Here is a 56,438-nt window from a genome sequence, read left to right on the forward strand (position 1 = left end):
CGGCGACCAGTGGGTAGGCGCCATTGCTGTCGTGAACTTCCTGCCCGGTGACGGGAGGGTTGAAGACGCACATCATCCGCATCTCGGTGCTCGCGTGCAGGCGGTGGCGCTCGTGCTCGTCGAGCAGGTACATCGAGCCGGGCCGCAGTTCGTAGGTGACGTCGTTGTCCAGATCGGTCAGCGTCCCCTCCCCCTCGACGAGCCACACCGCTTCGACGTGATACCGGTAGTGGAATTCGTGCTCGGTCCCCGCGTCGATGGTGGTTTCGTGGAAGGAGAAGCCCACGCCGTCACCACCGAGGATGATGCGCTTGCTGCGCCATCCCGTGCCAGCGACGTCGCGTTCGGTACCGGTGATGGCCGTAGTGGTTCGTACGATCATGTTCAGTGACCTCCGACGGTATCGATGGCAGTGCTCAGCAGGTCAAGGCCGAGGTCGAGTTCCTCGTCGCTGACGGTCAGAGGCGGCAACAACTTCACCACCTCGTCCATGGAGCCGGAGGTTTCCACCAGCAATCCACGTTCGAAGGCCACCTGGCAGACCTTGCTGGCCTGGGACGGATCGTCGAACACGACGCCCTGTACCAGCCCCCGCCCGCGCAACGAGACACCCGGGACTTCCGCGGCCAGCCTACCGAGCACCTGCTCGATCCGCTCGCCTTTCGCCAAGGTCGAAGTCTGCAAGGCGTCATCGGACCAGAAGTGTTCCAGCGCAACCTGTGCCGTGACGAAGGCCGGGTTGTTGCCGCGGAAGGTGCCGTTGTGCTCACCGGGCGCCCACTGGTCGAGTTCCGGCTTGAACAGCACGAGCGCCATCGGCAACCCGTAGCCGCCGATCGACTTCGACAGGGTCACGATGTCCGGAGTAATGCCCGCGACCTCGAAGGAGAAGAACGGCCCTGTCCTGCCGCAGCCCATCTGCACATCGTCGACAATCAGCAGGATCTCCCGCGCCGCGCACAAACCGGCCAGGTGGCGTAGCCATTCCGCGCGTGCCACGTTCACGCCGCCCTCGCCCTGCACCGTCTCGACGATTACCGCGGCGGGGCGATCGAAACCGGACGACGAGTCGTCGAGCACCCGCTCCATCCACTGGAAATCGGCGGTGGTGCCGTCGAAGTAGCCGTCGTAGGGCATCGGCGTCGCGTGCACCAACGGCACACCGGCGCCGGCCCGTTTGGCGGCATTGCCGGTGACCGACAACGCGCCGAGCGTCATGCCGTGGAAGGCATTGGTGAAGCTGAGGATCGTCTTGCGACCGGTGATCTTGCGCGCCAGCTTCAGCGCCGCCTCCACCGCGTTTGCTCCGGTCGGGCCGGGGAACTGGACCTTATAATCGAGGCCGCGCGGCGCGAAGATGGTGTCGCGCAACGTCTCCAGCAACTTCCGCTTGGCCACGGTCGACATGTCCAGGCCGTGCGTGATGCCGTCACTCGCGATGTAATCCAGCAGCGGCTGCTTGAGAACCGGATGGTTGTGGCCGTAGTTCAGCGCGCCTGCGCCTGCGAAGAAATCGAGGTAGTCCTTGCCGTCCTCGTCGCGCAGCCAGGTTCCCTTCGCGGTGGTGAATACCGTCGGCCATGCTCGGCAGTATCCACGAACATTCGATTCGAGTTCTTCGAAAATGGTCTTTTCAGCGGTAATCATCGGCGATCCTCCTGTGTGGTACGGACGGTCGGTGCGATTCGATAGAGATCTTCAGCGGCGTGGCTGTCCGGGAAGACCCCCGGCTCGAAAAGGGCGCGCTTGGTGATTCGCGCGTCGCGGCGTCGCGCGATCGCGGTGAACATGGCGATGGATCCGGCGTTGTCCGGTGCGATGGTCGTTTCCAGGACCGACGCTCCGTCTTCGGCAACGGTGTCGAGCAATTTTTCGAGCAGCGCGGCACCGATGCCGCGGCCCTGCTGGGCCTGATCGACCGCGACTTGCCAGACGAACACCGTGTGCGGCGCCTGTGGCCGGAGGTATCCGATTACGAATCCCACTACCTGGCCGCCCACTTCGGCGACCACCGAGGTACCGGCGAAATCTCGACACCAGAGCACGTAGGCGTAGCTGGAATTGACGTCCAACACGTGCGAATCCTTGGCGATCCGCCAGATATGGGCCCCGTCGCCGACGCGTGGCGCACGAAGCACCACCCGCGCTCCTGACGCGGATCTCGTGGTGGCCGAACGGGCTTCGACATCTCGCCGATCGATCGTTGCGGTTGACAAGGTTGGCAGTGACATACATCTCCCAGGTTGGGTCTGCAGTACTTATCAAGGTTTGCGAATCAACGTTGAGGTGGTCCGGTCGAGTTGTTTACGGTTGCGTTACGAAAAGATCACGGAGGCTAACAATCGAGGCCCGGCAAGCGAATGGAGAAGCGCGCGCCGCCGCCTGGACGGTCGGCACACTCGACCCGGCCGCGATGCGCGGCCACCGTCTCCGCGACCAACGCCAGACCGATGCCCGTTCCAGTAGCCGTGCTCCGGCGCGAGCGCACGGTCACGAAGCGTTCGAAGATGCGAACCCGATCAGCCGCTGGGACGCCAGGGCCCGCGTCGTCGATGGTGATCACCGCGTCGCCACTGTCCCTGCACACGGTCACCGCGACGACACCGCCACCGTGCCGGTCGGCGTTCGCGAGCAGGTTCACCACGGCCCGCTCCAGCTCGAGTTTCCTGCCCGCCACCGTCACGTCCTCGGCCACTGTCAGCAACTCCGGTGCGTGCATGCTGTCGGCCAGCGTGTGGGTCAACAGTTCGCCTACCGACATCGGATCGACGTCGCCGCGATGCATGCCCGCTTCGGCGCGGGCCAGGGCCAGCAGGTCGTCGAGGAGCCTGCGCAGGTGATCGACCTCGTCGGTGACCAGTTCCAACGCCCTGCGCGGGCGCTCGGGGAATTCGCCGCTGTGCCGATTGAGCACGCCGACCCCCGCCATCAGGGTGGTCAGCGGTGTGCGCAGTTCGTGGCTGACATCGCCGACGAGGCGGTGTTCACGTTCGATCCGGCGCTGCAGCGAGTCGACCATCGTGTTGAACGACTCGACGGTGGTGGTCAGGTCCTGGTCGCGGGTTTCGGGTAGCCGGGTGGTGAGATCACCCGCAGCGATCCGCGCCGCGGTCCTGGAGACCTGCTGTAGCGGCGTGAGCACCCGCTTGCTTGCCCACCAGCCGACCGCCGCACCGATCAGGGTGGCGACAAACGCACAGCCGATCAGGACATTGCGCAGCAACTCCAGATCCGACTGCAGGTCACCGGCCGCATAGCCCTGCCGCTGCGCCTCCAGATAGCTGCGGCTGATGGCGAAGACCGACACGACCAGTACCAGCGACATGAGCGCGGTGATGGCGGCAAAGGCTGCCATCACCCGGCTGCGCAGGCTCCAACGCTCGGGATCGAACCCGAAAGCGCGCCGGGGCTGCGGGGGCATCGCCACATCTTGCCGATGCTCGGCCGCGGGCTGATCGCGATCAGCGTTGGACATCGAGCCTATACCCGAGCCCGCGCACCGTCACGACGATGCGAGGGTCGGAAGGGTCCAATTCGATCTTGGTACGCAGCCTGCGCATATGCACATCGACGATCCGCTCGTCGCCGAAAAAGCCTCGATCCCAAACCCTTTCGAGGAGCAGGGTGCGGCTGAGCACCCGGCCCGGGGTTTCGGCGAGCTCGCACAGTAGCCGGAACTCGGTCAGCGTCAGGCCGATCTGCTCCTCGCCACGACGAACCGCGCCCCCCTCGGGGGCGAGCACCAACGGCGCCTCCGGATGTGCGTCGAGCACGACTTCCTGCGGGGTTTCGCGCTCCGCGGACAACCGCGCACGACGCCGTAGCGCCCGCATCCTGGCGCTGATCTCCTTGATCTCGAACGGCTTGGCGACAAAATCGTCCGCACCCGCCTCCAGTGCCGCGACGACATCGTGAGTATCGTCACGCGCGCTGACCACGATGATCGGCACGTCGTGCTCGCGCCGAATCTCCCGGATGCAGTCGAATCCATCCATCTCGCCGAGCATCAGGTCGACGATCATCACATCGGGGACGCCATTGCTGCGCAGATGGGTGAGCGCGTCCTCGGCTTCGGCCGCCTCCGCGACGTCGTAGCCCTCGTCTTCCATGGCCAGCCGCAGCGCACCTCGCACACGGTTGTCATCTTCCACGATCATCAGGTTCGCGCTCAAGACCTATCCTTTGCAGACACGCACGGAGCGTGCCGCACCGCGGAGAATCGCATCCCCATACCGACGCGACATTTCCCGCACTTCGAGCAACTTGCCGAACAGTCAAATACCCGGAACCGCCGTTCGCTAAACGTTGCGGTTCTCGATCAACTGTCTGTACGGCAGCACCCAAGCCTGCTCATGAACACGGCAGCAATGCAAACAAGAGGTGACGTCCGACACGTTCGCGCGTGCTGCTCGACAGGTCACGCTTGTATGCGATACGCGCCCTCGAGCCGGTGGAAGTTACTCGGAGATCCGTCGGCCCATTGCTCGACGTAGAGGAAGCTGAGCCCTTGCGAGTTGAAGTGGTCGAACCATTCGTCCCAGGTCACCGGCTGCAGGACGACACCACCGAAACCGGGCAGTTCCAAACGCAAGACACCGAGTTCCCCGTGGTAGGAACTGCCCGGCGTTATCGCGGGGCGAGCGCCACGCTGCTCGGCCCACCGATGGATAACCTCGTGATCGGTGGTGATGAGCGGGCGCCCCGGCCGTGCGGGCCGGTCGTCGAGAGAGAAGACTTCTTGTATTTGTTTCAGCGACCGCGGACTACCTGGAATCGTTTGCAATTCCCGGGTGCGTGGTCGTCGCTGATAATTCATGACGACCTCCTTTGCCGTTGGCATCTAAATACGGCTGTCCTTTGCGTACCCGCTGGGCGTGTCCGGCAAACCAGACCGCATCGAACATCAAACCCGTTCGCAAGCAAGGTAATTCGGACGCCTCGCACGCCACACTCAGTCGCGCAGCGCTTGCTCGCGCAGTGTTCGCAGGGTGCGTGACAGAATCCGCGAGACGTGCATCTGGGAAACCCCGAGATACGCGGCGATCTGAGCCTGAGTTCTCGACTCGAAGAACCGCATCATCAGCACTTGGCGTTCTCGCTCCGGCAGCTCCCCGATCAGCGGCTTCACCGCCATGAAGTCCACGACCAGATGGAAGGCAGGTTCCTCGGCACCGAGGCTTTCCAATAGCGGAAGCGGCGTGTTCTGATTGTCCTCGCCCGCAAGCGCGTCGATCGATGACGACTGGTATGCATTGCCCGCGATCAGCGCATGGGTGACCTCCACCACGTCCACCTCGAGCTCCGCGGCGATCTCTTTTGCTCTCGGCAGCCTGCCGAGTCGCTGCGCGAGCACCTCGACCGTAGGACCGATCGTGAGCTGAATCTCCTTGACCCGCCGCGGAACTCGCACTGACCAGGTGTTGTCGCGGAAGTGCCTGCGCACCTCGCCCATGATCGTCGGCACCGCGAACGACAGGAACGACGAACCACGGGTCACGTCGAAGCGATCGGTCGCCTGCACCAGCCCGAGGCGCGCCACTTGCAGCAGGTCATCGAAAATCTCGCCGCGGCCCGCGAACCTGCGCGCGATGTGCTCGGCCAATGGCAGACAACGCTCGATCAGCTCGCCGCGCAGGGTTTCCCGGCGGGAGTCCGATGCGTCCAGTGCCTCGATCTTCTCGAACAGCGGCTCGATATTGTCGTAGCTGTCACCGCGGGATCTCAACTCACGGGACATCCGAGACCCCTCGCACCCAGCTGAAATCGACCGCGGTCGGATATCCCGACACCACATGGTCGAACGGGGATTGCATCGCGGCGATGGAATCGGTCAGGGTGCGCACGATATGCCACCCGAAGCCGGCGTGCGCCACCACCGTTTCCGCGACGGCGACCGAAGCGACATGCACGAACATCTGACTCTCGTCGTAGCTGAATTCACAGTCGATGGTCGAGCCGGGCACCGCGTCGAAGATCAGCGAGGTAGCCACCTCGTCGAGCGCGAGCCGGATGTCGATTACTTCGTCGAGCCCGAAATCCGCGATCATCGCCACGGTTTCGGTGAGCGCGCGCAGCATCGTCAGCTGTTCGAGTCGGGCGGGCACCTGGATCCCGATTGTTGTTGTATGCACCGAATCAAGCTCCTTCCGGGATGGTTCGAACAGGTACCCAAGAGGTTCAGTGGCAAAACCCGTACGCGCTTTGCGCTTTGGGGCCACGAACGGTGTCCTTCCCTCTCTGTTCGCATACCCGAGATCACGGCGCATACACCCATGGTTCGGGGGTATTCGGACCAACGCCCCTGTTCGACGGTTCGACGAAAGGACACTCTCATGCACCCCGAACCGAACGATTCGAGCGGAAACAGCCGCACCGAACGGCCGGGATACGAATTCCCGGACACCTCGCGGACCACACGATCCCATGCCGGTGAATCCATCGAAGACACCCGCAACTGGCCGGGACTCATCCTGATGGGCGTCGGTATCGCGCTGCTCGGGCTCACATTGACCGCAGCCGGATACGGCTTTGCCGGCTGGGCGGTAATCGGCGGTATCGCGTGTGTGCTGTGCCTGGCAATAGGGGCTCTGCTTGTGGTCGCCGAGCACCGAAGGATCAAACGCAAGGAAGGCCTCGATCTCAGCGAACCGCGTGGCCATTGATGCTGGACAACGAAAGGGTTGCCAGGCGCAATGCCCGGCAACCCTTTCTGTGCTCAGTTATGAACCGACTCGGCTACTTGCCTTGCTGGTGAGCGCGCTGGCGCTGTTCATCCAAATTCGCTTCGGCACGTTCCTTTTCGGCGGCGGCCTCCTTTTGCGCGGCTGCGCGCTGGGATTCCGCCTTATCCTGCTGAGCTTTTCCTTCGCCCCGAAGGTCGTCGTTTCCGAAGATTGCTCCGGCGGCCTCCTTGACCTTTCCCTTGACGCCTTCGACAACGCCTTCGACACCTTCACGGGGACCGCTATTGTGTTCCGACACGATATCTACCTCCGAAGTATCGGTTATCAGTTGACACTCACCGCATACCCGCCTCCGATGGCTTCAATCGCAACTCTCGATTCTCGCAAGTGTTCACCGTCACAATGATTTTCGATTGTTTGCCGCCGATTACATGGGGTAACGCGTCCGCAGGACGGTAATGACATAAACCAAGGAGGACAAGATGGAATCCACTTCGATACCTCCCATTCCGGATCCCGATCCGATACCGGACCCGGGATCGCCCACGCCGATACCTCAACCTGGACAGCCGGATCCGCCCGCCGTTCCCGAGCCCCCACTGCCGGATCCGCTGCCGCCGGTACCAGGGCCGCGACCGACCGAACCGCCGCCGACTGTTCAGTAACAAGCATTTCCAGCGTCACCCATTGTCCGGGGCCCGCACCCAGGTGAAGTCCACCACGGTCGGGTACCCGGACAACAATCCGTCGTAGGGTTCCCGCGTCACGGTGACCGAGTCTGTCAACGTGCGCACGATATGCCAGCTGAAGCTGTCCTCGCCAATGGCTGAGAGCATCGCCGTGACCGACCCGACACGGACGAACATTCTGTCTTCGGCATAGCGGAATTCACAGTCGAGCGTGCTGCCTGGAACGGCGTCCAGAATCAGCGAGGTGGCCACCTCGTCGAGCGCGAGGCGGATGTCGGTGACCTCATCGATCCCGAAATCCGCTATCAACGCGACGGTTTCGGCCAACGCGCGCAACATGATCAGATGCCCGGTCTCGGCAGGCACTCGAACGCCGATAGTTGTCGTTCCCACTACTGTTTCGGAGATTCGATTCCCCATGCCAAATCACCACCTCTTCTAGCCGCTGACCAAGCGGGCTGCGCCGCCCGTTATCCGGGGCGCCGACCCGACCCCGCGTGGAGCTGATGCCTTCATCGGGCGATCGAGGGTGCGACGAAGGTCGGCGTTGTGCGCATGGACCGGCTACCCGGCCCAGCGCGCTCGAAACCCCAGGTCTTACCGGAAACCCGATTCCTCGGCTCACTGCTACGTGGCGGGCCCATCCGACGGGATGCGGGTGTGCACGGTCAACAGCAAGTGGTCGAATTCCGTGCGCATCCCGGTGGTGGAGTGCACCATCGACCGCAAATCGGTAACCAGCTGGGTGGCAAGAGCGCGCAGCTTGGTGTTGGTCTCCTGTGAGCGCCAGCTCAGCACCCGGAACGCCTGCTCGGCATTGAGGCCGTAGACCAGCATCAACGCCCCCTTCGCCTGTTCGATCACCGCGCGCGCCGCATACAGCTCGGGCAGTGTGTCGTCGAGGGTTTCCCTGCGATGTTCCGCGATGGTTGTCGTGACGTCGATGTAGTAACCCGAGGTACCGATCACCTCGTTCTTGCCGTCGACCATGCGGTCGGCGACGACGATCACGTGGTGCACGCCGCCCTCGGTGTCGATGATGCGGTGGCTACTGCAGAACGGCTCGCCGGTCTCGATGGACTTGGCGAGCGCACTTGCTACCTGAGCCCGGTCGTCGGGATGCTTGTGGGCAAGCAATAGCTCGGTGGTCGGTTCCATGCCCGATACATATCCATGCATTCGTGCGACCTCATCGGACCACTCCCATTTCTGGCCGGAGAACCAGAAATGGAAATAGCCGACGTTCTGCGGCGTGCCCGCACCGAGCACACGATCGAACGCGCGCGCGTCTTCGGGGGTCAACCCGCTCTCCATCACCTCACAATTATGTGCCGCGTGCCTGCCGGCGACACCTGAATGAGGACTACCCGAGCATCGCCCGGCGCGTCATGTGCCCAACGCCGCGCGCATCGTCGGATAGCGGCGGAATAGGGGCCGTACCCCGGCGATCTCCAATGCGCGTTCGACTTCTTCGGTGCCGGTGACCAAGCGCAGATCGAGCCCCTTGTGCCAGGCCCTCATCTTCGCGGCAGCCAGCGACGCGGCCGTGCGGATACCGAGGAACCGCGCCGCCCGGAGATCGACGACCACTGCGGCGCAGCGCATGCCGATCGCGGTGTCGAGCATGCGGTGGAACTGCTCATGCACGGCGGCATCCAGCTCACCCTCTACCCGCACGACCACACAATGCCTCCTGCGGTCGCTCTGCTGCCGCCACAGTCGCCGCTGCCGAGGGCCGGAGCCCCCGGTACTGATGCCGTCGGCGTGGTGCTGGAGAACGGCGATGGAAGACATTAAAACCTCCCGTACAAAAAGAGGCCAGTCCCACGCGGCAGATCGCTCGGGCTGTGGGGAGGACGGCGGCCACTACGTCCCGTCGACCGGCGCTTGCAATCACGCGTGCTGAACCGGGTTTGGCTGTAGTTTTCAACCTGCGACCATTGTGACATGTGCACCGCTCCGCTGTATACCAATCGCGGCGTTGAATACCGGCGCTGCGCGATTGAGCGGTTGTTCTCCGGGTAAGCCGATCGCGACGCCATCGTGGCGGCGTTATCCGATATCGAGGAGGAATAGTGAATCGGCTCAGTATTGCGGCGCGCATCGTACTCTCCGCCGGTGTACTCACCGCCGGCGCTCTGCTCTCGGCGTGCACGAGTAACGACGAACCCGATATAGCGCCCGCGACACCGACGACCAATAGCATCTCGATCTCCATTCCGGCGCCGTCGAGTTCTGGGGGCGCGCCGAATACCGACCAAATCACCTCGGCCGCGGCCACCCAACTGTGCGACATGATGCGGCCCGAGGTCGGCAAGTGGCGCGACGAAGGCACTGTGCTCGCCAAGATCTCGTTCAATGGCACCGTGCACAACTGGGCGGCCCGAAACGGCGGCCTCAACGACGTCGTCATCACCGACCGCAAGATCATCGACACGATCACCCTCGAACATTGCCCCGATGTCCGTCAGCAGGTGCTCGACGCGCTGAATATCCCTGACCTCGCTTCCGGTCTTGCGGGCTTCAACTGAATTGTCGTGCTCGTCGCAATGTCGTGAATCTCCTACTCGCACAGCGCAAGCGAATGAAATAGTACGAGGCCACCGAGGATGAATTGGTCAGCGTCACCGCATGCTGAATACCCGAAAAAGTTGCCCGGAAAATGTTCCGGCGCGGGCATCATATAGCTTCCCACGTTTCACGGCGGCCGGAACGGTTATGTCGGGGACATGACGCCACTCTGGTTGAACGACGCCGAAGTTCCGGCGCGACTGCGCCTCACACCGGGACTCCACTTCGATACTGTCGTGATCGGCGGCGGCTTGACCGGTCTTGTGACCGCACTGCTGTTGGCCGAGAGCGGCGTCGAAGTGGCGGTGGTCGAGGGCAGGCGGCTCGGGGCGGGTACTACCGGCGCTACCACCGGAAAGGTCAGTCTGCTCCAGGGAACTCGTGCGCAGCGTATCGCCGAGCATCACTCCGATCGAACAGTCGCCGAGTACGTCGAGGCCAATCGCGCGGGCCAGCAATGGCTGTTGCGCTACTGCGCGGAACATGGGCTGCCTGTGCAGCGGATACCCGCGCTCACCTACGCACAGACCGAGGCCGAAATGTCCGCGGTGCGTGCCGAACTCCGGGTGACGCGCGCCGCGGGACTCGATACGTATCTGGTCGAGGACCTCGATGTGCCCTTTCCTTTCCATGGTGCGGTCGGGCTCGCTGATCAGGCGCAGCTCGACCCGATGGCGCTGCTTGCGACATTGGCCGCCGATGTCGAAGCGCATGCCGCACCGATCTTCGAGTCGACCATCGTCCAGGGCGTCCATCACGGCGACAACGATGACCTGATCATCGAAACCGAACACTGTGAACTCACTGCGCGCACCATTATTTTGGCCACGGGTACACCGATGCTCGATCGCGGTGGCTTCTTCGCGCGGCTCACAGCCCAGCGGTCCTATCTGGCGGCGTTCCGCGTTGCCGAACCGCCCAGGCGCGAAACCTTCATCAGCGCAGGCGAACCCACTCGTTCGCTGCGCTATGTACCGGGCACCGATGGTGATCTACTGCTCGTCGGCGGCAACGGTCACGTGGTCGGCCGGACCGGCTCCGCGAGCCGACTCGTGGACGATCTGACCGACTGGACCAAGACCTGGTTCCCCAGTGCCGAGCTCATACAGTCATGGTCCGCGCAGGATTACCACCCGATCGACGAACTCCCGTACGTCGGACCGCTACTGCCCGGCCGAGAACACATCCTGGTGGCGACGGGCTACGCGAAATGGGGCCTCACCAACGGCGTCGCCGCCGCGCTCGCCCTCGCGGGCAGAATCAACGGCAAACCACCCACATGGTCCGGCGCTCTCGCCAGCTGGCGCCCTGCCGAGCTCAAAGCACTACCGTCCGCCGCCAAGACCAATAGCGCTGTCGCACTGCGCCTTTCCATCGGCTGGCTACGCATGGCCCGTTCCGGCTACGGCGCCCTACCCGCCGAAGGTTGCGGCCACGTCGAACGCCACGGCTTGCAACCGACCGCCGTCAGCACCGTCGACGGACAAACCACCGAAGTCTCGGCCATCTGCCCCCATCTCCACGGCATAGTCCGCTGGAACGACGCCGAAAAGTCATGGGACTGCCCGCTACACGGCTCCCGATTCGCCGCCGACGGCACCCTCCTCGACGGCCCCGCCACCACATCGCTCTCCCCCATATCGGGCCCCGCCGCGATCCCGGTCACCAACGCGCCCTGACAGTCCGGGCGGTCAGCCGAGGTCGGCGAGCTTGCGTGTCAAGACTGCCCGCTCGCGCCCGTTGCCGCACAGTCCGACGGCGAGTTCCAGTTCGGCGCGTGCCTCGTCGGTGCGGCCGAGTCGGGTCAGCAGCTCCCCGCGAACACTCGGCAGCAGATGCGAATTCGTCAGTGCCTGTGCGTCCACCAGCGCGTCCACGATCGCTAGCGCCGCGGTCGGGCCATGGGCCATGGACACCGCCACCGCGCGGTTGAGCTCGACCACCGGTGACGGCGCGACCCGGCCGAGCGCCTCGTAGATGAGCACGATGCGCTCCCAGTTCGTCGCGTCGACCGACGCGGCGACGGCATGGCATTCGGCGATCGCCGCCTGTAAACCGTAAGCCCCGAGGCCGCGGCCGACCTGCTCCGCGCGGGCAAGGGCGGCGCGTCCCCTGCGGATCGCGGCACGATCCCAGCGGCGGCGATCCTGCTGCTCCAACAGCACCGGCTCGCCGTCTGGGCCGGTTCGGGCGGGGAAGCGTGCCGCGGTCAGTTCCAGCAGTGCGAGCAGGCCGTGAACCTCGGGCTCGGTCGGCACCAGCCTGGCAAGCACCCGTGCGAGACGCTGAGCCTCGCTGGCGACGTCGAATCGGATCAGATCGTCGCCGGAGCTGGCCGAGGACCCTTCGGTGAAGATGACGTAGACGACGTTGAGCACCGAACCGAGCCGCTCGGTCCGTTGCTGGGCCGTCGGCACCTCGAACGGCACCCTTGCCGCACCGAGGGTTTTCTTCGCCCGAGTGATCCTCGCCTGCACGGTCGCGGTCGGCACGAGAAACGCCTTCGCGATCTCGTCGCTGGTCAGGCCACCGACGACCCGCAGGGTGAGCGCCATCCTCGCTTCCCGCGAGAGCACGGGGTGGCAGGAGATGAACATCAAGGCGAGCACGTCGTCGTCGATCTGGTCCGGATCCCACAGCACGTTCTCGGCGTCCCCGACCGGATCGGCGGGTGGGGTTCCCGAGACGGCACCGCCCTCGCTCAGGTTGTGAGCGAAGGCGGCGTACCGCTCGTCGAGGGCGGAATGCCTGCGGAACGCGTCGATCGCGCGGCGCCTGCCGACGGTGAGCAACCACCCCGCGGGGTTGCGCGGCACGCCGTCACGTGGCCAGGTCACCAGGGCCTCGGCCAGCGCCTCCTGGGCGAGGTCCTCGGCGAGCGCGAAGTCGCCGGTGTATCGCGCGAGCGCACCGACGATCCGCGCGGACTCGATCCGCCAGACCGCGCCGACGGCCTCACGGCCGGTGGGATCGGCCATCGCCTCCTCGATCCGCTAGAGCTGGCCGGTGGCTTCGCGCCACGCACGTTCCTTCTTGATCCACTCGTTGTCCTGTGGGAACTCATCGATCGAGGAGACCCTGCGGATCTCGACCTTGAAGCCGGGGTCGGACAGCGGGGCCCGCTTGGCCCACTCGACGGCCTCCTCCTTCGAGGCCACATTGAGGATGTAGAACCCGCCGAACAGCTCCTTGGTCTCGCCGTACGGGCCGTCGGTGACCACGGGCTTCTCGGCGGAGAAGTCGACGACCACGCCCTCGGCGGCGTCGGTGAGTCCCTCCGCGGCGACCAGCACCCCGGCCCGGATCATCTCGTCGTTGAACTTGCCGACGATCGAGAGCATCTCGTTGAAGTCGTTGTTCTCAAGTCCCGCGTAGGCCTCGTCGGTGGCACGCCATATCAGCATGTACTTCATGGTTCTGTCTCCCTGGGTTATCCGGGTCCCGTTCGGACCCACTCACCACTGGGTCGAATGGGGATGGTCGCAGATCGACACGCTCGTCGATCTACCTCTGAAGATTCCCGCAGCGTACGACGCCTCGTCCACAAATGTTCGGTAGGTGAGGGTCACCGGCCCCCCGCAAAGCTGCTCGCCGCCACCGCCGTCCCAGTCACCACCGGCACCGCCTACTTCTCGATCTACGACATCGCCGACTGTGCGCACCCGCCCTGATCAACATCCTCGATATCAGCGCGATTCAGCGGCGCGATCCCTATGGCTCACGGCCTAATCGCCTGTTGCTCAGCCAGGTTCGGCGGTAACCGTGATCGTTGTCCAGCCGCCGAGGTGAATGCGGTCGCCGCTGCGCAGTGCGACCGCCACCTTGGCGGCGATGAGCTCGTCGCTGCCATTGAGGCTGGTGCCGTTGGTGGAGCCGAGATCGGTGATGCTGAGGCCGTCGGTGGCGACATGGATCATCGCGTGCGCCCGCGAGACCCCGATGTCGGCGGGGGCGATACCCAGATCGATGTCGGGCTGTAGGCCCTGAGAGACGCTGCGCTTGCCGATCAGAATATCGCCGTCGCGCAGGGCTATTCGGCGTTCGGGGTAGAACGCGGGGAAACCGACCTGATCGGCGTCGGGCCCCTTGCGGGCGCGCATCCGGTCGTAGAAGTCACGGTCGGCGGCGATTGTCGCAACCCATGCCACCGGGCCGGAAATCGGTGCGGCCAGGGCAGTGGGTACGAGTTCGGCTGCTGCGGGTTCGACGGATAAGGGCTGCGGACGCGGCGGTGCTGCCGTTGCGGGGGCGGGCAATGCCGAATCATGTCCGCACACCTCACAGAATCGGCCACTGCCCGGCGCGCCGCACTGCGGGCATTCCACAGCCGACACGGGCATCACCTGTGGCACCGCGACCAGTGGCGAGCCACAGATATCGCAATAGTCGGTGGCGGCGGACTGGTGGCCTTCGAGACAGCGCATCACGCCTCTTTCCGCACCCTGGCTGTTTTGGTCGAGCGCGCATCGAGAGCCATTTCATCGGCGGCCGCCACCTTGGTGCGCAACCGCACCGTCCCGTTGTGCTCGTCCACCTCGACCACACCGCGCAGCAGCTTCGCGGTGCCTTCGTTGCCGGACTCTGCGGCCAACTGCACCGCCCTGCGCAGTTTCGCCGTCGCGGTGTCCACATCGCCGTTCTTGCGCGCGGTCAGGCCCTCCTGCACGACCTGTGCGAGCTCGGCCTGACCGGTGTAATGCGCTACGCGCCTGCTGATTCGGGCCGACAGGTCGGCCTCGGTGGTCCACACCGCGCGCACAAGTCCCTGTCCGACCACTTCCTGGCCCATCACAACGCTGACCCTGGCCGCCAGCTTCTCCCGCCCCGCTGCGGCGGGCTCCACGCGCACCTGCACGTGATAGTCGCGGTCTTCCGCGCCCCATGCGCCGAGCGGGTACTCCCCCAGCTGCGCACCGGATTCGGTACGGCGCGCGGTCAGGTCCTCGATGGTCGGCGCGACCTGTTTGACGAATTGCACCACCGCGCCCGCGGGTGTCCAGACCCGCAGCGTCAGCTCCGGGATCGCCTTGGTCATCGCGGTCTGTGTCATGGCGGCGAAGTCGGCGGCCAGGTGGACGGGGTCGGCGACGATGTCGACGGTCCCGTGCAAAGCCGAGGCGATGGTACGCAGTTCGTCTACCCGCCAATCGGTGCCGACGCCACGGCAGTCGCAGGTGAACACGCCTTCGGACTGCCGGATCTCGGCGGCGAGTGCCTCGGGTTCCTCGTGTTCGTTCTTACCGTCGGTCAGCAGGATGGCGTGCACGAGTGCGCCGGGATGCATCGTGGCCAGCTGTCTGGCGAGTCCGAGCCAGGTGCCCATCGCGGTGCCGCCGGTGGGCCGCAACTTATCGAGGTGGCGGCGCGCGGCGGCCCTGCTCTCCCGACTCGCGGGCACCGACGGCGTGTCGATGGGAAACACCAGGCGCGCCATCGAGGTGCCCTGCACGATCGCGAACTTGGTGCCGTCGGGCAGCACATCCAACGCCGCGAGCGTCGCTTTGCGCGCTTCGTCGAACTTCCGTTGCGTGCCCATCGACCCCGAACTGTCGATGATGAGGATCTCCACCCGATCCGGCGGTGGACCCGAGGCCACGAAATCCGCCCCGGTCTCGACGGTGACAACGGCATCGACGGTGCCCGCGCCCTCGGCCAGGTACTCGTTCTGGTCGATCGCTACCGAAATACCGTTGCCGTCAACAGAACTCACTGCGCTTCTCCTGGCTTACCCGGCTGTCCGACGGGAACGAGCGCGACGGTGATGTTGTCGCCGCCGCCGCTGCGCAACGCGAAGTCGACGAGCTCGCGCGCGGCGAGCATCGCGGGGGCGGCGGTGGCCATGCCCGCCAACACCTCCGGGTCGGACTGGTAGTTCCACAGTCCGTCGCTGCACAGCAACAGCACGCCGGGGCCGGTGGTGCGCAGGGTCCGCACACAGGAATCCGACCACGGTTTCAAATCGCTGTCCGCACCGAGCCAGCGCAACAGGGTATGCGCGCGAGGGTCTTTCATGGCGGCCGCCTCGTCCATCGCACCGGCGTCGACGAGCGCCTGCGCCCAGGAATCATCGGACGACAGCCGTTGGGACGGCGCGGCGTCGCGGGCCTGTGAAGTGTCGGTGCGCAACCAATATGCCCGGCTGTCACCGACATTCGCGACGGTGATCTCCGCGGTACCGTCGCTCAGTCGGCGCACGATCGCCGAGACGTAGGTGCACGACGGTGCGTGGTCATCGGACTCGCCGATATCACGCACCGCCGCAGCGGCCGCCGCGAGTCCCACCATCACCGCGTCCTGGTCGGAACGTGACTCGCCGAGCGCGGTGACGGCGGCATCGACTCCCGCGCGTGCCGCGGCACCGGAGGCCGCCTGCGGATTCTGCGACGTCGATACTCCGTCGCTGACGACGACCACCGTCGAGGCGGGCTGCCACGGCGTTCGGCCCGGCACAACCGCCGCGGCGACCGCGTCCTCGTTGCGCGCGTGTGCGATGCCGCGGTCGGTGACCACACTCACCGCGCCGAGATCCGCCTCGCATCGGTCGGGTTCCGGACGCAACTGCCCGCAGTCACGGCAGTAACCGTCGGGGTCGTAGCGCAGCCCACCGCAGCCCTCGCACGTCATTGTCGCCTGCGGGTCGGGCTGCGGCAATGCGATCCGGCGCGGCTTTTCCCTTTCCGTCGATCCCAGCTCGCTACCGCAGGCTTCGCAATAGCGGTCGGTCGCAATGACACTCACCGCGCAGCCAGGACACCTGGCCGCGGTGTTCTTGCCTGCGTTCGTGACTTCACCCGCGGGCGCTTTATCGATGGTTCGCTCCTTACGCTCGCTCATAACGTTGTCCTCGGCCGGATCGCGTTGGCCCGATCCACCAGCTCGAAACGCGTCCACATGTCGTCGCTTTCGCGGGCAAGGTCGCGGTAGCACCGTTCCAATCCGGTGCGTACCCCATCCTGGTCCAGACTCACACCGAGCAACGGATCATGCACCGAGGGCGCCTTGCCCGCGCTGAGCCAGGTCAGGGCGGCGTCGAGCACCCGCATCCGTACCTGCGCCACTCGATGTTTGGAGTCCAGCCGCAACCGCTCGACTCGGCCACCCGCATCGCGCAGCAGCGGTTCGGACAGCTCGGTCGAGGGGCGGCCGGCCAGCATGGTTTCCACCGCCGCGATCCGCGCCTCGGTGTACAACGCCGAGGCCACGTCGACCTGATCGAGGACCGCCACCGCGCCCTGACGGTCGCCGCGCGCCTGGCGCAGGCGGGCCAGACCGAATGCGGCACTGGCGAAGGCATGATCGGTGCGCCACACCGTGTCGTAGTACCGCGACGCCTCCCGGGTGGCCGACTCGGCCCCTGCCAGTTCGGCGACGGCCGCCAGCGCCAGTTTCGGTGCGGGCTCGCCGGGCAACGCGGCGTAGACGGCGTCGAATTCCGTATGTGCCGCACCGAAATCGCCTGCGAGCAGCCGCGCCTGTCCGCGGTACCAGGCCAATCGCCAATCGCCGGGCAGGGTTTCGGCGAGACCGTCGAGTCGACGCTCGGCCTCGGCCGGATCTGCCACCTCGAGCGCGGCGCGCACCAGTCGCAGCGGGATCTCCATCGACTCACCACGTTTGGTGAGCACCGAGCGCAGTCCCGCCTCAAGAGCGCTCTCCAATTCCGTCGGCGTGCTACCGACGGTGGTGGCCAGTAGCGCGGCCCCGCTATCGCCGGGGTCGACCAGCGGAACCGGCAGCGCCGCGACGACGGCGCCCGGTGTCACCAGGGCGTGTGTGCCGGCGCCGAACACCGCCCGCGGCGGCCCGAAGTACGCCGACATCCCCGGTCGCGGCACAGCGTCATCGGCGCTGAGCACTTCGCGCAGCACGCCGGTCAGCTGATCGGCCATCTCCTCCATCGAGGAGAACCGCACCTCCGGGTCGGCGTCGGTGGCCCGCAGCAGGAACCGGTGCAGCGAATCGTATTTCGCCAGTAGCGTTTCGGTGGCGGGCGCCGGCAGGTCGCCGAAGTGCCCGTCTCGCTGCGGCACCTGCATCACCAGCACGGCGAGGGTGCGCCCGACCGTATAGATCTCGGTGGCGACTGTCGGCCCCGATTCGGCGATCTCGGGAGCCTGATATCCGATGGTGCCGTAGATATTGCTGTCCTGATCGTCCATGGCGATCACGGCGCCGAGGTCGATGAGCTTGAGCTGCTCATCGGTCTGCATCACGTTGTCGGGCTTGAAATCGCAGTAGGCAAGCCCGAGGGAGTGCAGATAGCCCAGTGCGGGCAGCATTTCCAGAATGTAGGCGATCGCCTGGGCGGGCGGCAGATAGCCGCCATCGGTGTCCCGACGGGCGCGCAAGATCTGCTTGAGCGAGGTGCCGCCGACGTACTCCATGACGATGTAGCCGACCGCGATGCCATCGGGTCCGGTGTGTTCGACGAAGTTGTGAATCTTCACGATGCTCGGATGCTCGACTTCGGCGAGGAAACGCTTCTCGGCCATCGCGGCCGCCATCGCGTCGATGTCGCCGGAATTCAACAAGCCTTTCAGGACCACCCAGCGATCGCTGACATTGCGGTCGGTCGCCAGATAAATCCAGCCGAGCCCACCATGCGCCAGGCAACCCGCCACCTCATATTGGCCGCCGATCAGATCACCCCTGGACAGTTTGGGGGTGAAGGAGAATCGCGTGCCGCAGTTCGGGCAGAAGCCCTCGGTCCTGCCGGGCTCACCGTCGCGGCCACGGCCGACCGACTGTTCGCACTTGCCGCAGAACCGCTTCGACTCGGCGACCTCGGGGTCGGCCATGATCGCGGTGGTCGGGTCGATGCGTGGCAGTCGTGGCACCTCGACCATGCCCGCACCGAGTCGGCCGCGGACGCTGGCCTTCGAGGAGCTGGAGCGGCCGGTGCGCACCGAGCGGCCGGACGCCCGGGCGGTGCCGGTGGATCTCGACGATGCCGCCGAGGTCGCGGTGCGGGCGGCGGGCGCGGTGCCGCATTCGTCGCAGTAGCCCTCGACTATGGTGCCGGCGCAGCCGGGCTCGGCACACGCACTGTCCTCGGTCGGCACCGAATCGGGCACGGACGCAGTGTGTTCCGACACCATGGTCGCCTCGGCGGGCGCGGTACCGCACACCACGCAGTACCCGTCTTCGATGGCTCCGCCGCACCCCGGCTCATGACAGATCATGGTCGTCTCCCCGATTTCTCGCCGATGAGCTGCTGATAGTCGGCGACGGCCCGGGTGACGGCGGCCAGGTCGCACGGCTTGCGCGAGAGCAGGCCCGCAGCGATCTGCGCGGCGGACAACAGGTCTCGATCCTCGCCGACTCCGAGGCGGGCCGCCTTGGCCTGATAGGCGGACAACCGGCCGCGCAGTTCGGCACGTCGATCGAGTAGTCCCTGCGCCAACTGCTGGGCGGTACTCGCGTCCGCGATGGCCTCGGCAATCCGGCGGCGCAGCGCCAGGAGTGCCGCGGTCGCACCGGGATTGGCCGACAGTGCCTCCAGTTGGGTGCCGAGCGCCGCGGTGTTGTCGACGGGCACCGGCAGCGGGCCCGCCGAAATCGTGCGCTCGACCTCCGCCCGGGCCTGCGCGGCGTGCTCGCGGGTGTCGTGCAACACCTCCCACTTGGCACGCGTTTGAGCGATCGCGGCCGGCCAATCGGCTTTCATCGCAGCGAGTTCGGCGAGGACGGCGGACTGGTGGCGCAGCTTGCCGGTCAATTCGGCTATGCGCGCGTCGATCTCGGGCGCGGTCAGCGCGAGCGGGTCGGTGGCCGAGCGCCTCAACAGTTCGGCGATGCCGCGCTCGATCGCTTTCAACTCGCCGACCGCAGCCACGCCCGTCTTGTCCAGCGCTTCCTGTAATGGCGTGAGGCCCGACATGATCCGGGAGTTGACCGCGTCGACCGCGTCGAGGAATTCGGCGATCTCCGGGAAAGTGGCCCGCATACGGTCCACGGTATCGGCGAGCCCGACGAACAGGACCTGTTCGCTCGGGCCGGTGAGCGAACGTTGCGCCATCGGTATCGGCGTGCGCGAAACCTCGTAGGGACGCCCACGCAACAATCTGGTCACCTCGGCCAGTTCACCATCGTCGAGCCTGGCGCGATCGCCGCGCACCGTCCGCGCCGAATCCAATATTGAGCGGAGCGTGCCGAAGTCCTCCCACATCAACGCCAGCGCCTCGCGCACAGGCTGCCAACGCTGCCCGGTCAGTCCGCTCGGCGGAAAGCGGCGCAGCAGCGTATGTCCGGGATGTTTGTCCAACTCCAGCAGCGTGGCGGCGATGGCGTCGAGTTCCGCTGTGCGGGCTGCTAATTCGCGGTCTATCTGGACGACAGTGAGCGGCTGCATAGTCGCCGCACTCACTCCGCGTACCGGGGTACGGGCGGGCCCGGCGAGGTGCCGAGCGGGCTGAGTCTGGCGTTGTAGACGCGCTGCCAGGTGCCGTCGGTCCGTATGCGCTCGAGCACGCCGTTGACGAAACGAACCAGCTCAGGGTTGCCCTGTGCGATACCGACCGCGTAGGCGCCGGTGCCGATTTCCTCCCCCACGACCTCCAGATTGCGATCCTGTGCGACGAGTCCGAACAGGATCGGATCATCGCCGCTGATGGCGTCGACGTTGCCCTGCTGTAGCGCGGCAAGACAGTCGGTCCAGTTGCCAGCGCCCACGATGGTCGGTCTCTTGGGCAGTCCGAACAATGGCCCGGGCGCGGTGGTGCCCCTGGTGACGCATACGACCTTGTCCGCGAGGTCGGCGGAGGTCTTGATACCCGAGTTCGCCGGCGCGAGAATGCGTTGCCCCGCACGGTAATACACTGCGGAGAAGTCGACGTCCCTGCGGCGCTCACAGGTGGCCGAGAAGGTGCGCACGATGACATCCACCTGTTTGTCGCGCAAAGCCGTGATGCGATCCGCGGCAGCGACCGAACGCAACTCGATCTTGTCCGGGTCACCGAACAGAGCACGGGCGATCTCCCGTGCGATATCGATGTCGAATCCCTCGAGCTGGCCGGTAGTCGGATTGCGGAAGCCGAAGAGGTAGGTGTTCTGATCCACACCGACCCGCACGCGACCGTTCGCGACGATCGCGGCCATCGGCGATCCCGGCGGCATGGCACCCGGCCTCGGCAGCGGCCCAGGCCGCAGACTGACCTCGGGATTGCAGCTGTCGTCGGACTCGGAACCCGGCGCGGTGGTGATCTCTACCAGATCCGGCTGTGGGATCACCGCCGCAACCCTGGTCGGATCCGGAACCCTTGTGCCCGAACCGCAGGCGGTCACCAGTGCGCTCACGCCGACCAACGTCGCGGCCAGCAGCAGCCTCGTGTTCACAGGAACTCCTTCAGCCGCGACCACGATCCGACAGTCACCGCAGACGCCGCGACAACCATCAGGAGCAGGGTGCCCGACGGGCTGAACGCCAATGAGCCACCCGCGGAATCGACTCCGTCGCGTAGCTCCTTGCGGACCTGGGCGAGTTCGTCGCGCAATGCGCCATCGAGGTCGGCGAATCGGGTGGCCGAGTTATCGGGTGCGGAACCGATGGCCTGTGCCACGGCCGCGGGATAGTTGGCCGCCTCGTAGGCGTCCTTCTGGCGCCCGTGCCCGGTCCGCCACTTCGAGAGCGCCTGTGCCGCAGCCGAATCCGGCCCGATCGTGCTCGCCAGCCGGTCGCCGAGCGCGGCGGTGTGCTCGGCGAAATCCGCCTCACCTGCGGTGATGTCGCCGCGGGTGATCAGCTGAAGGGTTTCGTCGCTTCGGGCTTGCTGGGCGAGGATCCTGGCCTGCGCCAGCGTCTCGAACCGAGTGCTCGCCCCGGATTTTCCAGTGTCCACATCGGTCGCGGCGACCAAGGTCGCGATCACCGACCACAGCAATACGACCGCGGTTGCCCCCGCGCAGGCGGCCACACCGAGATTCATCCGCCGATTGGTCCGCCGCAGCAGCACCGCAGAGCCGACGCCGCAGGCGATCAACGTCGAGAGCAGCAAGGCGATGCTCTTCATCGGCAGTGCACCGATATCGTCCTGATCCTGTCGTACCGCGGCGAAACGGTTCTCGCTGAGCTGTTCGGCATTGGGCAGCAAGGAGTTCTGCATCAAGGTCGATGCCTCGCGCAAGTAGGCGGAGCCGACCGGGAACCCTTGCCGGTTGTTGGCTCGCGCGGCCTCCACCAACCCGGTGTAAGCGGGCAGGTCGGCGGAGACGCGCGCGACGATCGATCGGGTCTGCGCGTCGGAGGCGCCGGTGGTGGCCTCGGCGAGTGCGCCCGCCGCGTCGGCAAGGGACTGTTGATACCGCCCGCGCACCTCCGGCGATTCGATCCCGCCCGAGAGAAAGGCTGCCGCAGCGGACGCGTCGGCGGCCGACAGCGCGACGTACAGACTCTGCGCCGCGTAGGCCAGCGGCTCGGTCCGCTCCAGCACGATATAGCGCCGAGTGATCTTGTCGCTCAACTGATCAGCGCACATGAACCCCGAAAACACGCACAGCACAACGGTGATGACCAGCACCGCACCGATCGCACCGGGAGTTGTCGCGGCGAATCGCCGCAACCACAGTGCCCCCTTGCCCACGGTCGCCGGTAGACGAACTCCCACACCGCCCCCCTTCATCCACCCGGCGGGTGCCTTCGATCGCGATATTACGGGAGCCTGTTCCACTTTGCTGCCCGTCGCATCAGGGGCTGGAATTCTCGAACCCGCTCCAGTGTTGGCGCAAGAAAGCAACCGAACAGACGGGACAACATGAACGACTTCAATGCGCAGATCGTCGACGAATTCCGAGCGAACGATGGCAAGGTCGGTGGCATGTTCGAGCAGGCGCACATGGTGCTCATCACCACCACCGGCGCAAAATCGGGACGACAGATCCTCAACCCGCTCGTCTATTTGCCCGACGGCGAACGGATCGTGATCATCGCCTCCAACGGCGGCTCGGACAAGAACCCCGCCTGGTACCACAACTTGCGCGCGAACCCGGCGCTCACCGTGGAGATCGGCACCGAGAAGTACCAGGCCAAGGCAGAGTTCGTCACCGGAGCCGAACGCGACGCGCTCTACGCGCGGATGGTCGAGATCCTGCCCGGTTTCGCCGAGTACCAAGCCAACACCGACCGCGTCATCCCGGTCGCCGTGGTCTATCGCCAAACCGCCTGACGCCTGATGGGCGCAACCGTACGCCGTACGCGCTCTAGATGATTGATTCCGACCACCGCCGAATTTGGTGACCCTGGACGACTTCCCGCAAACGGGGAGGGTGGTTTGTTCTGGTAAGGGCAGGATGAGCCGACGAAGATCAGGATCTTGCCTCGGTATCGGCGCGTTGACTTACCGCAAGCCACGACAGCGACAAGGTCGTTATTTAGGCGACAGGAATACCACCGTGGCACAAGCGGTTTACGAACATTCTGCACTGAAGCCAGACGGTGAGTTCTCGGCCTGGGTACTCGACGTGCTTCCCACTCTCGGCTCTCGTGTCATCGCGGGCTCATTGGACGCGTTCGCCTTCACCGGCCTTGCTAACCAGGCACTTGCCCACTTGCCGTCGGCGGCCGACATCGACGTCGGCGCCGCCCGACGACTGATCGTCGAGTTGGGCATTATCGGATCCTCGGTCGCCTGCTACTGCCAGCAGCAGGATTTGGACCTGGCACGGCACGATCCGGGCCACAGCCTACGAGGACTCCGAGTCGGCGCAAACGGGACACCGTTCCGGGCCTACTTCAATGCCCTCGTCACCGGTTCGGGTACCGGCCACCCGAATCGGGATGCCTATGCGTCCCTGATCCGTTGGAACGCGCCGGAGATGAGCGCATATTCGGGCGGCAGCCGCATCTGCACAGAACCCAGCGTGTTCGATGACGGCCATATTCGCACCTACACCGCAGAGATCGGCGAAACGCTGATCATCGAGCTGTTCAAGCGCTGTGAGACACTCGAACTGGCCGCCAATGTGGCCCTGCAACCGATATGGACCGGTGGGACATCCACCATGGGCCACGGTGAGCTCGCCGAGCGATTCGCCACGGCACGGCTGATGCTGGCAGGTGTTCGGCGGCTATTACTGGACTTCCATCGAGGCGACGACCGCGGATCTCTGTCAGTGGCTCACTTCGTGGATGTCTTTCGCCAGTATGCGGTGCACTGGGACCAGGGTGATGTCCCGCCGAGCGGCCCACAGGACGTTCAGTTCATCCTGCGCGACCTGATGACCGGCATCCAGATGCCCGGCTACACGCGCCACGTCGAGCGGATACACGCCGGGTTGCTGGCGAGCGAGCGGCAGGTAGTCACCGAGGCCGCGGCACGACGTTCGCTGCCCAGGGTCTTGCTGGACGAGGCCGGACTCTGCACGGCAGACCTGAACGCCCTGCCCGACCCCGAGGTGGCGGCGACGCTAGGTCGGCATCCATCACTCGGCGAGTGCTACCTGCTGCTAGAGCTGAACGCGCGATTGTCGGCGGCCCACTTGATGGTTGCGAAGAAGTATCTCTACAAGCCCAGCCGACAGCGCGACGAGGCCGGAGCGGCCGTCCCGGCCCCCGTCCCGAACGACAAGGGCATCACCGAGCTGACCGAGTCCGCTCTCGACATGCTCAACCGGGCCCGCCGCCAACATGTCATGGCCGGGATCGGCCGGTGGCGCGCAGGCGAAGTCGCTGCGTTGTGCGGGGCCGCCGTCCAGCCCGATATCTCGATGCCCGATGCCCTCGAGTTGTTCGTGCCCGGCGCGAGATCACGCGCAGTCGCGCCGGATGCGGAACACCTCCAGCGACGATAAATACCGCCAGAAAAAGCGAGAATGCGAAGCGCAGTAACCGTATTCGGCCCAGCCCGTCAGCTCCGAGCGACGCACCGTTTCCTTCGACCGGCCGGAGCGAAGGCGCTGGTACGCACTAACGCAAGGCCGGAGCGAAGGCCGAGGTACGCACTCGCGCACGGCCGGAGCGAAAGCCGAGGTACGCACTCGCGCACGGCCGCAGCGAAAGCCGAGGTACGCACTCGCGCACGGCCGCAGCGAAAGCCGAGGTACGCACTCGCGCACGGCCGCAGCGAAAGCCGAGGTACGCACTCGCGCACGGCCGGAGCGAAGGCGGAGGTACGCCTAACCCCGCTGTTGGACGGCCGTGACCGCCTTGCGCGCGGCCACCAGCACGGGGTCCCATACCGGCGAGAAGGGCGGCGCGTAGCCGAGATCCAGTGCCGTCATCTGCTCGACCGTCATGCGCGCGGTGAGCGCGACCGCCGCGATATCCACCCGTTTGCCCGCCCCTTCCCCGCCGACGATCTGCACCCCGAGCAGGCGTCCGGTGCGACGCTCGGCCAACATCTTCACCGTCATCTTCGCGGCGCCGGGGTAGTAGCCCGAACGGCTGGTCGACTCGATAATCACCGTCACGTACTGCAAGCCTGCCGCGCGAGCTTCCTTCTCGCGCAACCCGGTTCGGGCGACCTCCAGATCACACACCTTGCTCACCGCGGTGCCGACGACGCCCGGGAACGTCGCGTATCCGCCGCCGATGCCCGAGCCGATGATCTGGCCGTGTTTGTTGGCGTGCGTGCCGAGTGCGATGTGGCGTTCCACACCGGATACGAGGTCGAGTACCTCCACACAGTCACCGCCCGCCCAGATGTTGTCCTGGCCGCGCACCCGCATCGCCAGATCGGTGAGCAGGCCGCCGTGCTTGCCCAACGGCAGACCCGCGGTCGCGGCGAGGGTGGTCTCCGGGTGCACGCCGATGCCGAGCACCACCACATCGGCGGGATACTCGGCGTCCACGGTGACCACCGCATTCACCCGCCCGTCGGGGCCGGTACGGATCTCGGTCACCTCGGCCCCGCTGACGATCTCGACGCCCATGCCACACATCGCGGTACGCACTAGCGCGCCCATATCCGGGTCGAGGGTGGACATCGGTTCGTCGCCGCGATTGACCATCGTGACGGCATAGTCGCGCTTGATCAGGGCCTCCGCCATCTCCACACCGATGTAGCCCGCACCGATCACGACGGCCCGCTTGCCTTCGGTCCGGCCGAGGGTTTCGATCAGCGCCTGGCCGTCGTCCAGGGTCTGCACACCGTGCACACCGGGTGCGTCGATCCCCGGCAGCGGTGGCCGGATCGGCCGCGCGCCGGTGGCGATCACGAGTTTGTCGTAGTCCGTCCATGATTCGGCGCCGGACTCCAAGTCGCGGGCGCGCACCCGGCCGCCCGCGACGTCGATCTCCACGACCTCGGTCCGCATCCGCAGATCGATAGCCCGGGACCGATGTTCCTCGGGGGTACGGGCGATCAGATCGTCGCGCTCGGACACATCCCCCGACACCCAGTACGGGATTCCACACGCGGAGAAGGAGGTGAAGTGCCCACGCTCGAAGACGACGATCTCCAGTTCGTCGGCACCTTTGAGCCTGCGTGCCTGCGACGCCGCCGACATGCCCGCCGCGTCGCCGCCGATGACAATTAGTCGCTCACTCATACCGGCCACGCTACGGCGGTCCCGGCACGCAAGATCAACTGGTCAGCGCTGTCGCGCTCGCGCACCACCTGATAGCTCAGTTGGCATCGATCAGCGTGTGCCGACCTCGACTTCCTGGTCGAGATAGCGATTCATCGCCCAGTTCATGCCGCGCATGGCGAGGTTGTAGGAGGGTGGGAAGTATCGCTGTGCCCAGTGCCCGACCCGGATATCGGCCGAGGTGTAGACCAGATACCGATTGCGTTCCACGCCGCGCACGATGGAGCGCGCCGCGGCGTCGGGAGTGACAGCGTGGCGCATGAACAGCCCGATGGCGCGCTGCATGGTGGCGTCGGCGCGATCGACACCTGCGATATCGACGCTGTCGACCATCGGTGTCGCCATCGCGCCGGGAACGGCCAGACTGACACCGATGCCGTGGCGGCGCAGATCGAAACGCAGTACCTCCGAGACACCGCGCAGACCGAATTTGCCCGCGCTGTACGGCGCGTGCCATGGCAGGCCGAACAATCCCGCGGCCGAGGACACATTCAGCAGGTGACCGCCGCTACCCGCCTCGATCATGCGCGGCACGAACTCCTCGATCACGTGGATCGGGCCCATCAGGTCGATGTCGATGGTCCGCCGCCACTGCGTGTGGGTGAGCCGGTCCACCGCGCCCCAGGTGGCGATACCCGCCACATTCATCACGATGTCCACGCTGTCGACCTGTGCGTGGGCCTCGGCCGCCAGTGCGACCACGGCGTCGTAATCACTCACATCTGCAGGCGCCGCGAGGTGCACGGTGCCGCCCTCGGCCTGCACCTCGGCCGCGGTCCGCCGGAGTCCTTCGGCGTCGATATCGGTCAGAATGACCGAGGCGCCCTTGGCCGTGACCGCCAGCGCGATGCTGCGACCCAAGCCGCTTGCGGCCCCGGTGATCAGGCAGCTCTTGCCGCCGAACTTCGTCATGGGTCATGACGATAGGCGTAAGTGAACAGTGTTGTCTATAGATCGTCCCGCACTGTCTCGGACACGAGGTCAACAGCGGTGATTCAGCATTTGCCGCAGCCATCGCTCGATGGGCGGTGACCAGGACCGCGTCCCGTTCGCGCACGAGGAACGGGCTATCTCCGGCCGCGCGGATCATGGCGCTGACCCGCCCCGGAACACGCTTCGCGCGCGGCACCGACAAAAACCGTTTCCGTGGCGAAGGAATGTTCGGGATCCTGTCACGTGTTCGGCATAGTGTGGGTTGGTACGGGATCATAGGGAGGACCATATGGGGAACCTGTTCGTGAGCGTGCCGCGGACGCGGGCCCGACTAGGCCTGATCGGGTACGGGCGTGACTGAGGAGCGGCAGACGGCGGCGCGAAGCCTGACCACGCTTGCCGGGTACCGGCAGACCACCTTCAGCGCGACGCCCGCGGTCCGGCCCATTCTGACCATCGCATTGCTGCTGCTGAGCGCGGTGCTGGTGTACGAGGCGGGGTTGGCCGCGCAGGACGGCGTCAACCGCGGCTGGTTCATCGCCGCGTCGATCGCCGGATTGTTCGTGGTCCGCGGTCTGCACCTGCGCAGGCCGATCACCTTGCCGCATCTCACGATCGCGGTGTTCGTGCTCGCCGCGGCCAATACCGCCTACCGCGCTTCCCATCCCGGCTTCGGATTCGTCTTCCTCGCCTCGACCGGCTTGATCCTGATGCTGCCGCAATCGAGCAGGCCGCAGCCACAGCAGCTGTATCGGGTGGCCGAGTTGGTCGGGCGCACCGAGCGCGATCCGCTCGCCGCATTCGCACTACATTCGTCGAAAAGCTACTTCTTCAACGCGAACTCGTCCGCGGCGATCGCCTATCGCACCCGATTCGGTATCGCGGCGGTAGCGGGCGATCCGATCGGCGAGCGTGCCGCGTTCGCCGAATTGCTCTCGGAGTTCTCCGAATTCGCGGCCAACAACGGTTGGCGGATCGCGGTGCTCGGCGCGAGTCCCGAACTGGCGGCACTGTGGCGGTATCGCGCGATCGAACATCGCGGGCTGCGTGCCATCCCGGTCGGGCGCGATGTGGTGATCGAGGTGGACCGTTTCGCGATGGTCGGGCGCAAGTACCGCAATCTGCGCCAAGCCGTCAGCCGCACCCACAACTTCGGCGTGAGCACGCAGGTGCTCAGCGAAGCCACCCTGAGCGAGCCGCTGCGCGCCGAGTTGCTCGCGATCGTCGACGACTGGCATCACGGCAGGCAAACCCGCGGCTTCTCGATGATCCTCGATCACCTGCTCGACGGCCGAAACCCCGGCATCCTCGTCGTGATCGCCCGCGACAGCGACGGGCGAGTCGCCGGGTTCCAGCGCTATGGCGTGTCAGACCGAGGCCGCGAACTGAGCCTCGATGTTCCGTGGCGGCGCAGGGACGCTCCGAACGGCCTCGACGAACGGATGATCCTCGATTTGATCGACTACGCGCGCGAAGAGGGCATCCAACGCATCTCCTTGGCGTTCGCTCCTTTCCCGGAACTGTTCGCCGACAAGGACCGTTCCCGCACCGCCAGGCTGATCTATGTTCTTGTGCACCTTGGTGATCCCCTGATCCGACTGGAATCGCTCTACCGATTCCTGCGCAAGTTCCGCGCCATGTCCGACCAGCGCTTCGTACTCATCCGCTGGCGCGAGGTCCTTTTCGCCGCTGCGGCACTGCTGACCCTGGAGTTCGTCCCGCACCGCAAGGAGTACTGACAAGATGGTCAAGAAACTGCGGCGAGCTTGATTCGTTCCGCGAGCTCGGCGCAGTCGACCGGCTGGGTCGTGTCGACGACGACGGTGGGCAAAAGTCCGAGTGGCTCTGCCCGCTCGGCCCATATCGCCCAGTCGTCGGCCAGGAGCCGTTCGTCCTGATGCAGCGCGGCACGGCGCCTGCTCGCGTAGCGGGCCTTCGCTACCTCGGCCGGGATGTCGCACCAGACTTCCACAGCACAGTCGGCTCTGGTTCGCTCGATACCGGCCTCGGCGAATTGCAGGTCGCGTGGTTTGAACCACCACGAGTCGATGACAACAGTCTCCGGCGTTGCCCGCGCCAGCGCCCACAGCGCGTCCATCGCGATCCCGCCGATTGCGGGGATCGCGAGCGCATTGTCGACGCAACTGGCCAGGGCCTCTTTCACGATGTCCTTCGACAGGAATTGAGCACTCAGCGTGTGAGCCAATGACCGGCCCAACGTTGACTTGCCCGAGCCCGGCAATCCGTTGACCAGCACCAGAAGTTTGTCCACCGAGACATCATGCCGGAAGACTCATTGATCTCGAATGGACCGACCTGGCCACGGCGGCAACGGTTTCCGATGCTGCCGGTGCGCTCGGTCTGCGGGATCGGTCTCCCTCGCGAGGAATCCACGGCGCTCCAGCCGATCCACCATGCCGGTGACGTTGGTCTTGTCGCGAGCAGAGCCGCAAGCGAAGAGTTGGTTCGCGTGCTGGCCAAGGAGCTCGGCCCACGGGGCATCACGGTCAACAGTCGGGTGACTCGGGTCGTCAACCGTGCATCGGGCCGCCCAACCCGGGTGCGAATCGGATCAATGATCGTCGTTGAGTGTGGACAGGTAGGAGCCGGGCTTCGGGATGAGATGGCGGCCGTCGAGTAGGACGCGGACGCGGATGCGGCCGGTGGAGGTTGTGTGGGGCGCCTCGATGGCAACCGATGTGGTCACCGGGAGTGCGAGGAACTGGGTGGCGAAGGGCATCGAGTCCGAAAGGTCCCAGACCGATCGCACCGACCACGCTCCATGGTCGTGATCTTGCAGGCAGCTGACCATCCAGCCGGAGAAGTCCGGGTCGTCGGTTTCCTCACGGCTCAGTACCAGCGCGGGCATCGTCTCGTTTACGCATTCGGCAACGGCCACATACTGCTCTTCGGCCGGGAACATCAGCCGTCGTGCCAGGCCGAGGCTTGCCGCGACCTCTTTGTGGTACCACGTGTCACGCAGGGTCTGTTCGACATGTTCGTCCCAGGTATCGGCGTCGACCCGTTCTTGCAGGCCGAGCATCCCATCGGCCCGCTCGATAACACGCAGGGTCCGCCACCCGACGCGGATCGTCTGACCGGGTTCGAACCGAGTTCCCACGGCGATCGAATCTTGCAGATCGTCCAATATCCACTGCACCAATGGACCGGCAGCCCCTGGTATCGCAGGCTCGGTGAGGCGAGCAACGATCTCGGGATGCCCGTGCTGATCGCCTATCCCCGTACAATACAAACCCTCACCGATCTGGCCAATCGCAGAGTGCGCCATGGGAATAGGGGTGACTGCTATGGGTTCCGGACCGAAATACAGCCCATCGTCCGGGGTCAGCAGTGTGTCGTTGTGCGCCACCTCGGCCACAACACCGCCGGTCGGGCCAACCGCGTGACGCTCGATGACCAGCCCGGTCCCCGGTGGCAGAGCTAGAAATTGGGCGACGAACGGCAGCTTTGCCGATAGCTGAAACAACTCCATGAACGACCAGTCCGCGTGCTCGTGATCGTCTCCACAATTGGCTGCCCAGCCACCGTATTGCGGCGAGTCCGCACCGAGACGGTTGAGAATCAACGTCGAGGCTTCGAAAGCACAGGTCTGGACGGCTGTGATCTGATCCTCGGTGACGGAGTCCGGGTCCTCTGGCAAGCCGAGTTTCGCGGCGGCCTCGACCTGATACCACAGATCGCCCAGCGCCTGGTCGACGTGCTCTTCCCAAATATCCTCCGCGACACGCTCTTCGACCCCGAGCGTCCGATCATCACGTTCGATGATCCGTAGCGTTCGCCATCGGATTTCGATTGTCTGTCCGGGTACGAAACGGGTGCCATCGGCTACGGCATCCTGTAAATGGTCCAGCATCCAGCCCACCGTGTTGGGTGTTGGTGGTTCCTCTCTGAAAACCAGAGTGAACTCGGGGTGCCCGAAGCCAGCACAGGTTGCGGTACGAAAGCTTTGCACCCGATCCGTTCTAACATCGGCCAGGTCGACACCGCGGACCCTCGATTCCCAGTCCTGGGATGAACCTCGGTGCGCATGCCACCGACGCGTCGGTAGGCCCTCATACCCCGGGACCGTGCAAATTCGTTGCGGCGCGGTGGATTTTCGCCAGCGCGCTCAGTAGGTGAGCACGTTCGGCTTCGGTGAGATCAGCGGTGACCGCTTCCTCCAGCGATCGCCGCTCGGCCTCGACCGGCTCGCGGAGATCACGGCCCGCGGCGGTGAGCCAGAGGCGGACCAGGCGGTTGTCACGGTCGTCGCGCTGACGGATCAGTAGACCGGCGTCGGTCATCCTGGTGGCCATCTTGACGATGGTGGGTGTCGTGACGTTCGCCGCGGCGGCCAGTTCACCGGGTGTCTGTCCGTCCTGCTCCCACAGCGCGGCAAGGAGGTGGTTCTGTCCCAGGTGCAGCCCGTGCCGTCGCATGCCGGCGTCGGCCACCGCGCGCAAAGCCTTCGTTGTCTTGCTGTGTAGGTCCAAGAACTCGGGCATTGCGGTCTCCATGGTCGAGTGGCAGGTCGATTGACGGCTAATCATTAACCGGCTAACGTTCTGCTCCGGCAGTCGATAGTCGGCTAATGAACTGGGAGAAGTGATGATACTGATTACCGGAGGCACCGGAAATGTGGGGCGGGAACTGGTCCGCGAACTCGATGCGCGTGGTGCCGCATTCCGGATGCTGGTCCGCGACCCGGCGCGTGCTGCCGGGTTACCCGATCGCATCGCCCGCGTCGTCGGCGATCTGGATAAGCCCGACACTTTGCCGACCGCCTTCGATCGTGTCGACACCCTGTTTCTGCTGACTCCTGGCATCGGTACGGAGCAGACCACCCACGCGGTCGCGGCCGCGATACAGGCAGGCGTACGCCGCGTCGTGCACCTGTCCTCCATCAATGTGCTCGGGGATCCCATACCCGCGATGGGCAGTTGGCACCACGCGCGGGAGGAAATCGTCCGCGCCAGCGGCATTTCCGCCACGATCCTGCGTCCGGGCGGCTTCATGACGAACGCACTCGAATGGGTGGCGAGCATTCGCGACGAAGGATTCGTCCTCGATCCCGTCGGCCCCGGACGCTACGCGCCGATCGACCCCGCCGATATCGCCGCCGTCGCGGCGCGCATCCTGACCGAAAACAGCCATGAGAATACCGAATACGTGCTCACCGGCGCCGAGGCGCTCACAGTCACCGAGCAGGTGCGGACGCTCGCAACCGCGCTCGGTCGCACCATCGAAGTCCGTCCGATCCGCACACCCGAAGAAGCTGTGCGCTCCCGTTTTCCCAACGGCGCCCCCCCAGCCCTTGCTGCCGCCGTCGCCGAGGGGTTTGCGCTCATGCGCGCCGATACGGTCGGGCTTCGCACCGACACCGTAGAGCGAATGCTCGGCCGTAGGCCCCGGACTTTCGCCGCGTGGTGCGCGGCCAACACCGCCGCATTCCGTGGCGACGCCGCGAATACCTCTACTCGCTGAGACATAGTGCGGCGCAAGCATTCTCCACAGTCCACCGTACCTATCGGCCGAAACACCCGACCGTCAAGCCGGGAACCACCGAACGTCCCGCACCGTCGACGCGGCGGTGATACGCGGCGCGAGGTCAGCTGTCGACGACGTTGATGCCGATCGCGCGGGCGAAGTCGGGGGCCAGGTCCAGCAGTTGACGGCTGCTGATCGTCGCACCGCGCAACGCGTCGAGGCCGTCAGCGATGCTGATACTCACCGCGTCACGCAGGTCGAACTTCTTCAGGCGCGCGCTGTTCAACAGCAATCCCTGCACCACGGTTCCAGGGAAGGTCACATTGGTCAGCTCCGCGTCACCGAAATCGGTGTGCCGCAACACGCAATCGACAAACGACACGTCGCGGAACTTCGCACGACGGAAGTTCACCGAGTCGAACTTGCAGCCCTCGAACCGAACGCGCCGCAAGTTCGACCCACCCGCGTCCACCCCCGACATGGCACCCTCGACCAGCTCCGCGTCCTGCCATGACGTATCGGCCAATTCGGTACCGACCCAGCGCACATGGCGCATCCACACGTCCGAGAACCGCGAATACCGCATGCTGCCGCGAGTGATCGACATCGAGGTGAAAACCGTCTCGGAGAACCGGGCGTGGCCCGCTTCGACATCATCGATGTCCGCGCCGCTCACCTGTACGCAGTCGTAGTCGCCCTCCTGCTCGAGCCCACCTTCCAGCGGCTTCAAATAGCTCGCATAAGAAAGCTCTGCCAACTCGCGGGGCATCTCGCCCACCTCCCTGGTTCAGTCTTCGACGGCGAACACTGTCTACCAGGCGAGGCTGACACATCGGTGTGGCCCGACCTGCAGCGACCAATCAATTCCCACTGGAGGGAAGGCATTCGATACGGGCCTGGGATTCTGTCGGAAAGATGCGTGCCACCAACGTCCAAGCGTCCGACCGTGCCTGGCGGGTCACCACGAGAGAGAAGTGAATTCGATGAGGATCAACCGTGTGCTCCGCTTCGGCATAGGGGCGGTCGCCGTGGCCCTCGCTGCTACCGCCTGCGGTGGTGGCAGCGACACCGCGTCCGCAGCTGATCACGTGCGGGAGGGCAAACTGACCATCGGCATCAAGTTCGACCAGCCGGGTCTCGGCCTGCGCAACAAGGACGGCTCCTACAGCGGATTCGACGTCGAGGTCGCGAAGTACGTTGCGGGCAAGCTGGGCGTGAAGCCGGAAGCCATCACGTTCAAAGAGGCAGTGTCGACGCAGCGCGAAACGCTGCTCGAGAACGGTCAGGTCGACTTCATCGTCGCGACCTACTCGATCACCGACAAGCGCAAGCAGAGCGTCGACTTCGCCGGGCCCTACTACGTGGCAGGACAGGCCCTGTTGGTGAGGTCGGACAACACCGACATCGTCGGGGTCGAGTCGCTCAACGGCAATAAGAAGCTCTGCTCGGTCAAGGGCTCCACACCATCGCAGAACGTCAAGGACAATCACGCCAAGGATGTTCAGCTGCAGGAATTCGACACCTACTCGCTGTGCGTCGAGGCGCTGCGTAGCGGTTCGGTCGACGCGGTGACCACCGACGACATCATCCTCGCTGGTTACGCGGGGCAGGCGCCGGGCGAAATGAAGGTGGTCGGCGAGGCGTTCACCGAAGAGAAGTACGGCATCGGACTGAAGAAGGGCGATCAGGAGACCCGCAACAAGATCAACGACGCGATCGAGGAGATGTTCGCCGACGGTTCCTGGCAGACGGCGTTCGAGACACAGATCGGCCCACTCGAGGGATCGACCCTGACTCCGCCCGCTGTAGACCGATACTGAGTGAACTCGCCCCGGGGCCATGGGTGGCCCCGGGGCCGCTAGTCGAAGAACGGCTCGATGTCGGCGTCTGTGTCCTCAGGCAGCAGCCGATGCGCAAGGCAGGTCAGACGGATTGCCTCAGTGGACACTTCGACCCGGTGCAGGCTCGCTCCGAAGGTGCTCGCGTATCTCTCGGTGAAGATGCCGGAACTTCCGGTCGCAGTTCCCGAGATGTCCCAGAACTCGGTCAGTTGGCGCCGTTTGAGCGCTGGTCGATGAATGCGCCGGAGCACGCGGCCAGCGCGGCACTGGCGGCCGCGCGGTCGGGGAGGTGCGGGTCGGGTGGGGTGCGCAGGAGCACCAACTGGTGGTAGATCGGGGCGGTAGCAGCGATCAGCAGGGCACGCGCGTCGACGTCGGCCGGGAGCTCTCCGCGTCGGATCGCTCGCTGAATGATGATCTCGGACTGCGTGTATCGGTCCTCCCACAATCGCCGTAGGGCTCGGGCGGCCTCATCTGAGCGGAACGACACCGCGATCAGCGCCACCGCGATCGACGACTCCTCGGTCAGGGAATCCTGGATCTCCTGGTTGAGCACCGCCAGGTCGCCACGCAGAGTACCGGTGTCGCGGGGGTGCCACTCCATGTCGGTCGCCGCGTCGAAGACGTCGCTGAGCAGGCCGCCGACGTCGTGCCAACGGCGATACACCGTGGTGCGGTGCACCCCTGCGCGAGCGGCGACCGTATCCACGGTGAGTGCGTCGTAGCCGTGCTCGGTCAACTCCGCTCGGACCGCGTCGAGGACCTGATCGCGGATGCGGGCGGTTCGGCCACCCGGCCGGGACCGGGGCGCGGGAGGCGGGGATTCGCCCGATAAAGGGGGTAGAGAACTCAAAGTCGAAGTCCGGTTGCTCGATGGGGCAGGCTATGGCACCATGTTAACGCAACATACGTCGCACTAGTGAGGTTTACCGATGCTCATTCGAAGTGTTCACCCGGCCCTGCGGTCCCCCATGACCACGTCGTCCTCGAACGCTTCGGAGTGTGTACATGCCAACCCAGATCACCGCGCTCGCGGTCAGCAAGTCCTTCCATGGCAGGCGAGTACTCGATGAGGTGACGTGCTCGCTCGCCGCGGGTGAACGCACCGGGATCATCGGCGAGAACGGATCAGGCAAGACCACGCTGCTTCGTCTGTTCGCCGGGCGGGAACAGCCCGATCAGGGCGAGATCGTCATCCAGGCCGACGGCGGCGTCGGCTACCTGGCCCAGGACGAGCGGCTATCGCCACACATGACCGTCCAAGAGGTTGTCGACCGGGCCATGAGCGAGCTCCGCACGATCGAACAGCGGATGCGCCGTTCAGAGGCCGCGATGGCCGCGGACGATGAGTCCGGGATGGCCGAATACGGCGAGCTGACAACCATTTTCGAACTACGCGGCGGCTACGACGCCGACGCTCGGATGGAACGGGCTTTACACGGACTGGGATTGGGCCTGGTGGATCGCGACCGCACGATCGGCGAACTGTCCGGCGGCGAGCAGGTCCGGCTGCGCCTGGCCGCGGTGCTGGCGGCCGGTTCCGAAGTTCTGTTACTGGACGAGCCGACCAACCATCTCGACGACGATGCCCTGACCTGGCTCGAAGATCACCTGCGCACCCGTCGCGGCACCACGGTGATGGTCTCCCACGACCGGGTCTTTCTCGAGCGGGTCGCGACCAGCCTGCTGGAGGTCGACGCGGACCTCCAGCGCATCATTCGCTACGGCAACGGCTACTCGGGATTCCTGACCGAGAAGGCGGCGATGCGACAGCGGTGGGTGCAGGCTCACGCGCAATGGCAGTCCGACACCGACCGGCTCCGCGAGGTCGCCGCCACCAGCGCCCGCCATGTCGCACCGGGCCGGGCGATGAAAGACAACAACAAAATGGCCTACGACCGGGCCGGCGGACGGGTGCAGCAGTCGCTGGCCAGCCGGGTCCGCAACGCGGAGGAACGGCTGCGCCGCCTCCTCGCGGACCCGGTGCCACCGCCGCCGCAACCGCTGCGTTTCGCGCCCGCACTGCGGTCCGGCCGTGCGCGCGGCGTCGTGCTCGACGCTACCGACATCGCCGTCGCCGACCGGCTCGAACCGACGAGCGTCAGGGTCGCCGTGGGTGACCGTCTGCTGATCAGCGGTCCGAACGGGGCGGGCAAGACCACCCTGCTGCGCGTACTGGCGGGCATACTCGCTCCGGACAGCGGCGCTGTCGCCCGCCATGGCAGGGTCGGCTACCTTGCGCAGGACCCGCGGCCCGCCGAACTCGGAGACACGCTGCTGGCCGCCTTCGCCCGCGGTCGCACGGGTGAAGCCGATCAGCACGCCGAACGACTGTTGTCGCTGGGGCTGTTCGACCGCGTCCAGCTCACGACGAACGTCGCGAACCTGTCCACCGGGCAGCGCCAGCGCCTCGCCTTGGCTCGCCTGGTCACCGAACCTGTCGATGTCCTGTTGCTCGACGAGCCGACCAACCATCTTTCTCCGGGCCTGGTCGAGGAGCTCGAAACCGCCCTTGCCGAATACCGGGGTGCCCTCGTAATCGTCAGCCATGATCGTCGGATGCGCGCACGCTGGCGAGGCGCTCACCTCGCCCTACGGGCGTCGGCCTCCGTCTGAAGTCCTCGGATACCCGATCACCCACGCACCGAAGGAGTTTCGCTGTGCCCACCGAACCCGCCCCGATGCCCGCGGACCCGACCGTGCTGCACCCGATGCCCGGCCAGCCGCGCGTGGTGCTGCTGAAGCCGCTGGTCACCTCTCCCCTGATCGAGGTCGGGGAGTTCTCCTATTACGACGACCCGGACGATCCAACCGCGTTCGAAACTCGCAACGTGCTGTATCACTACGGGCCCGAGAAGCTGATCATCGGAAAGTTCTGTGCCATGGGCACCGGAGTGCGGTTCATCATGAACGGCGCCAACCACCGCATGGACGGTCCGTCGACATTCCCCTTCCCCACCATGGGCGGCTCGTGGTCGGAACACTTCGACCTGCTCACCGGACTGCCGAGCCGAGGGGACACCGTGGTCGGCAACGACGTCTGGTTCGGTAACGGCGCGACGGTGATGCCCGGCGTGCGGATCGGTAACGGCGCGATCATCAGCACCGGTTCCGTGGTCACCAGCGATGTACCCGACTACGGCATCGTCGGCGGCAATCCGGCCCGCCTCATCCGAACCCGCTACAGCGACGACGACATCGCCCGGCTGTTGGCGGTGGCCTGGTGGGACTGGCCCGTCGAACACATCACCGAACACATGCGAACGATCATGTCGGGCAGCATCGCCGACCTCGAAGCCGCCGCCGAGAACCTGAAATGAGCGAAACCCCTGTGCCTTCCAGTCCTGCACACATCTCGATGATCGGCATCCCCATCGTCAGCCACGTCCTGCCGAGCCTCGAGATAATCCGTGAGTTGGTGGCCCGCGGCCATCGCGTGACCTACGCCAACGACCCGGCCGTGGCCGACCGGATAATCGCAACCGGCGCCGAATTCGTCCCGTGCACCTCGGTGCTGCCGGTCGCCGACAACAATTGGCCCGACGATCCCATCGAGACGATGGACCTGTTCTTCGACAATGCCGTTCAAGCGCTCCCGCAGCTGCGAGCTGCCTACGACAACGACCGCGCGGACCTCTACCTGTACGACATCGGCGCCTACGCCGCGCGGGCCCTCGCCGAAGCGCAGAGCCGCCCGATAGTCCAGCTGTCACCCACATTCGTGGCATGGAAGGGCTACGACCAGGAGGTAGCAGCCCAACTTCGACAACTACCGGGTGCCGACATCTACCGGGCGAAGTTCGCGCAGTGGCTTGCCGACTGCGGTGCGATAACCACCGATGTGGATGACTTCTCCGGCCTGCCCGACCGAGCCCTCGCCCTGATCCCCCGGGCGATGCAACCGCATGCCGACCAAACCGACACCGACACGGTGACATTCGTCGGCCCCTGCTTCGACACCCGCAAGAGTGCGGAGAGTTGGGTCCGACCGCCCGGCGCAAAGAATGTCCTGCTGATCTCCCTCGGCTCGACATACACCCGACAACCAGAGTTCTACCGCCAGTGTCTGCTTGCCTACGGCGACCTGCCCGGCTGGCACGTCGTACTACAGATCGGAAAGCACACCGCCTCAGCGGAACTCGGCGAAATCCCGTCCAATGTCGAAGTGCACTCCTGGGTCGCCCAGCGAGCGATCCTGGAACAGGCGCACGCCTTCGTCACCCACGCCGGCATGGGCGGCTGCGGCGAAGGACTGCTGGCAGGCGTCCCGATGATCGCGGTGCCACAGGCCGCCGAGCAGTTCATCAACGCCGACCGGCTCGTCGAACTGGGTGTGGCCCGCCGCATCGACACCCCAGAAGCCACCGCCCAGAACCTACGGGCGGCCCTGCACGACCTGGTCACCGATCCGGAGGTGGCCCGCCGCTCGGCGCGGCTGCGCGCCGACGCGGGAGCCGAGGGCGGCACCATGAGAGCCGCTGACCTGATCGAGAACGTCGCGGTCAGCATTGCCGGCTGAGCTGGAATGATCACGGCAGCACCGAAACCCCGCGGTGTCCGCGCGGCGATCAGGACCGCGGGCGTTGGGGCGAATCAGGCCGCTCGGTCGGCTGCCGTGAGATGCTGGGCCGCATGGTGATCGAGGGAACCGTAGCTCCCGGATACAACGCGGTGCGCGAGGCATTCGCTGCGAACTTCGCCGAGAGAGGCGACGTCGGCGCGGCGGTGTGCGTGTATCTGGATGGAAAGCCGGTCGTCGATCTGTGGGGTGGGCTCGCAGATCCCGATGTCGAACGGCCATGGGAGCGCGACACCCTGCAACTGGTCTACTCGGCGACCAAAGGCGTCACGGCGACCGTGGCGCACCTGCTCGCTCAACGTGGACAGCTCGACCTCGACGCGCCGGTTACGCGGTACTGGCCGGAGTTCGCGGCCGCAGGTAAGGCGGACATCCCGGTGCGCTGGTTGCTCAGCCACCGCGCGGGTCTTGCCGCGCTCGACAAGCCGGTCCCCGTCGCCGACGCGCTGGCATGGCAGCCGATGGTTGCCGCGCTCGCCGCGCAATCACCGAATTGGCCGCCGGGCACCGCGCACGGCTACCACGGCAGGACCTTCGCCTGGCTTGTCGGCGAGGTGATCCGCCGCGCGACGGGGCACACTGTCGGCCAGATTCTCGCCACCGACATCGCGGGCCCCCTCGGCATCGACTTCTTCATCGGCCTGCCCGCGGCGCAACGTCCTCGCGTCAGTCGTCTCGTGTTCGCTCCCGCCATCGATACTTCGGCCATCCCCGAGGAGCTGATTCCCGAGGAGCTGCGCGCACTGGTCGCCGCGATGAAAGACCCTGATTCACTGGCGAATCGGGCTTTCCAGATCACCGATCCGCCCGACATCGACTTCAACGCCCCGGCCGTCCAGGCTGCGGAAATTCCGTCCAGTAATGGCATCGGCACCGCGCGTGGCCTGGCTCGGCTCTACGCATCGCTGGTGAGCGAGGTCGACGGAGTCCGACTCCTCTCCCCTGACACCCTGGCCGGCGCCATCGCGGAGCAGGCCAGCGGAATCGACCGCGTGATGATGCTGCCGGACCGCTACGCCACCGGCTTCATGCTTCCCACCGTCGGCTTCCCCCTCGGCGGCCCAACCTCTTTCGGCCACCCCGGCCGCGGCGGCGCCCTCGCCTTCGCCGACCCGCGGCGCCGCCTCGCCTTCGCCTACACCCCGAACTACATCATCGAAGGCGCACCGGACTTGCGCGCCCGCACCCTCGTCGAGGCCGTCGACGGAGCACTCGCCTGACATAGCGAAGTCGGCGCGCACGGTGGATTGCCGAGCAACTCCGACCTGGTCCTGTCATGACTGTCTCCCACCGACAGCAGCCCGAGGTTTGGGCGAGCGACCGTACTGTACTAGCCGGTCAGCCATCAATTCACGCAACACTCATTCACGTCTGCGCCTGTCGCCTCCGTGATCTAATGGTGTTAGCCGAATGAATGCTGTCGCCGTATTGCGGAGACCGATGAGCCCGCTCGACACGTCTCGCCAGGTGTCGCTGCGCTGATCCGACCAATAGACGTGGAGGCTGTCGTGCTGCATACCGATATCCCGAGCCATAGCGAAATCAAGGCGCTCGCGGGCGTCACGGACAACTGGTGTGTCTCGATCTACACCCCCACCGAGCCGGACACCGCGAACCCCGACCAGAATCGGATCGCTTTCTCGAACCAAGCCAGGCGGGCGCTCGACCTGGTCGCCGCCCCCGACGCGCGCGCCGCACTGGAGGAAGAGTTCGATGGCCTCATCGACGATACCGAGTTCTGGCGCTATCAGTCGCACACACTGGTCGTGCTCGCAACGCCAACGCGCATCCGTACATACCGGGTGCCCAACTTGCTGGGCGCCGCCGAATCAGTGGGCGATCGGTTCGACCTCAAACGACTCTTCCGCGCGGTGACCTTCCCGCAATCGGCCTTCGTTCTCGCCCTCGCCGAGGGCGCGGTCCGCCTGGTGGAAGTCAATGCCGATCGACCGGCACAGACCGTGCCGGTACCCGGTTTGCCGACCAGCGCTGCCGATCATGCCCGCAAGGCAAGCCTTGGCGATCGCGCACCCAAGGGTCGCGTCCAGGGCGATGAAGGCAGCAAGATGCGCGTACGCCAGTACGCCCGCGCCATCGACACCGAACTACGCACCATCCTGGCCGGGCGCGCTGTCCCGCTGATTCTGGCCGCCGCCGAACCAAGCGCCTCCGTGTACCGCTTGGTGAACAGCTACGACGTCCTGCTCGACGAGACCATCCCCGGCAACCCCGAACACACTTCCGACCAGGACCTCGCCGAGCGATCCAGGCAAATCCTGGACCGGCACTACGCAATGCAGCTGGCCGAACTGATCGAGTTGCTGGAGAAGCGGCGCAGCGAGGGCCGGGCGAGCACCGATGTTTCCGACCTTGCCCGAGCGGCGTCCGCCGGAGCCGTGGACACGTTGCTCATCGATATCGAAGCGTCGGTTCCCGGCACCGTATCCGACGACGGCGCAGTCAGTTTCGACGAACCGACAGCAACCGAAACCCCCGGAATCCTGGACGAGATCAGCCGCCGAGTCCTGCTCGCCGGTGGCCACATCCTCGCCGTGCGCGCAGATGACATGCCCGAGGGCGCCCAGATCGCGGGCCTGCTTCGATACGCACCGTAGACAACCAGCACGTCTAGGGCAGCTCCGGTGCTTCCGATGACGGTACTGTCCGATCGAGCTCACCCAATATCCCGACGATAAGACCTCGCGCGGCACGTCCGTATACAGCGGAACCCTTGAGCACCTCGAACATTCGCGCATACATGGCGCACTCCTGTGGCTGGGTGACCTGGATGCTCGCCGTGGGTGTTTCGAGTGCGACCAAGTCATCGTCGAAGATCCAGAATCCGGTCGAGCCGACGGCCGTGCGTTCGGTCATCAACGGGACGATCCCCAGCCAGATGTTCGGCTGTGACAATAATTCGAGGAGCCGACCGAGCTGCCCCGCTTGGGTTTCCGCCGTGCCGAACCAGGTGCGCAACGCCTGCTCTTCGAGCACGACGACGAACCGCTTGCCGCCACGCCGAATGACGCGCTGACGTTCCATCCGGACGGTCACCGCTTCCTCGATATCGTTCGGCGCGCCGAGGAACTTGGTCCAGAACGACAGCATCGCGGTCGAGTACTCCGCGGTCTGAAAGATTCCGGGAATGACGTTGTGCTCATAGATGCGAAAGACCTTGGTCTGTTCGTACTGCTGAAGTGTGTGCGCGCCGAGCACCCGTTTCATTCCGGCGCGGCTCTGCCTGCGGAACTCCAGATAGGACGAATCGACCGAACGCAGTGTCGCGATCAGATCGGGCACCTGGTCGTCGGCGACGCATGCGGCACACCATCGGCGGATGTCGTGATCGGTCGGCGCCTGGGCGCCGTTCTCGATCTTGCTGACTCTGGTCGGGTGCTGACCTGTCACGGTCGCCAACTCTCGTCCGGAGAGACCTGCGTCCTTGCGGATTTCCCGAAGCCTCCCGCCGAGCGCGCGTCGCGCCTCCTGAGCAGAGCTAGACGGGCTGATAGTCATGGTGCGGTATCGCCAGTTGCCACAGTGCATCGAAGGTGTTGCGGCACAATCGAACATCGTGCGGTTCGGTCGAAGCCATCTTGTCGATGGCAAGACCGTTGCCCGCGTAGATCAGGAACACGACGAGACGATCGTCGAACAGGTAGAAGTCGTTGCCGGGCATCGCGACCGACGACACCAATTGCCGAGGCGCCCATCGGATATCCTCGCCTGCCTCGACCATCGGCCACGCGATACTGTGTGACCAGCGCTGATAGTCACTGAGTGGCTCGGAGACGATCCGGACCCTCCGCACCGACCGCCCCGCCGAGCTGTGCAGGCGCACTGTCGCGCACCACCTTCGAAGCCACGCCAGATCATCCGGCTGACCTGCCGCCCATTTCGCCATGTGTGGAAGTTCGACCGCCGTTCCGTAGGCATCGCGCGCCTCCAAATGCACAGCTTCGCGCTCGAAATGCGTTAGTAGGCGGTCGAACTCATCATCCGATATCGACGCCACGATCTCCCTGCCCGAAGAACCGCATCATCCTGTCCGGGATCTCGACACACGTTTCACCCTTGGGAATGTCCATCTGAGCGAGAGCATCCGAATCGGTAACCACCCAACCCTGTACCACCCACGAATCTCGATCGGTTCGGTAGAGCGTGGGCGAACCGGCCGGATTCGAACCGGGATCCTTGCCGATGAACGTCAGCCGCATGATGCCCCCTGGCCTCGACGGTTGCGAAGAATTGCGTCGCGCGTTCATAGTGAACCGCACTGTCGCCGCACGTCAAGGGGCGTACGGACAGTCCCGCAACAAATCGCAACTGTGTTCCGCTTCGGCGCGGATGGCGCATACATTTTGCCTCGGCACCCGGCGTGGGGTCGATCCAGTGGGCACATCGACTTGCGGTGAGCCGCCGGTCGGTGACGAATGCCCGTTGCGCCGGGTGCCACCGAATTCACACACTCGTACCCGGGAGAGCAGCGATGAAGCCGAAGGCGATCGGATTTCTGCGCCGCGACGTTTCAGGCATCCGGCAGGGCCGCCACGAAATGGAAATCCGTTCGCGGGCACGCGAACTCGGCTACGACCTAGCCCGCATGGTCACTCTAGGCCCGTCGACCGATGCCATCGACCGGCTGATCGCGATGCTGCACCGCCTCAACGCGGCCGCAGTGATCGCGCCGAGCGCCGAACACGTCATCGATGCACGCGACAAACTATGCGCGGTGTGCGATCTGCTCACCGTCACACCACAGCAGACGTGGCCCGCCACCCGCCCCCTCACCGATTCGCCAGCAGCATCGCGACCCCCGAACCGCTGAGCTCGGCCACGGCAGCGGTGCGACCGGTTACCAGAAGCAGCAGAGCCGCGACCGGGCCTTCGATCGTCGGCCCACTCCCCGCTGCCCAGGCGGTGTCCGTCGCCACCAGGCGGTATCCGGTCCACTTCTTCGAGGCATGGAACGGGTAGCCCCTTCCCCATATTCGCTCGATTGCGACATGTGCGGCGGCAGTAGGCATATCGCGAGAGAGACCGAGCGGGATCGCGATGTCCTGGCCGTGGACGAGCAGATCCATCAGACGATCGGCGGGGGTTGTGCCGACCGGGGCGCGCCGAGAGTCGATGGTGGCGCGCATCTCGGCGAGCAGGCTGCCCGGCTCGGCACCGGCCGCGTGCCGAATAGCGGTATCGCGGCCCATCCGGGAGATGCTGCCGCGCGCCCGGATCAGATTGCCGATGATCGAGGCGGTGCTGGCTTGGACGGGCAGAATGAGGTGGGCAACGACGTCGCGGATGCGCCAGCCTTCGCAGAGTGAATCGTGGTTCCAGTCGGCATCGGCAAGGGTCGCGAGGAGATCGACGAGGGTGGCGCGTTCGGTCGCGACGGCGCGCCAGATGTCGTCTGCGTTCATGGTCATCGGGTGATGTCCTTCCGTATCGGTCGCTGTACGGTAGGAACTCCACCCGGGTGGAGGTTCAAGAGATTGTGACTGACGACACATGGCACCGCGGTCTGGTGAGTATCGGGGAACTGTCGCAACTGACCGGGGTTTCGGTCCGGACGGTTCGGTTCTATTGCGATAATGGGATTTTGGAGTCCCAGCGAACCACTGGCGGGCATCGGGTGTTCGATCCGACGACCACCGTCGACCGGTTGCTGCTGGTTCGTCGGCTGCGGGCGCTCGGAGTCGGTTTGGCGGCGATCGTCGCGGTATTGACAGGCGAACAAACGATCGCGGAGGCCGTCGCGGTCGAGCGAGCAGCGGTGGATGTCGAGTTCAGGGCAATGGCGTGGCGCCGCGCCTCCCTGCGGGCCGTCGAGGCGGCGGCGCCGTCCGAACGTGCGCATCGACTGGAGTTGCTTGCGGCGGTGCAGAGCGGACACGCCGCGCACGACGCGGTGGTGAGGTTCTGGCGTCGGATCCTGACGCCGTTGCCTGCGGACATGTTCGATGGTTTCGTCGCCATGAACGTGCCCGAGCTGCCGACGGACCCGACGCCCGAGCAAGTAGTCGGTTACGCCGAGCTGGTGCGATACGTCGCCGACAGCGCCTTCAATACCGTTGTTTCACAACAGATCTGGCACTCGAACCGGACTGTGGTTCGAGACAAGGTGGCGCTCCTGGTCGGTGTCGCCGAAGCGTGCACGATGGCCGAACCGTTTATCGGCACGGATGCCGATCCCGGCCACGTGCTCGACCGCTTCGTGGAGGCCCACGCGAGCGCCCGGGGCGAGCGGGACACACCGCGATTCCGTGAACGCCTCCTCGCGGACCTGCCCGCAGACAACCGGCGCATCCACCGCTACTGGCGGATCACCGGTGAGATCACCGGCGCACCGACAACAGGGAACGCGCAGCGCTGGCTGTACGACGCATTGCATCGGTCGACAAGCGCGGTGGTCTAACGGTCTGCGTGACAAACGTGCGTGCCCGGGCCTGTGGTGTCGAACCGTCAATGACTTCCGCTCAGCGCGACGCTGGCGCCGACACCGATGATCATCACACCGCCGGTGGTGCCGACTGCTTCGAGACGGCGTGGCGAACGAACGAACCACGAACGGGCCGTGCCCGCGAGAATGGCCCAGCAGCTGTCGGAGAGTACTTGGATGGCAAGGCAGATCGCTCCGAGGAGCAGCAGTTGCATGGGTAGGGCGCCGGACTCGGGGACCGCGAACTGAGGCAGCACCGCACCGAAGAAGACGTACGCCTTCGGGTTGGTGGCTCCTACGACAAATCCTTGGCGCACGATACGGCCCACGGGCGGATGCTCGGCGGCCGACTCCAATGCGGTGGCCATGTCCTTGCGGTCGCGAATCGCCATGACGCCCAGATAGATCAGGTAGGCAGCGCCGGCGATCTTGATGAAGGTGAACAGCATCGCGGATGCGGCGAGAATCGTGCCGAGCCCCAGCACGACGGCCATCAACGGCACAGTCGATCCCAATGTCGCACCGAGCACCGACAATAACGCGGGTCGCCGCCCGAGCGTCAACGCGCGCCCGACCGCGAAGAGCACATTCGGGCCGGGGATAACGATGATGACCAGCGCGGCGAGCACGAGTGCTGCGAGATGGGAAGGGGGAACCATCAGCGCAGCCTATTCCGACGACAGCACCTGGGATGGCCGAACGACTTTGCGCTGCTGGAAGATCGGTAGTCAGCGCAGGGTGCGAATCCAGCGGCGGGTGTCGGCGGGATCGATGACAGCGTCGAGCTCGAGGACAGTGGCGGCGGTGAGGGCTTTGCCATTGGCGTAGGCGAGTTGGACGAGGTTGTCGAAGGCCTCACGCTGTTTGTCGGGGTCTTCGATGGCGGCCAGTTCCTTGGCGAAGCCGAGACGAACGGCGCCCTCGAGACCCATGCCGCCGATCTCGCCGGTGGGCCATGCGATGACGAAACGTGGGGCACGGAAGGAGCCCGCCGCCATGGCTTGGGCGCCGAGGCCGTAGCCCTTTCTCAGGATGACGGTGCCGAACGCGACCGTCAGGGACGCGGAGTCGATGAACAGCTTGCTGAACTTGGTGACCGTCGCCTCCTTCTCGGCCTCGGGGCCGACCATGAAACCCGGTGTGTCACAGAGGGATACGATCGGCAGGCCGTGGGCGTCGCACAGCTGGAGAAATGCGCTCAGTTTGTCGGCAGCCGGAGCGTCGATCGCGCCGCCGAGGTGGTGGCAGTTGTTGGCGATCAAGCCGAACGGGCGGCCCTCCACTCGAACCAACGCGGTGACGACACCGACGCCCCAGTCCCGGCGCAGTTCCAGTACCGAGTCGAGGTCGGCGACGGATTCGATGGCGGCACGAATATCGTAGGCACGCAGGCGATTCTCGGGCACCACATGCCGGGACAGACGTGGATCCGGTTCCTGCCAGTCACCCACCGCCCCTTGGAAATACGCCAGGTAGCGGCGCGCGAATGCGACTGCCTCGGCTTCGTCGGTCGCGACGATGTGCACGACACCGTTGCGGCGTTGGACCTCGATGGGCCCGATGTCTTCGGGGGCGTAGACGCCGAGACCGCCGCCCTCGATCATCGCGGGTCCGCCCATGCCGATATTCGCGTCCGGCGTGGCGATGACAACATCGCAGATACCCAGCAGCGCGGCGTTGCCCGCGAAACAACGCCCGGACACGATGCCGATCAAGGGAACTCGGCCCGATAGCGCACCCATGGCACGAAATGTGGTGACGTCGAGACCCGAGATACCGGCATAGTCGGTGTCGCCGGGCCGCCCGCCGCCGCCCTCGGTGAAGAACACCACCGGCAGCCGCTGCTCGTGCGCCATCTCGAGCATCCGGTCGGTCTTGGCGTGGTTGCGCATGCCCTGGGTGCCCGCCAGCACCGTGTAGTCGTAGGACATCACCAGGGCGCGAGTCGATTCCGCGCCGTAGCGATCCGCGTTGATGGTGGCGATACCCGCGATCAGGCCGTCGGCGGGTGTGTTCGCGATCAGGTCTTCTTGGCTGCGGCGCAGGCGCTGCGCCGCCACCGCGAGAGCACCGTATTCGATGAAGCTGTCGTCGTCGACCAGGTCGGCGATGTTCTCCCTCGCCGTACGCCTGCCGAGCCGACGGCGTTTAGCCACCGCATCCGGACGTCCCTCGTCGAGCCCGATGCGATGGCGCTGTAAGACCTCCGCGAGGTCCGGGCGCACAGCGTCCAGGTCCACCGCGTCGATATAGGTGGTCGGCCCGTCGTGGTCCACCTCGATCCAGGACAGCAGCACGGCGTGTGGGTCGACGACTTCGCCCGGCTCGACGATGTGGCGAAGCACTCGCAATGGCTGTTCTGCGCGCAGCACATGCTGCATCTTCATCGCCTCCAGCACAACAACTTCCGCGCCCGCGGGTATGACGACGCCCGGTGGTGCGAGTGCGACGACGGTGCCGCCCATCGGGGATCGAAGCGCCTGCTCGTCGTCGTGCAGGACCGCTGGCGGCCCCGACTCCACGTATCGTCTCCCGAGAGCGGCGGTCGCGCCGTGCCCATCGGGGGACAGTTCGACGGCATGTTCGAAATGCACCGTCGATGGTGCGTAATGCGCTGCGCTACTCGAGAGTTCACCGATGTTCTCCTCGAACCACGAGGTAGTCGCGGTGATCCCACCGGCAAGCTGGTCGAGTACCGCCCGCACCAGACCCGTATTGGTATCCACCCCGGCGACGACCGTTTCCGTCAATGCGTCCGAGCAACGCCGCAGTGCGGCCGAATATGTCGGCCCATGGGCGATGACCTTCGCAAGCAACGAGTCGAACAGCGGACCCTGCCGCATCCCGGCGTACGCGGCGGTGTCGACCCGAACGCCCGCACCGGTCGCAGCGGCGAACTGTGTCATGGTGCCGGTACTCGGCCATACTTCCCCACCGGCGGTCACGAGTTCGGCATTGATCCGTGCCTGCACGGCGAATCCGCGCGCGGGGCCCTCTGGCAATTCCAGATCGGCGAGCTCGCATCCCCGTGCGAGATCGAACTGGACCGCCACCAGATCAATACCGGTCACTTCTTCGGTAACCGTATGCTCGACCTGTAGCCGAGGGTTGACCTCGAGGAACCACGCGTCGTCCCCGGCGACCAGGAATTCGACGGTGATCACGCCGCGACAGCCCACCGACTCCGCGATCCGGACGGCATCGGCATGCAGCCGTTCCCGAAGCGCCACACCGAGATTCGGTGCGGGAGCAATTTCGACGAGTTTTTGATGACGGCGCTGGACACTGCAATCGCGATCACCGACCGTGACTGCCCGTGTGCCGTCCGCGACGATCTGAACCTCGATGTGCCGGGCATCGGGCGCCAGCGCTTCGGCGTAGACGGTGCTGTCACCGAAACCCGCGAGCGCCTCGGCGGCACAGCGCTCGTACGCCTCGGCGATCCGAGAGGCGTCGCGCACCACACGTATCCCGCGCCCGCCTCCCCCTGCTGCGGCCTTCACCATCACACCGCCCGGGTGGTCCGCGAGCAGCCTCGCGATCTCAGCCGGACCTGCCCCAGCGAAATCCGCAGGCAGCACCGCGCTATCAGTCGCGTCCCCCCTCCCGGACGTAGCAGGCACAACCTCCGCCCCCACGGACGTCGCGGGCAGCACCGCGACCCCCGCCCGCCGCGCGGTCTCGCGGGCCGCGAGCTTGTTGCCGAAAATCCGCAGCACCTCCGGCGCAGGACCGACGAACACCAGCCCCGCATCAGCGCATGCTGTGGCGAACTCCGCACTCTCACTGAGGAATCCGTAGCCCGGATGCACCAGCGCGCCGGGGCCCGCCGTACCCGCCGCGGCGACCACGGCGGCGATATCGAGATATGCCGCCGCCCCGGCCCCCGGCAATCGCGTCGCGTTTTCAGCCAGCCGGACGTGCAGCGCTCCCGCCTCATCCTCGGTATGCACCGCCAGGACCGAGTACGCCCGCTCGCGAGCCGTCCGGATAACCCGAACCGCGATCTCGCCTCTGTTCGCAACCACTACGCGCATGGCGACAGTCTGCTTTGACATTGACGTCAATGTCAACGACGATGGTCTCATGACGGAGGGCTGGTCGGTGCGCGCGGCGCGGGAACGATCGCACACCTCTCGGCACCGTGGCCTACTGAACGCCGCGGCCCAGGTCTTCGCCACCCGCGGCTACGAAAACACCACCGTCGCCGATATCACCGCGGCGGCCGGAGTCTCGCGAGCCACCCTCTACGTCTACTTCGCCTCCAAAGACGAAATCTTCCTAGCCCTCGCCGCCCAGGTCCGCGACGATTTCCTCGCCGCACAGGAGCCGGATATCGACGATGCGGACCCGCGAAACATGTTGGCAGCCACCATCGAATCGTTCGCCGCCGCCGTTCTGGCCGCAGGTCCGATGCTGCGCCTCATCGACGAACGCGGCGCCGTCGATGAGCGCGTCGCCGCCCTCGCCGAGGAAATCGCCGAACGCCCCATCCGGCGCTTCACCCGCTACCTCGAGCGTTTACACGCCACAGGCCAGGTATCCCCCGTGGTCCCACTCCGCGTCATCGCCGAAACCATCGGCTACACCCTCACCCGAGGTACCTCGGCCCGCGCCGAGGCCACCCCCGCCGACCGCGCGGAATACTTCGCCCATATCCAGACAGTCGCCGATACTCTACTGAACTCGACACCGAAAAACCCTGACTAGCAACATCTTCGAGCACGCGGTTCGATGCTCGGCAGCCCATCCGGCAGTGCCCGAGCACAGCCTTGTTTGCCGGTCCGGCCGAGCGGCTTCAGCGAATCGACCTTCTCCGCGAGAAGCAGATCAGGCGATGCGGGTATCGGCCATGGGGCGTTCGCCGGAGCCGGTTGCCGTGTTGGAGGCGCGGAATGCGAGTACACCGTCTTCGATGGGCCCCTTGCGGAGCAGGGTGCGGTCGCGGAAGTAGTTGTTGATCACCTTCCACGGGCCGCGGGTGCCTTGGCGCGGCATCACCGCGTCGCCGCGCTGGATGTAGCCCGAGGTCAGTGCGCCGCCCATGAGGGAGTCTTCCGAGCGGTCGCCGTCCTGTGCCGCCGCGACGACCTGGTCGAAGCCGTTGGCCTTCATGTGGTTGAGCAGGCGGCAGAAGTACTCGGCGGCCAGGTCGGCCTTGAGGGTCCAGGAGGCATTGGTATAGCCGAGCACCACCATGGCGTTGGGGATGCCGCTGAGCAGTGCGCCCTTGTAGGCCACTCGTTCGCGGGTCACCACCGGCTCGCCGTCGACCTCGAGTGTCGCGCCGCCCAGCATCTGGACGGTCAGGCCGGTCGCACTGATCACGACGTCGGCAGGCAGTTCCTCGCCGGACTCGAGGCGAATGCCGGTCTCGATGAATTTCTCGATGCGGTCGGTGACGATCGAGGCGCGCCCACTGCGCAGGACCTTGAACAGATCACCGTTCGGCACGACGCACAGGCGCTGATCCCATGGGTTGTAGGACGGCGTGAAATGGCGCATGTCGATGGTCTTGCCGACCTGCATCCGCACCGCGCCGAGCAGCAGCTTCTTGGCCATCGCCGGGTTGGTGCGCGAGAGCTGGAAGCTGGCCCGCTGCAAGGCGATATTGCGAGCACGGCCCATTTTGTAGGCGACCTTGGCGGGCACCCGGGTGAGCTTCATCCCGACCGCTACCGGATCGTCGGCGGGCAGTGCCGTGATGTAGGTCGGTGACCGTTGCAGCATGGTGATGTGCGCGGCGTCGTCACTCATCGCGGGGATCAGGGTGATCGCGGTCGCGCCGCTGCCGATCACGACGACACGCTTGCCTCGGTAGTCGAGATCCGCGGGCCAATGCTGGGGATGCACGATCTGCCCACCGAAGTCGGCCTCGCCGGGGAATTCCGGGCGATACCCCTTGTCGTAGTCGTAGTAGCCAGTGCATCCGACGAGGAAGTTGCTGGTATAGACCTCGATGCTGCCGGTCTGCTCGTCGAGGGCCTCGACGGTCCACAGCCCGGCCTCGGTGGACCAGCGGGCCGTGGTCACCTTGCGGCCGAACCGGATGTGGTCGGTGACGCCGTACTCCGCCGCCGTGTCCTCGATGTACTGCCGGATGTGCGGCCCGTCGGCGAGCACCTTGGTGCCGATCCACGGACGAAAGCCGTAACCGAAGGTGTACATATCCGAGTCGGAGCGAATGCCCGGGTAGCGGAACAAATCCCACGTGCCTCCGATCGCGGACCTGCGCTCCAGGATCGCGTAGCTGCGCCCGGTCTGCTCGCGGGTCAGGTGGCAGGCCATGCCGATTCCGGACAGGCCCGCGCCGATGATCAGTACGTCGACATGCCGCGTCATTGAGGAACTCGTTTCGTCTGGTCTCGCCCGGGCGCCCTCGGCCGCGCGTTTCACCAGGTTACGTGTTATCAGAAGTTACGTCTAGTAGCGCGCCGCCGCTGCCAGCCGCACGCCACGTCCGTCACAGCGTCGGCCGATTCGCCGCGTGCCCGCCATGCATTAAAACCGCGTTGGTTACAAGGAGTGACCCGGGGTCTTATCGCGCACATCATGAACGACTGCGGCGCTCACGAGGCGCCGCGAACCGACATCGTCGATCCGCCGATGCAGCGGAGCTGACCGGGCTGCCGGAGGAGGTCACCCAGTCGTGGTCAAGCGCGGCCGTACCACGACCATCGCCTCGATCCGGCCACCATCGCCGCCGAGCAGAGCATCGCCGACGGCTTCGCGGGCGCCGGGCTCATTCCGCACAAGGTGTCCATCGCCGACTTCACCGACACGCGCTTCAACGACCTGTTCCCCCGAACTCCTGAAGGGAGATTGGCTCCGATGAGTCTGTCGTTCCACTGGTTCCTCCCCACCTACGGTGATTCCCGCGGCTTGGTCGCGGGCGGGCACGGCACCTTCATGTCTGGGGATCGCCCCGCGACACTGCGCTACCTCAACCAGATCAGCGCCGCGGCCGAGGACAACGGTTTCGAGGCCGTCCTCACCCCCACCGGTACCTGGTGCGAGGACGCCTGGCTGACCACCGCCATGCTTGTCGAAACCACCGAAACCCTGAAATACCTGGTGGCCTTGCGGCCCGGCCTGATCAGCCCCACCCTTGCCGCGCAGATGGGTGCCACCTTCCAGCGGCATTCGCGCGGCAGACTGCTGCTGAACGTGGTGACCGGCGGCGAGCAACACGAGCAGCAGGCCTACGGCGACTTCCTCGACAAGGAGCAGCGCTACACCCGCACCGGCGAGTTCCTGCACGTGGTGCGGGAACTGTGGAACTCCACCGATCCGGTGAGCTTCGAAGGCAAGCACATCCAGGTGCGCGGCGCGCAGCTGGCCAATCGGCCGGACCCGATCCCGCCGGTGTTCTTCGGTGGCTCCTCCGCTCCCGCGGGTCCCGTCGCCGCCCAGTACGCCGACACCTACCTCACGTGGGGTGAACCGGTGCTCGCGGTGAGCAGAAAGCTCGACTGGATCCGCGGGCTCGCCGTCGACCGCGGTCGTGTCCTCGACTACGGCCTGCGCATCCACGTCATCACCCGTGACACCGCCGAGCAGGCATGGGCCGAGGCCGATCGACTACTCGAGGGCATCGACCCCGCCGATATCGAGCGGGTACAGGCCAGCTTGGCCCGCAGCGAATCCGAGGGCCAGCGCCGAATGTCCGAACTGCACGGCGGCAGCACCGACCGACTCGAGATCGCGCCCAACCTGTGGGCGGGCGTCGGCTTGGTTCGCGGCGGCGCGGGCACCGCATTGGTCGGCTCGCACGAGGAAGTAGCAGAGCGCCTCATCGAATATTCGAAGGTCGGCGTCAGCCATTTCATCCTGTCGGGCTACCCGCATTTGGAAGAGGCCTACTGGTTCGGCGAGGGTGTACTGCCCATCCTCGAACGCAAAGGGCTGTGGCGCAATCCGATCAGTAAGTCGGTCACCCCGAGCGCTACTCCTTTCGCGGCGTCCTCCAGCAGCTGAGGCCCGCACCCGCGAGTGGCGGAATCCATGGCGCGGAGGTCGGCGGTGTCCGCCGGGTGACAAGTAACCGCAGGTGGTGCAGGTACGCACGCACTGCGTTGTCGCAGGCGACGTAGCACCCCGGTCATGGGCACCAGCGCCCCGACGGCGAGAATGATCGTTCGAGTCCTGCCCTACCCGGCAGACTCGGCAGACCATTTTCGTCCGAAGGGGAGTCGATGACAAGCGAAACAGCACGGCGGTGGCGCCGCCGCTTCCCCGATGAAGCGAGCACGCCCGCCACCGGTTCGGCGACACTGAAGCGCAGTCTCGGCCGTGTCGATCTCACCGCGATGGGCGTCGGCACCATCGTCGGCGCTGGCATTTTCGTGATCACCGGTGTGGCCGCTGCGGAGAAAGCGGGTCCGTCGATCGTGCTGTCGTTCCTGCTCGCGGGCACGGTCTGCGTGCTCGTCGCGCTCTGCTACAGCGAGCTCGCCGCGATGGTGCCGGTCTCCGGCAGCGCCTACACCTATACCTATGCGACGCTCGGCGAGGGACCCGCGTTCCTGGTCGGGTGGAATCTGCTGTTGGAATTCGTCATCGCGGGCGCCGCGGTTGCCATCGGCTGGTCCGGCACCTTGGTGTCCGCACTGGACACCATGTTCGGAATCACGCTGCCGAGTGCCATCACAGCGAGCCCCTCTGAGGGCGGCATCGTCAATCTGCCCGCGGTGCTGATTATCGGGGTGGTCGTCGCGGTGCTCGTCGGTGAGGTCTCGCTGACCGCTCGCATCACAAAGGTGCTTGTCGGTGTAACCATCGGCGTGCTCGTGCTGGTCGTCGCCATCGGCACTCCGCATATCGACGTGGCCAATTGGACCCCGTTCGCGCCCTTCGGCCTCGGCGGCATCGTCGGAGGGGCGGCGATCGCGTTCTTCGCCTTTCTCGGCTTCGACGTGGTCGCGGCCTCGGCGGAGGAAGCGCGCACTCCTCGCCGTGACGTACCGTTCGCGATCATCGGCACGGTGCTGATCGCCACGGTGCTCTACGCGCTCGTCAGCGCGGTGCTCACCGGAATCGCCCCCTTTGGGACTCTGAACAACGCCGCGCCTATCGCCACGGCCTTCGGTGGACTGCACATCGGCTGGATCGGCAATGCCATCGTGATCGCCTCGATCATCGCACTCACCAAGGGCTTGCTGCTTATCGTGTACGCACAGGTGCGACTGATGTTCGCCATGTGCCGTGACCGACTGCTGCCGAGCAACCTCGCCACCACCGGTAAACGTTCCACTCCGGTCCAGCTGACGCTGCTGCTCGGCACCGTCTGCGCGGCCATCGCCGGGCTGCTGCCGATCGACATCGTCGTCGAACTGGTGAACATCGGCGCACTCTCTGCCTTCGCGGTGGTCTGCGTCGGGGTGTTGGTGCTACGCAAGCTGGAACCGAACAGGGAGCGCCCGTTCCGTACTCCGCTGGTTCCACTGGTGCCGATTCTTGCGCTGGTCGGCTGCATCTTGCTGGCAACCACGCTCGACGTGTTGACCTGGGTGCGTTTCGCGGTCTGGGTGGCGATCGGTATTGCCGTCTACCTGGGCTATGGGCGTAAACGCTCGGTGATGGCCGACCCAGCGCCCAGCACGGAAACGGTTCAGGCCGAGCGGTAGCGGGCGACTTTTCCGCAATTGGGATCTTGCATGAATTCGACCGAGAGCATTCCCGAATCATTGCGAATAACCAGGGATTTCGGCACTCTCTTTGGCAACAGTCGCGGCACCCACCCTCCAGGGCCGTGCGGAAAGGACAACTACCTATGTCCGATGACGAGAAGCAGATCCGGATCCTGATCGAACGGTGGGCGGCAGCGGTCCATATCGGCGATCTCACAGGCGTACTGAGCGACCATGCCCCCGATATCGTGATGTTCGATGTGCCGCCGCCGAACGAGGGCGTCCGCGGTATCGACGCTTATCGGGACGTCTGGCCCGGCTTCTTCGAATGGCAGTCCCAGGGCGCGATGTTCGACATCGTCTCCCTCGAGGTCGCCGCGGCCGGTGATGTGGCCTTCGCCTACGCCCTACTGCTGTGCGGCACCGCGGAGGATTTCGCGACCGACCCGGCGAAACGACTGCGCCTGACCCTCGGCCTGCGCAAGCAGAATGGGCGCTGGGTCGTTGTGCACGAACACCATTCCTTCCCTGACTTCAGCATCGAATCGTAAAAACGGACAGCTTCGGCACGTCTCCGTGAATGCACGCGCTGCAACAATGCAGCGTGCGCGACATCGGGTCATCAAGGAACGGAAGGGAATTGCGCGCGGATCGCCGGGAGGCGATTCGTCCGCGCAATAACCCGCTGAGCTCTTCTTTTACCTGTCGCGAACACCCGAGCGACGCACGAAATTTCACCGGATGCCAATGTGCGCGCCGTGCGGTCTTGTCATCGCATTCCGGCCGTCACCATGCCGTGCGCAACACCGCACGGGGTGCACCAGGGGTTCCACGTGAATCAGCCGCCTACACGGGCTATTTCGGGTAGCCGTAGAAGCGCCCGTACACCGAAGTCGGCACGCCGAGCGTCGACCCCACACTGTTGGCCGCACCGGTCCATCAACGGCAACGGGAGATCACCGACGCGTGGGCGGAACGTCGCAGGCGTCAGCGCAAGGAGAGCTGGGGCGGCGCCGCCTCCTCGGACTGTGACGGTCAGAAGCCGGTCCCACTCCGGCTGTCGAGA

At 65.6% G+C, this 56,438-nt stretch carries 55 protein-coding genes and 1 pseudogene (1 of these 56 only partly in view); 19 read left to right on the forward strand and 37 right to left on the reverse strand.

Going from position 1 to position 56,438, the window contains the following annotated elements; genetic code table 11:
* The 8 genes from ACLMAJ_RS18105 to ACLMAJ_RS18140 form a co-directional block, all read right to left on the reverse strand.
* Positions 1-382: the 5' portion of an ectoine synthase gene (locus ACLMAJ_RS18105; protein ID WP_412014895.1), read on the reverse strand. Its footprint begins 14 nt before the window's first position; only the first 382 of its 396 coding nucleotides appear in the window; the start codon lies at positions 380-382; its stop codon lies beyond the left edge, outside the window.
* A 2-nt stretch (positions 383-384) separates the two neighbouring features.
* Positions 385-1,647: a diaminobutyrate--2-oxoglutarate transaminase gene (gene ectB, locus ACLMAJ_RS18110; protein ID WP_412014896.1), complete on the reverse strand. Its 1,263-nt coding sequence runs from the start codon at positions 1,645-1,647 to the stop codon at positions 385-387.
* The gene (ectA, locus tag ACLMAJ_RS18115; RefSeq protein WP_412014897.1) at positions 1,644-2,231 is read right to left on the reverse strand and encodes a diaminobutyrate acetyltransferase; all 588 of its coding nucleotides are present in this window, start codon (positions 2,229-2,231) and stop codon (positions 1,644-1,646) included. The genes ectB and ectA overlap by 4 nt, the downstream gene beginning before the upstream one ends.
* A gap of 104 nt (positions 2,232-2,335) precedes the next feature.
* Positions 2,336-3,475 (reverse strand): sensor histidine kinase, encoded by a 1,140-nt coding sequence (locus ACLMAJ_RS18120; protein WP_412014898.1) that lies wholly within the window; start codon positions 3,473-3,475, stop codon positions 2,336-2,338.
* Positions 3,462-4,172, reverse strand: a complete 711-nt coding sequence (locus tag ACLMAJ_RS18125; RefSeq protein ID WP_412014899.1) for a response regulator transcription factor — start codon at positions 4,170-4,172, stop codon at positions 3,462-3,464. The genes ACLMAJ_RS18120 and ACLMAJ_RS18125 overlap by 14 nt, the downstream gene beginning before the upstream one ends.
* Before the next feature lie 245 nt (positions 4,173-4,417).
* A complete protein-coding gene (locus ACLMAJ_RS18130; protein ID WP_412014900.1) occupies positions 4,418-4,816 on the reverse strand; it encodes a hypothetical protein in 399 nt (132 codons plus the stop codon).
* Positions 4,817-4,951: 135 nt separating this feature from the next.
* Complete coding sequence (locus ACLMAJ_RS18135) at positions 4,952-5,737, reverse strand: RNA polymerase sigma factor SigF (RefSeq protein ID WP_412014901.1); 786 nt, start codon at positions 5,735-5,737, stop codon at positions 4,952-4,954.
* Entirely contained in the window at positions 5,727-6,131 is a 405-nt protein-coding gene (locus tag ACLMAJ_RS18140; protein WP_412014902.1) for an ATP-binding protein, read from the reverse strand. Before ACLMAJ_RS18140 ends, ACLMAJ_RS18135 begins: the two co-directional genes overlap by 11 nt.
* A 201-nt stretch (positions 6,132-6,332) precedes the next feature.
* Between ACLMAJ_RS18140 and ACLMAJ_RS18145 the strand changes: the two genes are divergently transcribed.
* A complete protein-coding gene (locus ACLMAJ_RS18145; RefSeq protein WP_412014903.1) occupies positions 6,333-6,662 on the forward strand; it encodes a hypothetical protein in 330 nt (109 codons plus the stop codon).
* Between the two features lie 73 nt (positions 6,663-6,735).
* Here the strand turns inward: ACLMAJ_RS18145 and mbp1 are convergent, their stop codons facing one another.
* The 4 genes from mbp1 to ACLMAJ_RS18165 form a co-directional block, all read right to left on the reverse strand.
* Positions 6,736-6,981, reverse strand: a complete 246-nt coding sequence (gene mbp1, locus ACLMAJ_RS18150; protein ID WP_412014904.1) for a microaggregate-binding protein 1 — start codon at positions 6,979-6,981, stop codon at positions 6,736-6,738.
* A 382-nt stretch (positions 6,982-7,363) separates the two neighbouring features.
* Positions 7,364-7,792 carry an ATP-binding protein gene (locus ACLMAJ_RS18155; RefSeq protein WP_412014905.1) on the reverse strand — a complete coding sequence of 143 codons (429 nt, stop codon included), beginning with the start codon at positions 7,790-7,792 and terminating at the stop codon, positions 7,364-7,366.
* Between the two features lie 207 nt (positions 7,793-7,999).
* Positions 8,000-8,686 carry a PAS and ANTAR domain-containing protein gene (locus tag ACLMAJ_RS18160; protein WP_412015064.1) on the reverse strand — a complete coding sequence of 229 codons (687 nt, stop codon included), beginning with the start codon at positions 8,684-8,686 and terminating at the stop codon, positions 8,000-8,002.
* Between the two features lie 72 nt (positions 8,687-8,758).
* A complete protein-coding gene (locus ACLMAJ_RS18165; RefSeq protein ID WP_412014906.1) occupies positions 8,759-9,166 on the reverse strand; it encodes an STAS domain-containing protein in 408 nt (135 codons plus the stop codon).
* A 281-nt stretch (positions 9,167-9,447) separates the two neighbouring features.
* Between ACLMAJ_RS18165 and ACLMAJ_RS18170 the strand changes: the two genes are divergently transcribed.
* Positions 9,448-9,903, forward strand: coding sequence for a hypothetical protein (locus ACLMAJ_RS18170; protein ID WP_412014907.1), 456 nt, complete (start codon positions 9,448-9,450; stop codon positions 9,901-9,903).
* A 198-nt stretch (positions 9,904-10,101) separates the two neighbouring features.
* The gene (locus ACLMAJ_RS18175; protein WP_412014908.1) at positions 10,102-11,622 is read left to right on the forward strand and encodes an FAD-dependent oxidoreductase; all 1,521 of its coding nucleotides are present in this window, start codon (positions 10,102-10,104) and stop codon (positions 11,620-11,622) included.
* A gap of 12 nt (positions 11,623-11,634) precedes the next feature.
* Here ACLMAJ_RS18175 and ACLMAJ_RS18180 read toward each other — a convergent pair whose 3' ends face one another.
* The 9 genes from ACLMAJ_RS18180 to ACLMAJ_RS18220 form a co-directional block, all read right to left on the reverse strand.
* The gene (locus tag ACLMAJ_RS18180) at positions 11,635-12,921 is read right to left on the reverse strand and encodes an RNA polymerase sigma factor (RefSeq protein ID WP_412014909.1); all 1,287 of its coding nucleotides are present in this window, start codon (positions 12,919-12,921) and stop codon (positions 11,635-11,637) included.
* A gap of 15 nt (positions 12,922-12,936) precedes the next feature.
* On the reverse strand, positions 12,937-13,356 hold the full coding sequence (locus ACLMAJ_RS18185; protein ID WP_412014910.1) for a YciI family protein: 420 nt from the start codon (positions 13,354-13,356) through the stop codon (positions 12,937-12,939).
* A gap of 327 nt (positions 13,357-13,683) precedes the next feature.
* The gene (locus ACLMAJ_RS18190) at positions 13,684-14,367 is read right to left on the reverse strand and encodes an FHA domain-containing protein (protein WP_412014911.1); all 684 of its coding nucleotides are present in this window, start codon (positions 14,365-14,367) and stop codon (positions 13,684-13,686) included.
* On the reverse strand, positions 14,367-15,653 hold the full coding sequence (locus ACLMAJ_RS18195; RefSeq protein WP_412014912.1) for a vWA domain-containing protein: 1,287 nt from the start codon (positions 15,651-15,653) through the stop codon (positions 14,367-14,369). The genes ACLMAJ_RS18190 and ACLMAJ_RS18195 overlap by 1 nt, the downstream gene beginning before the upstream one ends.
* The gene (locus ACLMAJ_RS18200) at positions 15,650-16,777 is read right to left on the reverse strand and encodes a PP2C family protein-serine/threonine phosphatase (RefSeq protein WP_412014913.1); all 1,128 of its coding nucleotides are present in this window, start codon (positions 16,775-16,777) and stop codon (positions 15,650-15,652) included. Before ACLMAJ_RS18200 ends, ACLMAJ_RS18195 begins: the two co-directional genes overlap by 4 nt.
* Positions 16,774-19,125: a serine/threonine-protein kinase gene (locus ACLMAJ_RS18205; protein ID WP_412014914.1), complete on the reverse strand. Its 2,352-nt coding sequence runs from the start codon at positions 19,123-19,125 to the stop codon at positions 16,774-16,776. Before ACLMAJ_RS18205 ends, ACLMAJ_RS18200 begins: the two co-directional genes overlap by 4 nt.
* Entirely contained in the window at positions 19,122-20,309 is a 1,188-nt protein-coding gene (locus ACLMAJ_RS18210) for a hypothetical protein (protein WP_412014915.1), read from the reverse strand. Before ACLMAJ_RS18210 ends, ACLMAJ_RS18205 begins: the two co-directional genes overlap by 4 nt.
* Positions 20,306-21,277, reverse strand: a complete 972-nt coding sequence (locus ACLMAJ_RS18215; protein ID WP_412014916.1) for a glutamate ABC transporter substrate-binding protein — start codon at positions 21,275-21,277, stop codon at positions 20,306-20,308. Before ACLMAJ_RS18215 ends, ACLMAJ_RS18210 begins: the two co-directional genes overlap by 4 nt.
* On the reverse strand, positions 21,274-22,545 hold the full coding sequence (locus tag ACLMAJ_RS18220; protein WP_412014917.1) for a hypothetical protein: 1,272 nt from the start codon (positions 22,543-22,545) through the stop codon (positions 21,274-21,276). The genes ACLMAJ_RS18215 and ACLMAJ_RS18220 overlap by 4 nt, the downstream gene beginning before the upstream one ends.
* Positions 22,546-22,692: 147 nt before the next feature.
* Here ACLMAJ_RS18220 and ACLMAJ_RS18225 point away from each other — a divergent pair, with 147 nt between their 5' ends.
* Both ACLMAJ_RS18225 and ACLMAJ_RS18230 read left to right on the forward strand, forming a co-directional pair.
* Positions 22,693-23,103, forward strand: a complete 411-nt coding sequence (locus ACLMAJ_RS18225) for a nitroreductase family deazaflavin-dependent oxidoreductase (protein ID WP_412014918.1) — start codon at positions 22,693-22,695, stop codon at positions 23,101-23,103.
* Positions 23,104-23,329: 226 nt separating this feature from the next.
* The gene (locus ACLMAJ_RS18230) at positions 23,330-24,727 is read left to right on the forward strand and encodes a hypothetical protein (protein ID WP_412014919.1); all 1,398 of its coding nucleotides are present in this window, start codon (positions 23,330-23,332) and stop codon (positions 24,725-24,727) included.
* Here the strand turns inward: ACLMAJ_RS18230 and ACLMAJ_RS38035 are convergent.
* The 3 genes and pseudogenes from ACLMAJ_RS38035 to ACLMAJ_RS18240 form a co-directional block, all read right to left on the reverse strand.
* Positions 24,728-24,820: pseudogene (locus ACLMAJ_RS38035) on the reverse strand (IS982 family transposase); the annotation flags it as partial.
* A gap of 231 nt (positions 24,821-25,051) precedes the next feature.
* Positions 25,052-26,425, reverse strand: a complete 1,374-nt coding sequence (locus ACLMAJ_RS18235) for an FAD-dependent oxidoreductase (protein WP_412014920.1) — start codon at positions 26,423-26,425, stop codon at positions 25,052-25,054.
* Between the two features lie 90 nt (positions 26,426-26,515).
* Positions 26,516-27,376 carry an SDR family oxidoreductase gene (locus ACLMAJ_RS18240; RefSeq protein WP_412014921.1) on the reverse strand — a complete coding sequence of 287 codons (861 nt, stop codon included), beginning with the start codon at positions 27,374-27,376 and terminating at the stop codon, positions 26,516-26,518.
* A 374-nt stretch (positions 27,377-27,750) separates the two neighbouring features.
* Between ACLMAJ_RS18240 and ACLMAJ_RS18245 the strand changes: the two genes are divergently transcribed.
* Positions 27,751-29,136 (forward strand): bifunctional lysylphosphatidylglycerol flippase/synthetase MprF, encoded by a 1,386-nt coding sequence (locus tag ACLMAJ_RS18245; protein ID WP_412014922.1) that lies wholly within the window; start codon positions 27,751-27,753, stop codon positions 29,134-29,136.
* Between the two features lie 8 nt (positions 29,137-29,144).
* Here ACLMAJ_RS18245 and ACLMAJ_RS18250 read toward each other — a convergent pair whose 3' ends face one another.
* From ACLMAJ_RS18250 to ACLMAJ_RS18265, 4 genes are all read right to left on the reverse strand, one after another.
* Positions 29,145-29,669 carry a P-loop nucleotide/nucleoside kinase family protein gene (locus tag ACLMAJ_RS18250; protein WP_412014923.1) on the reverse strand — a complete coding sequence of 175 codons (525 nt, stop codon included), beginning with the start codon at positions 29,667-29,669 and terminating at the stop codon, positions 29,145-29,147.
* Positions 29,670-29,690: 21 nt separating this feature from the next.
* Positions 29,691-29,813: a hypothetical protein gene (locus tag ACLMAJ_RS18255; RefSeq protein ID WP_412014924.1), complete on the reverse strand. Its 123-nt coding sequence runs from the start codon at positions 29,811-29,813 to the stop codon at positions 29,691-29,693.
* A gap of 156 nt (positions 29,814-29,969) precedes the next feature.
* Positions 29,970-31,271, reverse strand: coding sequence for a hypothetical protein (locus ACLMAJ_RS18260; protein ID WP_412014925.1), 1,302 nt, complete (start codon positions 31,269-31,271; stop codon positions 29,970-29,972).
* A gap of 199 nt (positions 31,272-31,470) precedes the next feature.
* On the reverse strand, positions 31,471-31,902 hold the full coding sequence (locus ACLMAJ_RS18265; RefSeq protein ID WP_412014926.1) for a MarR family winged helix-turn-helix transcriptional regulator: 432 nt from the start codon (positions 31,900-31,902) through the stop codon (positions 31,471-31,473).
* A gap of 103 nt (positions 31,903-32,005) precedes the next feature.
* Here ACLMAJ_RS18265 and ACLMAJ_RS18270 point away from each other — a divergent pair, with 103 nt between their 5' ends.
* Positions 32,006-32,881, forward strand: coding sequence for an NAD(P)H-binding protein (locus ACLMAJ_RS18270; RefSeq protein ID WP_412015065.1), 876 nt, complete (start codon positions 32,006-32,008; stop codon positions 32,879-32,881).
* A gap of 124 nt (positions 32,882-33,005) precedes the next feature.
* Here the strand turns inward: ACLMAJ_RS18270 and ACLMAJ_RS18275 are convergent, their stop codons facing one another.
* Positions 33,006-33,653 (reverse strand): pentapeptide repeat-containing protein, encoded by a 648-nt coding sequence (locus ACLMAJ_RS18275; RefSeq protein ID WP_412014927.1) that lies wholly within the window; start codon positions 33,651-33,653, stop codon positions 33,006-33,008.
* Positions 33,654-33,867: 214 nt separating this feature from the next.
* Here ACLMAJ_RS18275 and ACLMAJ_RS18280 point away from each other — a divergent pair, with 214 nt between their 5' ends.
* Positions 33,868-34,704: a glutamate ABC transporter substrate-binding protein gene (locus ACLMAJ_RS18280; RefSeq protein WP_412014928.1), complete on the forward strand. Its 837-nt coding sequence runs from the start codon at positions 33,868-33,870 to the stop codon at positions 34,702-34,704.
* A 226-nt stretch (positions 34,705-34,930) separates the two neighbouring features.
* Here the strand turns inward: ACLMAJ_RS18280 and ACLMAJ_RS18285 are convergent, their stop codons facing one another.
* Positions 34,931-35,578: a TetR/AcrR family transcriptional regulator gene (locus tag ACLMAJ_RS18285; RefSeq protein ID WP_412014929.1), complete on the reverse strand. Its 648-nt coding sequence runs from the start codon at positions 35,576-35,578 to the stop codon at positions 34,931-34,933.
* A gap of 155 nt (positions 35,579-35,733) precedes the next feature.
* Between ACLMAJ_RS18285 and abc-f the strand changes: the two genes are divergently transcribed.
* The 5 genes from abc-f to ACLMAJ_RS18310 all read left to right on the forward strand — a co-directional run bounded on the left by abc-f (position 35,734) and on the right by ACLMAJ_RS18310 (position 41,919).
* On the forward strand, positions 35,734-37,341 hold the full coding sequence (abc-f, locus tag ACLMAJ_RS18290) for a ribosomal protection-like ABC-F family protein (RefSeq protein WP_412014930.1): 1,608 nt from the start codon (positions 35,734-35,736) through the stop codon (positions 37,339-37,341).
* A gap of 65 nt (positions 37,342-37,406) precedes the next feature.
* A complete protein-coding gene (locus ACLMAJ_RS18295) occupies positions 37,407-38,045 on the forward strand; it encodes a CatB-related O-acetyltransferase (protein ID WP_412015066.1) in 639 nt (212 codons plus the stop codon).
* Positions 38,042-39,244 (forward strand): macrolide family glycosyltransferase, encoded by a 1,203-nt coding sequence (locus tag ACLMAJ_RS18300; protein ID WP_412014931.1) that lies wholly within the window; start codon positions 38,042-38,044, stop codon positions 39,242-39,244. Before ACLMAJ_RS18295 ends, ACLMAJ_RS18300 begins: the two co-directional genes overlap by 4 nt.
* A 113-nt stretch (positions 39,245-39,357) precedes the next feature.
* Positions 39,358-40,524 carry a serine hydrolase domain-containing protein gene (locus ACLMAJ_RS18305; RefSeq protein WP_412014932.1) on the forward strand — a complete coding sequence of 389 codons (1,167 nt, stop codon included), beginning with the start codon at positions 39,358-39,360 and terminating at the stop codon, positions 40,522-40,524.
* A 288-nt stretch (positions 40,525-40,812) separates the two neighbouring features.
* Positions 40,813-41,919, forward strand: a complete 1,107-nt coding sequence (locus ACLMAJ_RS18310; protein WP_412014933.1) for a baeRF11 domain-containing protein — start codon at positions 40,813-40,815, stop codon at positions 41,917-41,919.
* 13 nt (positions 41,920-41,932) lie between these two features.
* On the opposite strand, the gene ACLMAJ_RS18315 is transcribed toward ACLMAJ_RS18310, so the two are convergent.
* From ACLMAJ_RS18315 to ACLMAJ_RS18325, 3 genes are read right to left on the reverse strand one after another with little or no spacing between them, the layout of a single operon-like run.
* Positions 41,933-42,877 (reverse strand): helix-turn-helix domain-containing protein, encoded by a 945-nt coding sequence (locus ACLMAJ_RS18315; RefSeq protein WP_412014934.1) that lies wholly within the window; start codon positions 42,875-42,877, stop codon positions 41,933-41,935.
* Positions 42,801-43,319 (reverse strand): DUF6879 family protein, encoded by a 519-nt coding sequence (locus tag ACLMAJ_RS18320; protein ID WP_412014935.1) that lies wholly within the window; start codon positions 43,317-43,319, stop codon positions 42,801-42,803. The genes ACLMAJ_RS18315 and ACLMAJ_RS18320 overlap by 77 nt, the downstream gene beginning before the upstream one ends.
* On the reverse strand, positions 43,300-43,521 hold the full coding sequence (locus ACLMAJ_RS18325; protein ID WP_412014936.1) for a hypothetical protein: 222 nt from the start codon (positions 43,519-43,521) through the stop codon (positions 43,300-43,302). Before ACLMAJ_RS18325 ends, ACLMAJ_RS18320 begins: the two co-directional genes overlap by 20 nt.
* A gap of 272 nt (positions 43,522-43,793) precedes the next feature.
* Here ACLMAJ_RS18325 and ACLMAJ_RS18330 point away from each other — a divergent pair, with 272 nt between their 5' ends.
* On the forward strand, positions 43,794-44,132 hold the full coding sequence (locus tag ACLMAJ_RS18330; RefSeq protein WP_412014937.1) for a hypothetical protein: 339 nt from the start codon (positions 43,794-43,796) through the stop codon (positions 44,130-44,132).
* On the opposite strand, the gene ACLMAJ_RS18335 is transcribed toward ACLMAJ_RS18330, so the two are convergent.
* Positions 44,092-44,730 carry a maleylpyruvate isomerase family mycothiol-dependent enzyme gene (locus tag ACLMAJ_RS18335; RefSeq protein ID WP_412014938.1) on the reverse strand — a complete coding sequence of 213 codons (639 nt, stop codon included), beginning with the start codon at positions 44,728-44,730 and terminating at the stop codon, positions 44,092-44,094. The two genes, ACLMAJ_RS18330 and ACLMAJ_RS18335, sit on opposite strands and share 41 nt — an antisense overlap.
* 68 nt (positions 44,731-44,798) lie before the next feature.
* Between ACLMAJ_RS18335 and ACLMAJ_RS18340 the strand changes: the two genes are divergently transcribed.
* Complete coding sequence (locus ACLMAJ_RS18340; RefSeq protein WP_412014939.1) at positions 44,799-45,719, forward strand: MerR family transcriptional regulator; 921 nt, start codon at positions 44,799-44,801, stop codon at positions 45,717-45,719.
* A gap of 47 nt (positions 45,720-45,766) precedes the next feature.
* Here the strand turns inward: ACLMAJ_RS18340 and ACLMAJ_RS18345 are convergent, their stop codons facing one another.
* Positions 45,767-46,402 (reverse strand): LysE family translocator, encoded by a 636-nt coding sequence (locus tag ACLMAJ_RS18345; protein ID WP_412014940.1) that lies wholly within the window; start codon positions 46,400-46,402, stop codon positions 45,767-45,769.
* A gap of 69 nt (positions 46,403-46,471) precedes the next feature.
* On the reverse strand, positions 46,472-49,780 hold the full coding sequence (locus tag ACLMAJ_RS18350) for an acetyl-CoA carboxylase family protein (RefSeq protein WP_412015067.1): 3,309 nt from the start codon (positions 49,778-49,780) through the stop codon (positions 46,472-46,474).
* A 49-nt stretch (positions 49,781-49,829) separates the two neighbouring features.
* On the opposite strand from ACLMAJ_RS18350, the gene ACLMAJ_RS18355 reads away from it, so the two are divergent.
* The gene (locus tag ACLMAJ_RS18355; RefSeq protein ID WP_412014941.1) at positions 49,830-50,453 is read left to right on the forward strand and encodes a TetR/AcrR family transcriptional regulator; all 624 of its coding nucleotides are present in this window, start codon (positions 49,830-49,832) and stop codon (positions 50,451-50,453) included.
* Positions 50,454-50,573: 120 nt separating this feature from the next.
* Here ACLMAJ_RS18355 and ACLMAJ_RS18360 read toward each other — a convergent pair whose 3' ends face one another.
* Positions 50,574-52,085 (reverse strand): flavin-containing monooxygenase, encoded by a 1,512-nt coding sequence (locus ACLMAJ_RS18360; protein ID WP_412014942.1) that lies wholly within the window; start codon positions 52,083-52,085, stop codon positions 50,574-50,576.
* A 489-nt stretch (positions 52,086-52,574) separates the two neighbouring features.
* Between ACLMAJ_RS18360 and ACLMAJ_RS18365 the strand changes: the two genes are divergently transcribed.
* The 3 genes from ACLMAJ_RS18365 (at position 52,575) to ACLMAJ_RS18375 (ending at position 55,923) form a co-directional block, all read left to right on the forward strand.
* Positions 52,575-53,720, forward strand: coding sequence for an LLM class flavin-dependent oxidoreductase (locus ACLMAJ_RS18365; RefSeq protein WP_412014943.1), 1,146 nt, complete (start codon positions 52,575-52,577; stop codon positions 53,718-53,720).
* 218 nt (positions 53,721-53,938) lie between these two features.
* Entirely contained in the window at positions 53,939-55,369 is a 1,431-nt protein-coding gene (locus ACLMAJ_RS18370; RefSeq protein ID WP_412014944.1) for an APC family permease, read from the forward strand.
* Positions 55,370-55,515: 146 nt separating this feature from the next.
* Complete coding sequence (locus tag ACLMAJ_RS18375) at positions 55,516-55,923, forward strand: YybH family protein (protein ID WP_412014945.1); 408 nt, start codon at positions 55,516-55,518, stop codon at positions 55,921-55,923.
* Positions 55,924-56,438 lie beyond the last annotated feature (515 nt).

This window comes from Nocardia arseniciresistens (assembly GCF_046764875.1).
Taxonomy (GTDB): domain Bacteria; phylum Actinomycetota; class Actinomycetes; order Mycobacteriales; family Mycobacteriaceae; genus Nocardia; species Nocardia arseniciresistens.

Bases quoted from the DNA above. Each gene is read 5' to 3' on its own strand.
- ectB (WP_412014896.1), bottom strand. From the start codon at position 1,647: ATGATTACCGCTGAAAAGACCATTTTCGAAGAACTCGAATCGAATGTT.
- ectA (WP_412014897.1), bottom strand. From the start codon at position 2,231: ATGTCACTGCCAACCTTGTCAACCGCAACGATCGATCGGCGAGATGTC.
- ACLMAJ_RS18120 (WP_412014898.1), bottom strand. From the start codon at position 3,475: ATGTCCAACGCTGATCGCGATCAGCCCGCGGCCGAGCATCGGCAAGAT.
- ACLMAJ_RS18130 (WP_412014900.1), bottom strand. From the start codon at position 4,816: ATGAATTATCAGCGACGACCACGCACCCGGGAATTGCAAACGATTCCA.
- ACLMAJ_RS18135 (WP_412014901.1), bottom strand. From the start codon at position 5,737: ATGTCCCGTGAGTTGAGATCCCGCGGTGACAGCTACGACAATATCGAG.
- ACLMAJ_RS18145 (WP_412014903.1), top strand. From the start codon at position 6,333: ATGCACCCCGAACCGAACGATTCGAGCGGAAACAGCCGCACCGAACGG.
- ACLMAJ_RS18155 (WP_412014905.1), bottom strand. From the start codon at position 7,792: ATGGGGAATCGAATCTCCGAAACAGTAGTGGGAACGACAACTATCGGC.
- ACLMAJ_RS18160 (WP_412015064.1), bottom strand. From the start codon at position 8,686: ATGGAGAGCGGGTTGACCCCCGAAGACGCGCGCGCGTTCGATCGTGTG.
- ACLMAJ_RS18165 (WP_412014906.1), bottom strand. From the start codon at position 9,166: ATGTCTTCCATCGCCGTTCTCCAGCACCACGCCGACGGCATCAGTACC.
- ACLMAJ_RS18175 (WP_412014908.1), top strand. From the start codon at position 10,102: ATGACGCCACTCTGGTTGAACGACGCCGAAGTTCCGGCGCGACTGCGC.
- ACLMAJ_RS18180 (WP_412014909.1), bottom strand. From the start codon at position 12,921: ATGGCCGATCCCACCGGCCGTGAGGCCGTCGGCGCGGTCTGGCGGATC.
- ACLMAJ_RS18185 (WP_412014910.1), bottom strand. From the start codon at position 13,356: ATGAAGTACATGCTGATATGGCGTGCCACCGACGAGGCCTACGCGGGA.
- ACLMAJ_RS18190 (WP_412014911.1), bottom strand. From the start codon at position 14,367: ATGCGCTGTCTCGAAGGCCACCAGTCCGCCGCCACCGACTATTGCGAT.
- ACLMAJ_RS18200 (WP_412014913.1), bottom strand. From the start codon at position 16,777: ATGAGCGAGCGTAAGGAGCGAACCATCGATAAAGCGCCCGCGGGTGAA.
- ACLMAJ_RS18205 (WP_412014914.1), bottom strand. From the start codon at position 19,125: ATGATCTGTCATGAGCCGGGGTGCGGCGGAGCCATCGAAGACGGGTAC.
- ACLMAJ_RS18225 (WP_412014918.1), top strand. From the start codon at position 22,693: ATGAACGACTTCAATGCGCAGATCGTCGACGAATTCCGAGCGAACGAT.
- ACLMAJ_RS18235 (WP_412014920.1), bottom strand. From the start codon at position 26,425: ATGAGTGAGCGACTAATTGTCATCGGCGGCGACGCGGCGGGCATGTCG.
- ACLMAJ_RS18240 (WP_412014921.1), bottom strand. From the start codon at position 27,376: ATGACGAAGTTCGGCGGCAAGAGCTGCCTGATCACCGGGGCCGCAAGC.
- ACLMAJ_RS18255 (WP_412014924.1), bottom strand. From the start codon at position 29,813: ATGGTGGATCGGCTGGAGCGCCGTGGATTCCTCGCGAGGGAGACCGAT.
- ACLMAJ_RS18260 (WP_412014925.1), bottom strand. From the start codon at position 31,271: ATGCTGGACCATTTACAGGATGCCGTAGCCGATGGCACCCGTTTCGTA.
- ACLMAJ_RS18265 (WP_412014926.1), bottom strand. From the start codon at position 31,902: ATGCCCGAGTTCTTGGACCTACACAGCAAGACAACGAAGGCTTTGCGC.
- ACLMAJ_RS18270 (WP_412015065.1), top strand. From the start codon at position 32,006: ATGATACTGATTACCGGAGGCACCGGAAATGTGGGGCGGGAACTGGTC.
- ACLMAJ_RS18275 (WP_412014927.1), bottom strand. From the start codon at position 33,653: ATGCCCCGCGAGTTGGCAGAGCTTTCTTATGCGAGCTATTTGAAGCCG.
- ACLMAJ_RS18280 (WP_412014928.1), top strand. From the start codon at position 33,868: ATGAGGATCAACCGTGTGCTCCGCTTCGGCATAGGGGCGGTCGCCGTG.
- abc-f (WP_412014930.1), top strand. From the start codon at position 35,734: ATGCCAACCCAGATCACCGCGCTCGCGGTCAGCAAGTCCTTCCATGGC.
- ACLMAJ_RS18295 (WP_412015066.1), top strand. From the start codon at position 37,407: ATGCCCGCGGACCCGACCGTGCTGCACCCGATGCCCGGCCAGCCGCGC.
- ACLMAJ_RS18300 (WP_412014931.1), top strand. From the start codon at position 38,042: ATGAGCGAAACCCCTGTGCCTTCCAGTCCTGCACACATCTCGATGATC.
- ACLMAJ_RS18305 (WP_412014932.1), top strand. From the start codon at position 39,358: ATGGTGATCGAGGGAACCGTAGCTCCCGGATACAACGCGGTGCGCGAG.
- ACLMAJ_RS18315 (WP_412014934.1), bottom strand. From the start codon at position 42,877: ATGTTCGATTGTGCCGCAACACCTTCGATGCACTGTGGCAACTGGCGA.
- ACLMAJ_RS18325 (WP_412014936.1), bottom strand. From the start codon at position 43,521: ATGCGGCTGACGTTCATCGGCAAGGATCCCGGTTCGAATCCGGCCGGT.
- ACLMAJ_RS18330 (WP_412014937.1), top strand. From the start codon at position 43,794: ATGAAGCCGAAGGCGATCGGATTTCTGCGCCGCGACGTTTCAGGCATC.
- ACLMAJ_RS18335 (WP_412014938.1), bottom strand. From the start codon at position 44,730: ATGACCATGAACGCAGACGACATCTGGCGCGCCGTCGCGACCGAACGC.
- ACLMAJ_RS18345 (WP_412014940.1), bottom strand. From the start codon at position 46,402: ATGGTTCCCCCTTCCCATCTCGCAGCACTCGTGCTCGCCGCGCTGGTC.
- ACLMAJ_RS18350 (WP_412015067.1), bottom strand. From the start codon at position 49,780: ATGCGCGTAGTGGTTGCGAACAGAGGCGAGATCGCGGTTCGGGTTATC.
- ACLMAJ_RS18355 (WP_412014941.1), top strand. From the start codon at position 49,830: ATGACGGAGGGCTGGTCGGTGCGCGCGGCGCGGGAACGATCGCACACC.
- ACLMAJ_RS18360 (WP_412014942.1), bottom strand. From the start codon at position 52,085: ATGACGCGGCATGTCGACGTACTGATCATCGGCGCGGGCCTGTCCGGA.
- ACLMAJ_RS18365 (WP_412014943.1), top strand. From the start codon at position 52,575: ATGAGTCTGTCGTTCCACTGGTTCCTCCCCACCTACGGTGATTCCCGC.
- ACLMAJ_RS18370 (WP_412014944.1), top strand. From the start codon at position 53,939: ATGACAAGCGAAACAGCACGGCGGTGGCGCCGCCGCTTCCCCGATGAA.
- ACLMAJ_RS18375 (WP_412014945.1), top strand. From the start codon at position 55,516: ATGTCCGATGACGAGAAGCAGATCCGGATCCTGATCGAACGGTGGGCG.